57 protein-coding genes, 1 tRNA gene, 1 pseudogene and 1 CRISPR repeat array (1 of these 60 running past the window's edge) are annotated in these 55,256 nt (G+C 57.5%); of the genes and pseudogenes, 22 read left to right on the forward strand and 37 right to left on the reverse strand.

Annotated elements, in window-relative coordinates:
* Positions 1-692, forward strand: partial view of a TRAP transporter large permease subunit gene (locus tag J7382_RS08275; RefSeq protein ID WP_209068582.1) — the final stretch only. The gene continues 1,663 nt to the left of window position 1, outside the view; only the last 692 of its 2,355 coding nucleotides appear in the window; the start codon falls outside the window, past its left edge; its stop codon occupies positions 690-692.
* A 75-nt stretch (positions 693-767) separates the two neighbouring features.
* Here the strand turns inward: J7382_RS08275 and J7382_RS08280 are convergent, their stop codons facing one another.
* On the reverse strand, positions 768-1,232 hold the full coding sequence (locus J7382_RS08280) for an RDD family protein (protein ID WP_209068583.1): 465 nt from the start codon (positions 1,230-1,232) through the stop codon (positions 768-770).
* A gap of 91 nt (positions 1,233-1,323) precedes the next feature.
* On the reverse strand, positions 1,324-1,749 hold the full coding sequence (locus J7382_RS08285) for a DUF2852 domain-containing protein (protein ID WP_209068584.1): 426 nt from the start codon (positions 1,747-1,749) through the stop codon (positions 1,324-1,326).
* Between the two features lie 322 nt (positions 1,750-2,071).
* On the opposite strand from J7382_RS08285, the gene J7382_RS08290 reads away from it, so the two are divergent.
* The 6 genes from J7382_RS08290 (at position 2,072) to J7382_RS08315 (ending at position 8,460) form a co-directional block, all read left to right on the forward strand.
* Positions 2,072-2,428 carry a nuclear transport factor 2 family protein gene (locus tag J7382_RS08290; RefSeq protein WP_247744909.1) on the forward strand — a complete coding sequence of 119 codons (357 nt, stop codon included), beginning with the start codon at positions 2,072-2,074 and terminating at the stop codon, positions 2,426-2,428.
* A 149-nt stretch (positions 2,429-2,577) separates the two neighbouring features.
* The gene (locus J7382_RS08295) at positions 2,578-5,415 is read left to right on the forward strand and encodes a glutamine-synthetase adenylyltransferase (protein WP_209068586.1); all 2,838 of its coding nucleotides are present in this window, start codon (positions 2,578-2,580) and stop codon (positions 5,413-5,415) included.
* 1 nt (position 5,416) lies between these two features.
* Positions 5,417-5,686 (forward strand): hypothetical protein, encoded by a 270-nt coding sequence (locus J7382_RS08300; RefSeq protein WP_058240185.1) that lies wholly within the window; start codon positions 5,417-5,419, stop codon positions 5,684-5,686.
* A 228-nt stretch (positions 5,687-5,914) separates the two neighbouring features.
* Complete coding sequence (locus J7382_RS08305) at positions 5,915-6,616, forward strand: DUF6778 family protein (protein WP_209068587.1); 702 nt, start codon at positions 5,915-5,917, stop codon at positions 6,614-6,616.
* Between the two features lie 73 nt (positions 6,617-6,689).
* Positions 6,690-7,901: a class I SAM-dependent rRNA methyltransferase gene (locus J7382_RS08310; RefSeq protein WP_209068588.1), complete on the forward strand. Its 1,212-nt coding sequence runs from the start codon at positions 6,690-6,692 to the stop codon at positions 7,899-7,901.
* Positions 7,902-7,908: 7 nt separating this feature from the next.
* Positions 7,909-8,460, forward strand: a complete 552-nt coding sequence (locus tag J7382_RS08315; RefSeq protein WP_348540017.1) for a PIN domain-containing protein — start codon at positions 7,909-7,911, stop codon at positions 8,458-8,460.
* 101 nt (positions 8,461-8,561) lie between these two features.
* Here J7382_RS08315 and J7382_RS08320 read toward each other — a convergent pair whose 3' ends face one another.
* The gene (locus tag J7382_RS08320) at positions 8,562-9,254 is read right to left on the reverse strand and encodes a M48 family metallopeptidase (protein WP_209068589.1); all 693 of its coding nucleotides are present in this window, start codon (positions 9,252-9,254) and stop codon (positions 8,562-8,564) included.
* Between the two features lie 359 nt (positions 9,255-9,613).
* On the opposite strand from J7382_RS08320, the gene J7382_RS19935 reads away from it, so the two are divergent.
* Positions 9,614-9,835 carry a hypothetical protein gene (locus tag J7382_RS19935; protein WP_247744910.1) on the forward strand — a complete coding sequence of 74 codons (222 nt, stop codon included), beginning with the start codon at positions 9,614-9,616 and terminating at the stop codon, positions 9,833-9,835.
* A 35-nt stretch (positions 9,836-9,870) separates the two neighbouring features.
* Here J7382_RS19935 and J7382_RS08330 read toward each other — a convergent pair whose 3' ends face one another.
* The 5 genes from J7382_RS08330 to J7382_RS08350 all read right to left on the reverse strand — a co-directional run bounded on the left by J7382_RS08330 (position 9,871) and on the right by J7382_RS08350 (position 14,032).
* Positions 9,871-11,055: a VWA domain-containing protein gene (locus tag J7382_RS08330; protein ID WP_209068591.1), complete on the reverse strand. Its 1,185-nt coding sequence runs from the start codon at positions 11,053-11,055 to the stop codon at positions 9,871-9,873.
* 6 nt (positions 11,056-11,061) lie between these two features.
* Positions 11,062-11,229 (reverse strand): hypothetical protein, encoded by a 168-nt coding sequence (locus J7382_RS08335; RefSeq protein ID WP_209068592.1) that lies wholly within the window; start codon positions 11,227-11,229, stop codon positions 11,062-11,064.
* 6 nt (positions 11,230-11,235) lie between these two features.
* The gene (locus tag J7382_RS08340) at positions 11,236-12,597 is read right to left on the reverse strand and encodes a DUF2927 domain-containing protein (protein ID WP_209068593.1); all 1,362 of its coding nucleotides are present in this window, start codon (positions 12,595-12,597) and stop codon (positions 11,236-11,238) included.
* A complete protein-coding gene (locus tag J7382_RS08345; protein ID WP_209068594.1) occupies positions 12,597-13,049 on the reverse strand; it encodes a GNAT family N-acetyltransferase in 453 nt (150 codons plus the stop codon). The genes J7382_RS08340 and J7382_RS08345 overlap by 1 nt, the downstream gene beginning before the upstream one ends.
* Positions 13,050-13,192: 143 nt before the next feature.
* Complete coding sequence (locus tag J7382_RS08350; RefSeq protein WP_209068595.1) at positions 13,193-14,032, reverse strand: MoxR family ATPase; 840 nt, start codon at positions 14,030-14,032, stop codon at positions 13,193-13,195.
* Between the two features lie 184 nt (positions 14,033-14,216).
* Between J7382_RS08350 and dksA the strand changes: the two genes are divergently transcribed.
* The 5 genes from dksA to J7382_RS08375 all read left to right on the forward strand — a co-directional run bounded on the left by dksA (position 14,217) and on the right by J7382_RS08375 (position 18,693).
* Complete coding sequence (gene dksA, locus J7382_RS08355; RefSeq protein WP_209068768.1) at positions 14,217-14,639, forward strand: RNA polymerase-binding protein DksA; 423 nt, start codon at positions 14,217-14,219, stop codon at positions 14,637-14,639.
* Between the two features lie 95 nt (positions 14,640-14,734).
* Entirely contained in the window at positions 14,735-15,919 is a 1,185-nt protein-coding gene (locus J7382_RS08360; RefSeq protein ID WP_209068596.1) for an FAD-dependent oxidoreductase, read from the forward strand.
* A 301-nt stretch (positions 15,920-16,220) separates the two neighbouring features.
* Complete coding sequence (glpK, locus tag J7382_RS08365) at positions 16,221-17,711, forward strand: glycerol kinase GlpK (RefSeq protein WP_209068597.1); 1,491 nt, start codon at positions 16,221-16,223, stop codon at positions 17,709-17,711.
* Positions 17,712-17,738: 27 nt separating this feature from the next.
* Positions 17,739-18,257, forward strand: coding sequence for an alkylphosphonate utilization protein (locus J7382_RS08370; RefSeq protein ID WP_209068598.1), 519 nt, complete (start codon positions 17,739-17,741; stop codon positions 18,255-18,257).
* Positions 18,258-18,357: 100 nt separating this feature from the next.
* Positions 18,358-18,693, forward strand: coding sequence for a VOC family protein (locus J7382_RS08375; protein WP_209068599.1), 336 nt, complete (start codon positions 18,358-18,360; stop codon positions 18,691-18,693).
* 23 nt (positions 18,694-18,716) lie between these two features.
* Here J7382_RS08375 and dtd read toward each other — a convergent pair whose 3' ends face one another.
* The 3 genes from dtd to metF all read right to left on the reverse strand — a co-directional run bounded on the left by dtd (position 18,717) and on the right by metF (position 20,729).
* Positions 18,717-19,151 (reverse strand): D-aminoacyl-tRNA deacylase, encoded by a 435-nt coding sequence (gene dtd, locus J7382_RS08380; protein ID WP_209068600.1) that lies wholly within the window; start codon positions 19,149-19,151, stop codon positions 18,717-18,719.
* Positions 19,152-19,299: 148 nt separating this feature from the next.
* On the reverse strand, positions 19,300-19,794 hold the full coding sequence (locus J7382_RS08385; RefSeq protein ID WP_209068601.1) for a PaaI family thioesterase: 495 nt from the start codon (positions 19,792-19,794) through the stop codon (positions 19,300-19,302).
* A gap of 68 nt (positions 19,795-19,862) precedes the next feature.
* Entirely contained in the window at positions 19,863-20,729 is an 867-nt protein-coding gene (metF, locus tag J7382_RS08390) for a methylenetetrahydrofolate reductase [NAD(P)H] (RefSeq protein ID WP_209068602.1), read from the reverse strand.
* A gap of 98 nt (positions 20,730-20,827) precedes the next feature.
* Between metF and J7382_RS08395 the strand changes: the two genes are divergently transcribed.
* Both J7382_RS08395 and J7382_RS08400 read left to right on the forward strand, forming a co-directional pair.
* Positions 20,828-21,733, forward strand: coding sequence for a LysR family transcriptional regulator (locus J7382_RS08395; protein WP_209068769.1), 906 nt, complete (start codon positions 20,828-20,830; stop codon positions 21,731-21,733).
* Positions 21,734-21,885: 152 nt separating this feature from the next.
* Positions 21,886-22,920: a Hint domain-containing protein gene (locus J7382_RS08400; RefSeq protein ID WP_209068603.1), complete on the forward strand. Its 1,035-nt coding sequence runs from the start codon at positions 21,886-21,888 to the stop codon at positions 22,918-22,920.
* A 147-nt stretch (positions 22,921-23,067) separates the two neighbouring features.
* On the opposite strand, the gene J7382_RS08405 is transcribed toward J7382_RS08400, so the two are convergent.
* A complete protein-coding gene (locus tag J7382_RS08405) occupies positions 23,068-24,108 on the reverse strand; it encodes an NADP-dependent oxidoreductase (RefSeq protein ID WP_209068604.1) in 1,041 nt (346 codons plus the stop codon).
* 183 nt (positions 24,109-24,291) lie between these two features.
* Here J7382_RS08405 and J7382_RS08410 point away from each other — a divergent pair, with 183 nt between their 5' ends.
* Entirely contained in the window at positions 24,292-25,083 is a 792-nt protein-coding gene (locus tag J7382_RS08410) for an inositol monophosphatase family protein (protein ID WP_209068605.1), read from the forward strand.
* Positions 25,084-25,144: 61 nt separating this feature from the next.
* Here J7382_RS08410 and J7382_RS08415 read toward each other — a convergent pair whose 3' ends face one another.
* The 3 genes from J7382_RS08415 to putA are packed head-to-tail and all read right to left on the reverse strand — an operon-like array spanning position 25,145 to position 29,707.
* Positions 25,145-25,513, reverse strand: a complete 369-nt coding sequence (locus J7382_RS08415; protein ID WP_209068606.1) for a GFA family protein — start codon at positions 25,511-25,513, stop codon at positions 25,145-25,147.
* Complete coding sequence (locus J7382_RS08420; protein WP_209068607.1) at positions 25,510-26,256, reverse strand: rhomboid family intramembrane serine protease; 747 nt, start codon at positions 26,254-26,256, stop codon at positions 25,510-25,512. Before J7382_RS08420 ends, J7382_RS08415 begins: the two co-directional genes overlap by 4 nt.
* A 31-nt stretch (positions 26,257-26,287) precedes the next feature.
* On the reverse strand, positions 26,288-29,707 hold the full coding sequence (gene putA / locus J7382_RS08425; protein ID WP_209068608.1) for a bifunctional proline dehydrogenase/L-glutamate gamma-semialdehyde dehydrogenase PutA: 3,420 nt from the start codon (positions 29,705-29,707) through the stop codon (positions 26,288-26,290).
* 104 nt (positions 29,708-29,811) lie between these two features.
* Between putA and J7382_RS08430 the strand changes: the two genes are divergently transcribed.
* The 3 genes from J7382_RS08430 (at position 29,812) to J7382_RS08440 (ending at position 31,032) form a co-directional block, all read left to right on the forward strand.
* Entirely contained in the window at positions 29,812-30,285 is a 474-nt protein-coding gene (locus tag J7382_RS08430; RefSeq protein WP_209068609.1) for an Lrp/AsnC ligand binding domain-containing protein, read from the forward strand.
* 36 nt (positions 30,286-30,321) lie between these two features.
* Complete coding sequence (locus J7382_RS08435; protein WP_209068610.1) at positions 30,322-30,876, forward strand: tetratricopeptide repeat protein; 555 nt, start codon at positions 30,322-30,324, stop codon at positions 30,874-30,876.
* 69 nt (positions 30,877-30,945) lie between these two features.
* Positions 30,946-31,032 (forward strand) — tRNA-Leu (locus tag J7382_RS08440).
* Positions 31,033-31,279: 247 nt separating this feature from the next.
* Here the strand turns inward: J7382_RS08440 and J7382_RS08445 are convergent.
* The 4 genes from J7382_RS08445 to J7382_RS08455 all read right to left on the reverse strand — a co-directional run bounded on the left by J7382_RS08445 (position 31,280) and on the right by J7382_RS08455 (position 32,706).
* Complete coding sequence (locus J7382_RS08445) at positions 31,280-31,507, reverse strand: helix-turn-helix transcriptional regulator (RefSeq protein WP_058240207.1); 228 nt, start codon at positions 31,505-31,507, stop codon at positions 31,280-31,282.
* A 244-nt stretch (positions 31,508-31,751) separates the two neighbouring features.
* The gene (locus J7382_RS20115; protein ID WP_280638102.1) at positions 31,752-31,874 is read right to left on the reverse strand and encodes a hypothetical protein; all 123 of its coding nucleotides are present in this window, start codon (positions 31,872-31,874) and stop codon (positions 31,752-31,754) included.
* A gap of 1 nt (position 31,875) precedes the next feature.
* Positions 31,876-32,172 (reverse strand): hypothetical protein, encoded by a 297-nt coding sequence (locus J7382_RS08450; protein WP_209068611.1) that lies wholly within the window; start codon positions 32,170-32,172, stop codon positions 31,876-31,878.
* A gap of 117 nt (positions 32,173-32,289) precedes the next feature.
* Entirely contained in the window at positions 32,290-32,706 is a 417-nt protein-coding gene (locus tag J7382_RS08455; protein ID WP_209068612.1) for a KilA-N domain-containing protein, read from the reverse strand.
* A 1,760-nt stretch (positions 32,707-34,466) separates the two neighbouring features.
* On the opposite strand from J7382_RS08455, the gene J7382_RS08460 reads away from it, so the two are divergent.
* Complete coding sequence (locus J7382_RS08460; RefSeq protein WP_209068613.1) at positions 34,467-35,036, forward strand: hypothetical protein; 570 nt, start codon at positions 34,467-34,469, stop codon at positions 35,034-35,036.
* 156 nt (positions 35,037-35,192) lie between these two features.
* On the forward strand, positions 35,193-35,720 hold the full coding sequence (locus J7382_RS08465; RefSeq protein ID WP_209068614.1) for a hypothetical protein: 528 nt from the start codon (positions 35,193-35,195) through the stop codon (positions 35,718-35,720).
* Positions 35,721-36,130: 410 nt separating this feature from the next.
* Here the strand turns inward: J7382_RS08465 and J7382_RS19940 are convergent.
* The 6 genes and pseudogenes from J7382_RS19940 to J7382_RS08490 form a co-directional block, all read right to left on the reverse strand.
* Positions 36,131-36,228, reverse strand: a pseudogene (locus J7382_RS19940) (IS5/IS1182 family transposase); the annotation flags it as partial.
* A gap of 133 nt (positions 36,229-36,361) precedes the next feature.
* Positions 36,362-36,860: a CRISPR direct-repeat array (repeat unit 36 nt; unit sequence GTTGCGGCTGGACCTCGGATTTTGAACAGCTACAAT).
* A gap of 73 nt (positions 36,861-36,933) precedes the next feature.
* A complete protein-coding gene (cas2, locus tag J7382_RS08470; RefSeq protein WP_209068615.1) occupies positions 36,934-37,239 on the reverse strand; it encodes a CRISPR-associated endonuclease Cas2 in 306 nt (101 codons plus the stop codon).
* 29 nt (positions 37,240-37,268) lie between these two features.
* Positions 37,269-38,186 carry a type II CRISPR-associated endonuclease Cas1 gene (cas1, locus tag J7382_RS08475; RefSeq protein ID WP_209068616.1) on the reverse strand — a complete coding sequence of 306 codons (918 nt, stop codon included), beginning with the start codon at positions 38,184-38,186 and terminating at the stop codon, positions 37,269-37,271.
* A gap of 112 nt (positions 38,187-38,298) precedes the next feature.
* On the reverse strand, positions 38,299-41,640 hold the full coding sequence (cas9, locus tag J7382_RS08480) for a type II CRISPR RNA-guided endonuclease Cas9 (RefSeq protein ID WP_247744911.1): 3,342 nt from the start codon (positions 41,638-41,640) through the stop codon (positions 38,299-38,301).
* Positions 41,641-41,996: 356 nt separating this feature from the next.
* Positions 41,997-42,419, reverse strand: a complete 423-nt coding sequence (locus J7382_RS08485) for a Rha family transcriptional regulator (protein WP_209068617.1) — start codon at positions 42,417-42,419, stop codon at positions 41,997-41,999.
* Positions 42,416-42,637, reverse strand: a complete 222-nt coding sequence (locus J7382_RS08490) for a hypothetical protein (protein WP_209068618.1) — start codon at positions 42,635-42,637, stop codon at positions 42,416-42,418. The genes J7382_RS08485 and J7382_RS08490 overlap by 4 nt, the downstream gene beginning before the upstream one ends.
* Before the next feature lie 341 nt (positions 42,638-42,978).
* Between J7382_RS08490 and J7382_RS08495 the strand changes: the two genes are divergently transcribed.
* Entirely contained in the window at positions 42,979-43,182 is a 204-nt protein-coding gene (locus J7382_RS08495) for a hypothetical protein (RefSeq protein WP_209068619.1), read from the forward strand.
* A gap of 776 nt (positions 43,183-43,958) precedes the next feature.
* On the opposite strand, the gene J7382_RS08505 is transcribed toward J7382_RS08495, so the two are convergent.
* The 12 genes from J7382_RS08505 to J7382_RS08560 form a co-directional block, all read right to left on the reverse strand.
* The gene (locus tag J7382_RS08505; RefSeq protein WP_209068621.1) at positions 43,959-44,567 is read right to left on the reverse strand and encodes a hypothetical protein; all 609 of its coding nucleotides are present in this window, start codon (positions 44,565-44,567) and stop codon (positions 43,959-43,961) included.
* Between the two features lie 29 nt (positions 44,568-44,596).
* A complete protein-coding gene (locus J7382_RS19945; protein ID WP_247744912.1) occupies positions 44,597-46,486 on the reverse strand; it encodes a Bro-N domain-containing protein in 1,890 nt (629 codons plus the stop codon).
* A 303-nt stretch (positions 46,487-46,789) separates the two neighbouring features.
* Entirely contained in the window at positions 46,790-47,059 is a 270-nt protein-coding gene (locus J7382_RS08515) for a hypothetical protein (RefSeq protein WP_209068622.1), read from the reverse strand.
* Between the two features lie 187 nt (positions 47,060-47,246).
* Positions 47,247-47,507 (reverse strand): hypothetical protein, encoded by a 261-nt coding sequence (locus J7382_RS08520; protein ID WP_209068623.1) that lies wholly within the window; start codon positions 47,505-47,507, stop codon positions 47,247-47,249.
* Entirely contained in the window at positions 47,504-47,818 is a 315-nt protein-coding gene (locus J7382_RS08525) for a ProQ/FinO family protein (protein WP_209068624.1), read from the reverse strand. Before J7382_RS08525 ends, J7382_RS08520 begins: the two co-directional genes overlap by 4 nt.
* Positions 47,819-48,054: 236 nt before the next feature.
* Positions 48,055-48,699 (reverse strand): hypothetical protein, encoded by a 645-nt coding sequence (locus tag J7382_RS08530; RefSeq protein ID WP_209068625.1) that lies wholly within the window; start codon positions 48,697-48,699, stop codon positions 48,055-48,057.
* A gap of 146 nt (positions 48,700-48,845) precedes the next feature.
* Positions 48,846-49,445: a hypothetical protein gene (locus J7382_RS08535; protein WP_209068626.1), complete on the reverse strand. Its 600-nt coding sequence runs from the start codon at positions 49,443-49,445 to the stop codon at positions 48,846-48,848.
* Positions 49,442-49,627 carry an excisionase family DNA-binding protein gene (locus J7382_RS08540; protein ID WP_209068627.1) on the reverse strand — a complete coding sequence of 62 codons (186 nt, stop codon included), beginning with the start codon at positions 49,625-49,627 and terminating at the stop codon, positions 49,442-49,444. The genes J7382_RS08535 and J7382_RS08540 overlap by 4 nt, the downstream gene beginning before the upstream one ends.
* Positions 49,628-49,855: 228 nt before the next feature.
* Positions 49,856-51,136 carry an integrase arm-type DNA-binding domain-containing protein gene (locus tag J7382_RS08545; RefSeq protein WP_209068628.1) on the reverse strand — a complete coding sequence of 427 codons (1,281 nt, stop codon included), beginning with the start codon at positions 51,134-51,136 and terminating at the stop codon, positions 49,856-49,858.
* A gap of 416 nt (positions 51,137-51,552) precedes the next feature.
* Positions 51,553-51,711, reverse strand: a complete 159-nt coding sequence (locus J7382_RS08550) for a hypothetical protein (protein WP_209068629.1) — start codon at positions 51,709-51,711, stop codon at positions 51,553-51,555.
* Between the two features lie 179 nt (positions 51,712-51,890).
* Positions 51,891-53,606, reverse strand: a complete 1,716-nt coding sequence (gene metG, locus J7382_RS08555; protein ID WP_209068630.1) for a methionine--tRNA ligase — start codon at positions 53,604-53,606, stop codon at positions 51,891-51,893.
* 194 nt (positions 53,607-53,800) lie between these two features.
* Positions 53,801-55,048, reverse strand: a complete 1,248-nt coding sequence (locus tag J7382_RS08560) for an MFS transporter (protein ID WP_209068631.1) — start codon at positions 55,046-55,048, stop codon at positions 53,801-53,803.
* Positions 55,049-55,256: the final 208 nt, after the last annotated feature.

Here is a 55,256-nt window from a genome sequence, read left to right on the forward strand (position 1 = left end):
AATCTGGCGCAATCATCATCTGGTCCACTTTTGCCGTGATCATCATGATCCTGGTCGGGGTGAACTTTGATCTGCGGGTGAACCAGGCCGATGTGGCCACAGAGAACCTGATTGCATTCTTCGTTGCAAAGGGCGCCTATCTCTTTGCGATGTTTGGTCTGCTCTATGGGTGCTGGGTGCTGTTCCGCGGCAAGGTGCTGTCTCCGATTGTGCGGGAAACGGCCAAGGTGACCTCCATGGTTTTCACCATTCTGATTGGCTCGCAGCTGCTCAATCTGGTGGTGATCAGCTTTGGCGGGGAGCATTATATCCAACAGTTCCTGAAGTCCTTTGACAATGAGCTCAAAGTCTTCCTGATCGTGATGGTGGTGCTGTTTGTGATGGGCTTTGTGCTCGACTTCCTGGAGATCATCTACATTGTGATCCCGATTGTCGGCCCTGTGATCTATGGCTCTTATTTCGATCCGAAATGGGTGACCATCATGATTGCGGTGAACCTGCAGACCTCCTTCCTGACGCCGCCCTTTGGCTTCGCGCTGTTCTATCTGCGCGGCGTGGCGCCCAAGGAAGTCACGACGGGGCACATCTACAGGGGCATTATTCCCTTTGTGCTCATTCAGGTGCTGGGGCTTGCGATTCTCTGGTGCTTCCCATCTATCGTAACCATCCTGCCTGCGCTGATCGGGAACTGATCACCGCGCAACAGACATAAAGAAACGGGGGCCTTTGGGCCCCCGTTTTGCGTTCTGTGGAGATATGCGGCGGGATCAGTAACGCGCGGCGCGGTTGATGGCGACTGTGCCCATAACATGATCGGTCAGCCCCTGTTTGCGTGCCGAGGTGAGCATCAGCACGATGGAAATGATTTGCAGGATTGGGAACATGACAGAGACGCGATAGCCCAATGTGTGCAAAAACGCAGCGCCCAGATCAAACCGCGCGCCATCGGATTGGCGCATTTCAATCGACATCAGCCGCATGCCCCATGTGGCCGACCCTGTGGTCAGGGTGACCACGCGGTAGGCAAACCCAAAAACAAGCACCAGCCCGCCAAAAAACAACAGGCCGGTGAAGGCGGTAAAGGGCAGCACCAAAACGCAGAGCACAAAGACCAGCGCGCTGTCGATGACCCAGGCGAGGGCGCGCTTGAAGGTCACATCCTGATAAAACTCAGATTGGGTGTCAGGATCAGGCAGCGCATAGCTGCGTCGATCTGTGGTGGCTTGGGTCATTGGGGTCTTTCTTGAAATGTGTAAGGAGCATGCAGGCCGAGAAAAACGGTGCAGAAGGGGGCTCCTGCACCGCGTTCGCATTTAAGAGAGATCAAGCCTCTTCGGTTTCGCGGCGCGCGTCAGCGGCTTTGTGCGCACGCTCATCCATAAACTGATCAAACTCTGCTTTGTCTTTGGCGGCGCGCAGACGTTCGAGAAAGTCTTCAAAGCTCTTCTGCTCGTCTTCCAGACGGCGCAGGGTTTCATCACGGTAGCTGTCAAAGGCGCTGTTGCCGGTGGAGGTCATCACATGCATACGGCGCGAACAGCCACGGCTGCGGGAAGATTTTTTGAACATATCTTTGCTCCAGATCATGTAGAAAAGCAGGGCCAGTCCGACGGGCCAGAAGAACACAAAGCCAAGCACCATGGCAGCGATCCAGGCACCTTTGCCTTTGCTGTCGAGCCAGGCCTCGCACTTGCCAAACCAGCTCAGGTGCTGTGTGTCGGCGCTATGGGCGGTTGCGGCAGGGGTCATGGGGGTCTCCGAGGTTATGTGTCTGTGTGCGGTGTGAAACTGGATGTAAATCGCTTTCACATTATCTAAATTGGCACCGGTAGGGGGGAATGCAAGCGTGAATGTGAATTGTTTTTACATTTTGGAGTTAGTATGTTGATAAACATGATTATTTTACTCTGTATTTTTTGCTGCATTGGGCCGGATTTCGGTGCAGGCTGCGGTTTTTATACGTCGTGCCCTGCGCCGCTGGCGCGTAAAATTTCAGTTCTGCTGTGCTCAAAGTGGATTTGCGTTTTTGCCAAAAGCAGGGAACTGTGCGGCCATGATACACGAGAAAGATATGAAATCCCGACTTGTTGCGCTGGAAACGCAGGTCTGGGAGGCCTTGGTGCGTGGCGACAGCGCAGCTGATGGCGCCCTGTTGACCGATGATTTTCTGGGGGTTTACCCCGATGGTTTTGCCGGAAAAGAGGCCCATACCGGGCAAGTGTCAGATGGACCCAGCTTTGCAGCCTATGACTTGAGCGATCTGCATCTGCGCCAGATTTCAGAGAGCGCTGGGCTTTTAAGTTACAGGGCGGCCTATCAAAGGGTCGATTCAGAGGTCTGGGAGGTCATGTTGATCACCTCGCTCTGGGAACTGCGGGAGGGGCAATGGCGCAACAGCTTCAGTCAGGACACGCTACTGCACAAATAGCCGCTGCCGCGCTTCATTTGGCCAAAAATATCCCGGGGGTGAATTGGCGCAACCAAGAGGGGGCTGGCCCCTTGGCCCCCGGGCGGCTTGCCCGCCCTGCGGCAGTGCAGCGGATTGACCTCGCCTGACACGCTCTGCAAAGTCCGCCCATGTCTTTTGAGTCGCATATCACCCGCCTGCCACATGCCTTTGATCCTGACCTTGGGGCGGAAGCCCAAGAGGCTGTGCCGGGGATCAGCGGCGATCTTGCCAAACTGATTTATGGGGTGGGGGGCTCAAGCCCCTATCTTAAGAGTCTGATCCACAAAGAGGCGGCATGGCTGCCTGAGGCCTTGCAGGATGCGGATGCCGCATTGGCCGCTTTGATGACAGAGCTGCGGGCCGGGGCACCGGATCAGCGGCCCACCGCCTTACGTGCGGCCAAGCGCAGGGTGGCGCTGTTGACGGCGCTGGCAGATGTGGCCGGGGTTTGGACCTTGGAAAAGGTCACCGGGACATTGACGGATTTTGCCGACCTAGCCAGCCAGCTGGCGCTGGAGGCCACCATTGGTGCGGAAATCCGGCGCAAGAAACTGCCGGGTGCCACCGAAGATGATATCCCCACAGCGGGGGGGATGGTCTCTATTGCCATGGGCAAAATGGGCGCGCATGAGCTGAACTACAGTTCTGATATTGATCTGATCTGCCTGTTTGACGAAACCCGCTTTGAGCCAGATGACTATCACGATGCCCGCGCCAGTTTCATCCGGGCCACACGCAAGATGGCCGCGATGCTCAACGACATCACCGGCGATGGCTATGTGTTTCGCACGGATCTGCGCCTGCGCCCCGATCCGGCGGTCACACCGGTCTGTATCGCCATGGAAACGGCGGAGCGCTATTATGAAAGCCTTGGCCGCACCTGGGAGCGAGCGGCCTATATCAAGGCGCGGCCTTCTGCGGGGGATCTCGCTGCAGGGCAGCGGTTTCTCACCACGTTGACGCCTTTTGTTTGGCGCAAACATCTGGATTTCGCGGCCATTCAGGACGCCCATGACATGCGGCTGCGCATTCGGGAGCACAAGGGCCTTGGCGGCGCGCTGGAGCTGGATGGGCACGACATGAAGCTTGGGCGCGGTGGCATCCGGGAAATTGAGTTTTTCACCCAGACCCGTCAGTTGATTGCGGGAGGACGGGATCCTTATCTGCGGGATCGTCACACAGTGCCGGGCCTGCGCAAGCTGGCGGCGCGCGGCTGGGTGCCTGAAGAAGTGGCTGAGGGGCTGGCGGATCATTACCGCTTTCATCGCGAGGTGGAGCACCGTATCCAAATGGTGGGGGATGCGCAGACGCACCGTTTGCCCAAAGGGGCGGAAAGCTGGGGGCGCATTGCCGGCCTGATGGGGCGCGATGTGGCGGATATCCAAAACGAGCTGCGCAGCCGCATCGGCGAAGTGCATGAGATGACCGAAGGCTTTTTTGCGCCAGATGCCGCCTGTGCTGCGGATGCGGGGGAGGCTGCGCCGCATGCCTTTGATGAGAGCATTCTGGAGCGCTGGCAGACCTATCCGGCTCTGCGCAGCCCGCGGGCTGTGGAGATCTTCAAACGTGTGCGTCCGGAAATGCTGCGGCGGCTGGCACAGACGGCGCGGCCGGATGAGGCGCTTTTGGCGCTGGATGGCTTCCTGCGTGGTCTGCCCGCCGGGGTGCAGCTGTTTTCCCTGTTTGAAGCCAATCCGCAACTGATTGATCTTTTGGTGGATATTGTTGGTACGGCCCCAGCGCTGGCCCAACATCTGTCGCGCAATTCGGGCGTGTTTGATGCAGTGATTGGGGGCAGTTTCTTCACCGACTGGCCGGGTGTGACCTCCTTGACGGAAGACCTGACAGAGCGGCTGGCGCGGGAGAGCGATTATGAGCATCAGCTTGACGGGGCGCGGCGCTGGGCCAAGGAATGGCAGTTCCGCATTGGTGTGCATCATCTGCGGGGGCTGATTGGTGCGGAGGAGGCCGGTCGGCAATATGCGGATCTGGCGGATGCGGTGCTGGCCGGGTTGTGGCAGCCGGTGGCGGATCATTTTGCGCAAAAGCACGGGCCGATGCCGGGACGCGGGGCCATGGTGCTTGGCATGGGGTCTCTTGGGGCGCAGCGTTTGAATGCGACCTCGGATCTGGATCTGATTGTGATTTATGATGCGGATGGTGTGGAAGCCTCTGAAGGTCGGCGGCCTCTGGCGGCGCGGCCTTATTATGCGCGGTTCACACAGGCCTTGGTGACGGCGATCAGTGCGCCTATGGCACAGGGGCGGCTCTATGAGGTGGACATGCGCCTGCGTCCTTCGGGCACACAGGGGCCGGTGGCCACCTCTTTGCCCTCCTTTAAGAACTATCAGGAGAACGAGGCCTGGACCTGGGAGCATCTTGCGCTGACGCGGGCGCGCCCTGTGACCGGGGCACCGACGTTGATGGCAGAGGTTGAAGCCTTTCGCCAAGAGGTGCTCAAAGCGGAAACTGGCACTGATACTGAAACTGGTGCTGGTACGGGGGCTGCGGGCGTGGGTGCCGATGTGGCAGAGATGCGGGGGCGGATTGCGGCGGCGAAGGCTCCGGATGGGCCTTGGGATGCCAAGATTGGCGCGGGGCGGCTTCAAGACATCGAGCTGCTCAGTCAGACAGCCGCGCTTCTTGCGGGCAGCCCGCGCCGCACAGTGACGCAGGGATTGCAGGCAGGTGTCGCAATTGGGTGGCTGAGCGCCGCTGAGTCCTCAGACCTTGCCACCACCTATCGGCTTTGTTGGCAGGTACAGCTGGCCTCCAAACTTCTGTCTGGCCAAACCATTGACCCGGACAGTATTGGGGAAGGTGGCCGCGCCTTCTTGCTGCGTGAGACCGGGGCGCAGGATATGGAAGCGTTGATGGCACATCTGCAGACGTCCTGCAGCACGGCGGCCAAGCTGATTGAAGATGCGCTCGCGCGGTGCGATGCGCTGCCCACTGGGGAGGCATAATATGGACCTGTCGCACTGCGATCCCAAAGGACTGATACACGAAAGCTATCGCATCGAAGGCATCACGGCGGCGGAGTGCCGTTCCATTTTTCTGGATTGGGCTTTGTCGGTGCCGGAGGGGATCGACAGTCGGGATGCGATTGAGGTACTTTTGTCAGCATTCGCTGCACAGGCACCTGACCATCCCATGACACAGGTCCTGCAAGACGGCCGCGTAAAGATGGCGAACCCTCGCCGTCGTGGCGGCTGGCGCAGCCGTCCAAGAGATTGAAGTCAAATAACTTAAATGACCTAAACCCAGCCAATTAAACGCCAGGCATTTGGTCCTAAGCCGCAAGTGTTTTGGGCGTAACTTGATGTCTCAAGCGTGTTGCGGCGTGTTTTAGTAAAACTTTAACAATTCCCCCGAATGGTCCCTCAGCTGTCGTAATCCCGCCCCATTTCGCCAGCATTTTGGCTATGGAACTAACAGAGACCCAAACGGTCTGAGGAGTGGGAAATGACTTTAGTACGTGTGATCGCAGCGATGGTTTTGGGGCTGGGTGTGAGCGCTTGTGCCTCGGTCGAAACCGCGAGCCGGAACCTGCCGTATGAGGCCGCACCCAGCGGACTTGTGGCGCCGGCGCCGTCCTATCAGTTGGCCGGTTTTGACGTTTCTGTACCCAAGACACTCGTGGTGTCGGAATCCAATATGTATTACCCGGGCGGCGATATCGTCTGGCGCGGTGAAGCTTATGGCGATCGCCATGAGCAGGTGCAGGCCATTTTTGAAGAGAGCCTGCGTTTAGGGGCGGGGCCGCTGGATGGGATCAAACCGGTGAAAGTAGAGATCGAAGTGACCCGCTTTCACGCTTTGACGGAAAAAACGCGCTACACCGTGGGCGGCGTGCATTCCATCAGCTTTACCATGACCATTATCGACCCTGATACCGGCGTGGTCCTGCGCGGCCCCAAGCCGATCAAGGCGAGCCTTGTGGGCTATGGCGGGCAGAAGGCCGTGGTGGCGGAATCCCGTGGTCTGACACAGAAGTACCGTATCACCCAGCATCTGGCACGGGTCGTGCGCGAAGAGCTGACCAAAGCGGAGGGTTTTGTGGCCCCTGAGCGCGGCGTCACGCAATCTATTCGCCCGTTGGAGCCGATTGGCACGCAGCTGACAGCCACACCCCCAGCTCCATCCTCGGTGGCCGCACAGAGCTGAACGCGGCCCAAGAGGGGAGTGTGAGGCGCCAACAGGGCTTTTCAGATCTCAAAGAACACAGTAGGAGGGCGGCATGTCTATGCCGTCCTCTTCTGCGTCTGAACGCCCCGTCGTACGTCTGAAACCCAAAGCCAATGCTCGTGCCATCCGGCATGGGTTTCCTTGGGTCTATGACAATGAGCTGGTCACCGATCGGCGCACCAAAGCGCTGGCACCGGGCACCATTGCGGTGCTGGAAGATGACAAGCGTGAACCCATGGGGCTTGTGGCCACCAACAGCCACAGTAAGATTTTCTGTCGGATGCTGGAGCGCGATCTGGACGCGCAGATGGATCAGGGGTGGTTTGAGGCGAAGTTTGCCCGCGCGCTTGCGATGCGGGAGCGGCTCTATCCCAGCCCGTTTTACCGCCTGATCCATGCTGAGGCTGATGGTCTGCCCGGTGTGGTGGTGGATCGTTTTGGCGAGATTTGCGTGGTGCAACCCAATGCCGCCTGGGCGGATGCGTTGATTGAGCCGCTTGTTGCGGCGCTGGTGGCGGTGACCGGGGTGTCCTGTGTGATCATGAACGGCAGCGGGCGCGCGCGCAGTCTGGAAGGGCTGGAGGAGCGCATGGAGGTCATGGTCGGGCAGGCCCCGGAAAGCCCCGTGCCGGTTATGATGAATGGTGCCACATATATGGCTGACCTGACCGGAGGGCAGAAGACCGGGCTGTTCTATGATCAGCGTCCCAACCATGCTTTTGCTGCGCAGCTTTGCAAGGATGCAAAGGTTTTGGATGTATTCTCCCATGTGGGTGGGTTTTCTCTGGCCGCTTTGGCCGGTGGTGCAGCCCATGCCACGGCCGTGGATGGCTCTGCGGCGGCGCTGGAACTGGCGCAGGCGGGGGCTGCGGCGGCGGGCGTGGAGGCGCGTTTTGACACGCGTAAGGGCGATGCCTTTGAGGTTTTGACAGCGCTTCAGGAAGAAGGGGCGCAGTTTGATGTGGTGATTTGTGATCCGCCAGCCTTTGCGCCCTCCAAAGCGGCGCTTGAAAAAGGATTGCGGGCCTATGAGCGCGTGGCGCGTCTGGCTGCGCCGCTGGTGGCAGAGGGGGGCTATCTGGGTTTGTGTTCCTGTTCACATGCCGCAGATGTGGCACGCTTTCGAGGCGCAAGCCTGCGCGGGATTGGCCGGGCAGGGCGGCATGCGCAGCTTTTGCACACCGGCTTTGCGGGGGCGGACCACCCTTTGATGCCGCAGCTTGCGGAAAGTGGTTATCTGAAATCCCTGTTCTTCCGTCTGTGAGCCTGATGTGAAACGTCTTCTGCTGGACACCTGCGTGCTTTATCCGACCGTGATGCGGGAGGTGCTGTTGGGGGTGGCAGCGACAGGAGCGTTTGAGCCGCAATGGTCGGCCCGCATTTTGGAAGAATGGGCGCGGGCGGCGCGCAAGATTGGCCCCACAGGGGAGCCGCAGGCACGCAGTGAGATCGCGCTTCTGACGGCAGCCTGGCCCAAGGCGGCGGTCACCTGGAAGCCCTCGCTTGAGGCGCGTCTTGTTCTGCCTGACCCGCATGATGCGCATGTGCTGGCGGCGGCCATTGCAGGCTCCAGCGATGCGATTGTCACGGTCAACGCGAAAGATTTTCCACGTCAGACTTTGGCCGAAGAAGGGCTTCTGCGGGTTGCGCCCGATGAGCTGTTACGCGGGTGCTGGGGCGAGGATCCGGACGGAGTGGCGCAGGTCTGTGAGGCGGTGCGACAAGAGGCGGAGCGGCTCAGCGGGGCCACATGGGAGATGCGCGCGCTGCTGAAGAAAGCGCGCCTGCCCAAACTGGCCAAGGCAGTGAGTGCTACGGGGTAACCTTGCTGAGGCGCTTGCTGCGCAGGCGTGCGGTCAGAAGGGGGCTTTGCCCCGTCACAGCAGGCTGTAACTCCCTAGGATATTTTTCTCAAGAGGAAGGCTCAAACCTTATTAAGGCCCCAGTCCGTTTCGAGTTTTTCGATGGCTTTGATGCGCTCTTCGGTTTTGGGGTGGCTGAGCAGCCAGGCGGGGGTGGTGGCGCCGCGGGCACCTGTGAGATGGGCCAGCTTGTCAAAGAGGCTTTTCTGCGCAGAGGTGCCAATGCCTGATTTGACCAGCAGGGCGGCGGCATAAGCATCTGCTTCAAATTCATCTGCGCGCGAAAGCCGTGCCATCAGCAGAGATAGTGCGGCCCCCGAGAGCAGTGCGCCAAGGCCGGGCAGGAAACGGTTGAGCACCATGGCCAGAGCTGTGCGTAGGGCGTTCTGCCCAGAAAAATCAATCATGCGGCGGCGGGCATGGCCCAAGGCAACATGGCCGAGCTCATGGGCAATGACGCTGGCCATTTCCTCGGCCGTGACATCGCCTGCGCGATATTTTTGATAAAAGCCACGGGTGAGGTAGATTTTGCCATCGGGCGCGGCGAGGCCATTCACCGGCTCGATCTCATAAATGTGCACCCGGATGCGGGGCAAATCGAGCGCCTTAGCCATGCGCGCGATGAGCGGCGAGAGCGTGGGATCTGCCAGTTCCGATGACTTTGCAGCCAGCTCTTTATTGGTACGCCATGCGGAAAACCTGAAGGTCAAAATCCCCATGACAAGGGCCAGCAGAATGGGCGTCAGTTTGATCATGAGAGAGATATGGGCCTCAGGGCGGCGCGGTGCAAGCTATGTGAAGCGGCAGGGGGTCTCTACGTCACCCGGAGTGGGATGTTGACGCTGTTTGAAACGGCTGCCTAGGGTGGGGCATGAAGGATATAAAAACAACGTGTGAGTGTGGGCGGACGCACATCAAATTGCATGCGGCGCCGCGTGTGCGATTTCGCTGCCATTGTACAAAATGCCAGGCTGTGTATGGCGCGCACTATGCGGATGCTTTGCTGTTTCGTCGAGGACAAGTGCGGGCGGAAGAGCCCGACAGTTTGAAGTGGATCAAGACCATGCGGCCGTCGCCTCTATCGCGTGGGGTGTGTCGGCATTGTGACCAGCCGATGTTGGGCCTCCTGTTTGGGGTGTTCAATATTGTGCCCTCAGACAGGATTTCTGATCTGGCGCTGCCGCCGGTGTCTTGTGACATCTACTATGGAACGCGTGTGCGCGATGTGACGGACAATATCCCAAAACATCTCGGTGCGGTGGCCAGCTATGTGGGGCTGGCACTGCCTGTGATGCAGGTTCTGGCTCTGCCGGGGAAGCGATTGCCGCAGAATTGAGCAGGCATGAAGGCGGAGCAGCGCGCCGAAGGCTGTTAGCGGGTCAACTCACGCATGCCGCGTTCCAGCCCCTCTAGCGTCATGGGCACCATGCGATCCTCAAAGATCTCGCGGATCATGCTGATGGAATGGGTGTATTGCCAGTGGGTTTCTGGAACCGGGTTGATCCAGAGATTGGAGGCCCACTGATCCCGCGCGCGTTCCAGCCAGACCTGACCGGCCTCCTGGTTCCAATGTTCATTGGCCCCGCCGGGATAGGCGATTTCATAGGGCGACATAGAGGCGTCACCCACAAAGATGCATTTGTAATCCGGCCCATAGGTGCGCAGAACTTCATGGGTAGGTGTCTGATCGTTCCAGCGGCGCTGATTGTTGCGCCACACGCCTTCATAGAGGCAGTTGTGGAAGTAGTAGTATTCCAGATGTTTGAACTCTGCACGGGCGGCGGAGAACAGCTCTTCCACCACTTTGATATGCGGATCCATCGAGCCGCCCACATCCAGAAACAGCAGCACTTTCACAGCGTTGTGACGTTCGGGGCGGGTTTTGACATCCAGATAGCCGTGTTCGGCGGTGGCGCGGATGGTGTTGTCCAGATCAAGCTCTTCGGAGGCCCCTTCGCGGGCCCAGCGGCGCAGGCGTTTGAGCGCCACTTTGATGTTGCGGGTGCCCAATTCGATCGTGTCGTCAAAATTGCGGAACTCGCGTTTGTCCCAGACTTTGACGGCGCGCTGGTGGCGGCTTTCTTTCTGGCCGATGCGCACGCCTTCGGGGTTGTAGCCATAGGCACCAAAGGGGCTGGTGCCGGCGGTGCCGATCCATTTGTTGCCACCCTGATGGCGGCCTTCCTGCTCTTTGAGGCGCTCTTGCAGGGTTTCCATCAGCTTATCAAAGCCGCCCATGGCCTCAATCTCGGCCATTTCTTCCGCGCTGAGATGTTTTTCGGCCATCTTGCGCAGCCATTCTTCGGGGATGTCCACGGCCTCCAGCACATCCTGTGCGGAGATGTTGGCAAGACCATCGAAGGTCATGGCAAAGGCACGGTCGAATTTGTCGATGTTGCGCTCGTCCTTCACCATGATGGTGCGTGCCAGATAATAGAAGCTTTCCACATCATAGGTGGCAAGGCCCGCGCGCAGCCCTTCAAGAAAACCTAAGAATTCGCGTAGCGACACAGGCACACGGGCGGCTCGCAGGTTTTCAAAGAAGGGTAGAAACATCTTGGATCACACAGACATACGATGGACGAAGAGGGTGATGAACAGGCCCAGCATAGCAAAAATCATCGCGTAGACGACGGCGTATTGCAGGATGTCGAGCCTTTTGCCGCCACGTTTTGCAGCGAGCGCGCCGCCGAGAATTGCGCCAAGCAGGGCGCCAAAAATCACAAACATCGTCTCTTATGATCTCCCTTTGATCGGGCTGAGCGAGGCGATTTCGCGCAATTTTGCGCGTACGGCCCAGTCCGGGCCAAAGCCGTATCTTGCCCAGCCAAGACTGTCCAGCCGCAGTTGACCTGCCTCCTCCAGCTTGCCTTCCATCTCCAGCGCTTCGGCTTTCAAGAGCATGAGCGTGGAGAGCAGGGCGGCGTTTTCAAATTGTGCGGCTTTGGGCAATTGCGGAGAGAGAATGTTCAGGGCTTCGCGGCTTTGGCCTGCGCTGATGGCATAGGCGGCCAATTGGGTGGAGACATAGGCGCGATGAGGGCCGAAGGGGTCTGCGCTGCGATAAGCGCGGTCGGCTTCGGCGAAGTGAAAGAAGGCTTGGGACAGATCCTGCCCCTGAATCAGACGCCCCAGCGCATAGTGGGAAAACCCCAGGCGGTGATCCCGCCAGCCTTCGTTCTGGGCAATCTTGAGCGCCTCTTGCGCTGCGAGGCGGCGGCCGATCTGTGAGGTGCCGGGGCCGAGCGCGGTTTGCACCGCTTCAATCCAGCTGCGCGGCGTGGCAGGGAGCGGGTTGGAGGACAGCCGTTCGCCACGCGGGTTGATGCGCGCCAGGATCGCGGGCAGGCGTTGCGCCACTTCGGCGCGGGTCATGCCATTGGTTAGGCTTGGATCGTAATAGGCGCGCAGCACCAGCATATCAAAGCCTGTGAGCACCGCATGAATGTTGTCGTCATTAAAAACGCTGTCAGGCAGGCGGTAGAGATCGTTGAGCGGGCCAAGAGCCTGTGCCAGCTCTTCATGAAGGCAATCGCGGGTTTCCTGCGGGCTGGCGTCATTGGGCAGAAAGATTGCAATCTGGCGGCGGTTCTCCAGCAGCGCCCAATTGGCGGCACCGCTGCGTCGTGCCGCGCGATATTGGTTTAACGCGGAAATATTGGGCACCACAAAGCAGGCGGCTTGTGGCAGCGCTTTGCGGATGTCTTTGCGAGAGACCGCTTGAATGGTGATATTGGCCGTTGCGGAGGTGGTCTGTGTGATGTTGATCCGCGCCTCCGTGCGCAGGCGCGTCAGGAGCGCGCGCAGGTCGCTCATCATGCCCGCCGGAGGCGTTCCGGTGACACGCAGGGTGATGGGGCCTTCAAAGCGGGTCATGCGCGCCAGTTTGCGGCCACTTTCCAGTTCAAAGGAGAGATCGAGAAAATCGCGGGCCATGTCGCGGTTGGAGCGGCCCGGCGGCAAAGGGCGGGGTGTGGAGAAGGCTTTGACCGGCGGCAGGGTGACCTCAGAGACGGCCGCACGGGTGGTGGACCCCCCCTCCCACACAGGGGCGCAGGCGGAGACCAGAAAAACAAATGGCAATAAGAAACGAAACATCAGGGCCTTTGATACCGAATGAAAGGGGTCAGTTTTCCGACACGATCATAAAGGGTGCGTGCGGTTTGGTTAAAATCCTGTGTCAGCCAATAGACCGATGGTGCCCCATTTGCATCAGCGGCGGCATAGACGGCTTCGATGAGTTTGCGCCCCACACCCGTGCCGCGCACGGCGGGGTCGGCAAAAAGATCCTGAAGGTAGCAGACGTTTTCAATTTTCCATGCGTGGCGGTGGAAGAGGAAATGGGTCAGGCCAACCAATGTGCCGTCCTGTTCAGCAACAAGGCAGGAAAAATCCTGCGGATCTTCGCCCAGAAGTCGCGCAAAAGTGCTTGCGTAGACCTCTTCCGGCACCGTTGTCTCATAGAAGGCCAAATAGCCGGTCCAGAGGTGACGCCATTGTGCTTCGTCGGTGGCTTTGAGGGGGCGAATGCGCGGTATGGCGGCTGTCATCGTCTGTCCTGTCTGTGCCTGTGCGCCAAGCGGCGCTGGCTGTTAGCCTAGCATGCCTGAGAACTGGGGCAAGAATGCGGTGGTCGTCGACAGAAATCGCGGCCCTCGATCAAGAAACAAGTCTCTGAGGGCCGGTTACAAACTCAGCGACCGGAGCGTGCCATGAAGGCAAGACGCTCAAACAAATGCACATCCTGCTCGTTTTTGAGCAAAGCGCCATGCAGTTTGGGCAGGGCGTTGGCGCCATCTCGCTTCAGATCCTCAGAACTCAGGTCTTCGGCCAGCAGAAGCTTCAGCCAGTCAATCACCTCAGAGGTGGAAGGTTTCTTTTTTAGTCCCGCGGTTTCGCGGATCTCAAAGAACTGTGTGAGGGCCGTGGTCAGCAGAGCGTCTTTGATGCCCGGATGGTGCACAGCCACGATTTTTTTCAGGGTCTCCATATCCGGGAAGCGGATGTAGTGGAAAAAGCAGCGCCGCAGGAAGGCGTCTGGCAGTTCTTTTTCGTTGTTGGAGGTGATGATAATGATCGGGCGATGTTTGGCCGTGACGGTCTCGCCGGTTTCATAGACGTGGAAGGCCATCTTATCGAGTTCTTGCAACAGATCGTTGGGGAATTCGATATCGGCCTTGTCGATCTCATCGATCAGCAGCACGACTTTCTCGTCACTGTCAAAAGCTTCCCAGAGTTTGCCGCGCTTGATGTAGTTGGAGATGTCATGCACGCGCTCATCGCCCAGCTGGCTGTCCCGCAGGCGAGATACAGCGTCATATTCATAGAGCCCCTGCTGCGCCTTGGTGGTGGATTTCACGTTCCATTCGATCATTTTGAGGCCCAAACCCTGGGCCACCTGCAAGGCGAGTTCGGTCTTCCCGGTGCCGGGCTCACCCTTGACCAGAAGCGGGCGCTCCAGCGCCACGGCGGCATTGACGGCTACGGTCAGGTCATCTGTCGCTACGTAATCTTTGGTACCAGTAAACTGCATGGAAATTCTCCGCCCGTTCCTCAATTTCAGCGCGACCCTATCCTGAACATATTTTGTCCGCAATGTGCCACTAAGAGGTAGTGACATTCCCGCCTCAAGGGAGTAAGTGCTGGCGTTAGAGAAGGGGGGTTGCATGTCTGAATTGAATAGCACGAAGGACGTGAGCCACGGTGAGGGAGCAGAAATGAAAGCCGAAACTTTCCTGCCCGACGATTATCGTCCCGCAGAAGATGAACCGTTCATGAATGACCGGCAAATCGAGTACTTCCGTCGCAAACTGCTGAACTGGAAAGAAGAACTTCTGGCTGGCAGCCGTGACACAATCGAAGGCCTGCAAGACAGCACACGGAATATTCCGGATGTCGCAGACCGTGCAAGCGAAGAGACCGACCGGGCGCTAGAGTTGCGCACCCGGGATCGCCAGCGCAAATTGGTGCTCAAGATCGACAGCGCACTGCGCCGTATTGATGAAGGTGAATACGGGTATTGTGAGGTGACTGGGGAGCCGATTTCGCTCAAGCGTCTGGATGCGCGTCCCATCGCCACCATGAGCCTTGAAGCGCAGGAGCGCCACGAGCGTCGCGAAAAAGTGCACCGTGATGATTGAGCTGTGACATTTGTCACGGCTCTTTTTTTACTTTGCTTAAAAAAATACCAGCGCCGGGGCTTTTGCCTCGGCGTTTTTTTGTAGATACCGCTGACATGGATTTGACGAGACAGAAGGTCTGCGTGATTGGCGCAGGCATCGGCGGGCTCACCGCGGCGCTGGCGCTGAGACAGCGTGGCGCGCAGGTCTGTGTTTTGGAGCAGGCTGAGGCGATTACGGAAGTGGGCGCCGGGCTTCAGATCAGCCCCAATGGCGGCGCGGTCTTGCGGGCGCTGGGCCTGCAGGCTGAGGTAGCGCAGCGCGCTGTCAAGGCGCAGGCTGTTGAGTTGCGTGACTATGCGGCAGGGACGATGGTGTCGCATCTGGATCTGTCGTTGCTGAAAGATCAGGCGCCTTATCTGTTTTTACATCGTGCAGACCTGATTGACTGTTTGGCTGCCGCAGTGCGCGCCTCTGGTGTGCGTGTGCTTTTACTGCAGAAGGTGGACAGCATTGTGCCAGCGGGCGAGGGGCATGCGCGCCCGCGTGTGGTGATGGCCAATGGCTCAGAGATGAAGGCCGATCTGGTGATTGGGGCGGATGGTCTGCATTCGCGTCTGCGGCCGGCCCTCAATGGGACCGTGGCACCCTTTTTCACCCGGCAGGTGGCTTGGCGGGCGACCGTACCTAATACGATTGATCATCCGAATGTCGCGCGGGTGCATATGGGGCCACGGCGTCATGTGGTGAGCTATCCGCTGCGCGCGGGCGCTTTGATCAATATTGTCGCGGTTCAGGAACAGGTCGGTTGGGCCGAAGAAGGCTGGCACATTCCGGACGACCCCGACAATCTGCGGGCGGTTTTTGCCGATTTTGGTGGCACAGTGAAGCCCATGTTGGCGGAGGTGAAGGAGGTGCGGCGCTGGGGGCTGTTTCGGCATCCGGTTGCGCCGGTCTGGCAGGGGGGGCACTGCGCGTTGCTTGGGGATGCGGCGCATCCGACCTTGCCGTTCATGGCGCAAGGCGCGGTGATGGCCATGGAGGATGCCTGGGTGCTGGTGGATGCGCTCAGCAAGGCGGAGACGGTTGCTGCTGGTCTGGCCAGCTATCAGGGGCGCCGCGAGGCGCGTGTGAAGCGGGTTGTGGACACAGCCAGTAAGAATGCCTGGAAATACCACCTGTCTAATCCTCTGCTGCGCCGCGCTGCGCATATGGGCTTGCGCATGGCCTCGTCAGTGGCGCCTGCGCGCATGATGGGGCAGTTTGACTGGATCTACCGTCATGATGTCACGCAGGGCTGAAGCCTGCGGTGTTGGCGCAGTGGCGCGTGTCCACGGCCCTCTGCTCAGGGAGTGGTGGTCCTCCCGCCAACCTGTTGACGCAGCCAGCTGCTGACAGGCTGTTGGGCGTGGCGCAAAGCATGCGCTTTGCGAGGCGTGTCTCACCTAGTGTGATGTACGGTGCCAAAACGGGACGGGATAGAGGTGGTGGCGCTCATCTACGAAGAAATTAGTAATTTCCCTGTGGAGAGGTCTTGTTCATGATTGCGGTAACAGTTTCAGCGGCGTAGGGTGCGCGGCAAACATACGCAGGGAGGCCGTCATGACACATATTCTTGCCATCGATCAGGGCACCACATCCAGCCGCGCCATCGTTTTTGATGGGGATATTCGCCCCATTGCCAGCGCGCAGTTGGAGTTTGAACAACATTTTCCAAATTCAGGCTGGGTGGAGCATGATCCGGCGGACATCTGGGTCACCACGGTGGAGACCTGTTCGGGCGCGCTGGCACGGGCGAAGATTGCGGCCAAGGACGTGGATGCCATTGGCATCACCAATCAGCGGGAGACCACTTTGGTGTGGAACCGCCATACCGGCGAGCCTGTGCACAATGCGATTGTCTGGCAGGACCGGCGCACCGCAGAAATCTGTGATGCACTGAAAGCGGCGGGTCATGCAGAGCTTGTGCAATCCATCACCGGCCTGCTTCTGGATCCCTATTTTTCGGGCACCAAGGTCAAATGGATCCTCGATCATGTGGAGGGCGCGCGCGCAGCGGCAGATGCAGGGGATTTGCTGTTTGGCACAGTGGACTGCTATCTGATCTGGAAGCTCACCGGCGGTAAGGTGCATGCCACCGATGCCACCAATGCCGCCCGCACCCTTATTTACGACATTCACAAAGGCCAGTGGAGCCCGGACATCTGTGCCCTGCTGGGCATTCCCATGGCGATGTTGCCAGAGGTCAAGGATTGCGCCGCTGACTTTGGCGCGACGGATCCGGATATTTTTGGCGCGGCGATCCCGATCCGGGGCGTGGCCGGAGATCAGCAGGCGGCCACCATCGGGCAGGCCTGTTTTGAGGCGGGCATGTTGAAATCTACCTATGGCACCGGGTGTTTTGCGCTTTTGAACACGGGCGATACGCCGGTGACCTCGCACAACCGCTTGCTGACCACCATTGCCTATCAGCTGGATGGCAAGCCCACTTATGCGCTGGAAGGGGCCATTTTCATTGCTGGCGCGGTTGTGCAATGGCTGCGCGACGGGTTGGGCATCATCGAAGGCGCAGCAGAAACGGCGGCCTTGGCGGATGCGGCCGATCCGGCACAGGAGCTGATTTTGGTGCCTGCCTTCACAGGGCTTGGGGCCCCCTATTGGAACCCGCAGGCGCGTGGTGCTGTGTTTGGGCTGACGCGAGGATCAGGCCCGAAGGAGTTCTCGCGTGCGGCGCTGGAAAGCGTGGGCTTTCAGACCCGCGACCTGCTGGATGCGATGCAGGCGGATTATGCCGGCACGGGGGACACTGTGCTGCGCGTGGATGGGGGGATGAGTGCCTCGGACTGGGCGATGCAGTTTCTGTCAGACATTCTGGGCGCGCCGGTGGATCGGCCTGTGGTGGCCGAAAGCACAGCCAAGGGCGCAGCCTGGCTGGCGGGGATGCAGATTGGTGTCTATCCGGATATGGCGGGCTTTGCCGCGACCTGGGAAAAAGAATGCCAGTTTGTGCCCCTGCGGGATGACGGCTGGCGGGAAAGCCGCTATGCGGGCTGGAAGAAAGCCATTGACGCTACGCTCTCCATGACAGAGTGAGGCGTCTTCATAAGATCGGAGCGCTCCATGTCAGAAAACTGTTGCCTGTGTGGGGCGCCTGAAGCGCATTTGGGGACTGTTGCGCCGCGTGATGTGCAGGTGGCGCTCTGTGCGACTTGCAATAAAGCCGTGGCAGAAGGGCCAGAGGATGGGCCGCATTGGCAATGCCTGCACGAAGCCATCTGGAGCACCGAGCCTGCCGAACAGGTGCTGGCATGGCGCTTGCTGAAGGCTTTGCCCGAAGCGCCATGGGCGCGCGACCTTCTGGACATGGCCTATCTGGAGTCTGATGTGCTGGCCTGGGCGGAAGCGGGGGGGCTTGAGGCCGCTGAGGTTGTGCATCGCGACAGCAATGGGACCGCGTTGGCGGCGGGCGATACGGTGGTGCTGATCAAGGATCTTCCGGTCAAAGGCGCGGGGTTTACCGCCAAACGGGGCACGGCTGTGCGCAATATCTCTTTGGTGATGGACAATGAGGCCCATATCGAAGGGCGCGTGGAAAGCCAGCGTATTGTGATCCTGACCAAGTTTGTCAAAAAGAGCTGAGGGCCTCAAAGGGCTCGGCTTGGGTTGGCGATGTGCTGTCTTGACGTGAGTGTACAAATCGGGAACATTTGTGGGGCGCGCTCTTGGAAAGGACATCGAGATGCCCCTCACTCTGGAAATAGACTACGTTGAATTTTACAGCGCCGAGCTGGAAGCCACCGAAGGTTTTTTCGGCAAGGCCTTCTCTTGGGAATTTGTGAATTACGGCCCGGATTATCGCGACATTCAGAACGCAGGCATTGGCGGCGGGATTGAGCGCAGTGGCCCGAAGGCCCCTTTGATTGTGCTGAAAACAGATGACCTTTCGGCGGCGTATCAACAGGTCTCTGACGCGGGCGCGGAAATTACCAAAGAAGTTTTTGAGTTTCCCGGCGGCGCGCGTTTTGAGTTTCGTGAGCCGGGAGGCACCGATATGGCGGTCTGGTGCCCTGCCTGAACATCCTCAGAAGGGGCAGGGTGTCAGACCTCCATGGGGATTGTCACAGGCCCATCATTGATGAGCGACACTTTCATGTCCGCGCCAAATGAACCGGTTTGCACGGGGATGAGCGCCCCAAGCTGTTGTGCGAAGAGTTCATAGAGCCGTTTGCCGTCTTCCGGTGGGGCGGCTGTGGAAAAGCCGGGGCGGTTGCCGCTGCGCGTGTCTGCGCTCAACGTGAACTGGCTGATCACCAGAGCGCTGCCGCCCACGTCGATCACTGATCGGTTCATTTTGCCGTTTTCATCCTGAAAGATCCGGCATTTGGCGACTTTCTGGGCGAGTTTTTGCGCCTGCGCTTCGGTGTCCCCCTGCATGGCACAGACCAGCACCATCAGACCGGGACCGCATTGCCCGATGACCGTGCCGTCCACGCGTACCTGTGCTTCGCTTACTCGTTGTATTACGGCCCGCATTGCGCCCTCCTTTTGGGCGCAGCCTGCGCCAGAGGGACGCCAATCTCAAGCCCCGTATGCGCCCTCAGATCCCCTTTAATCGACACAGCTGTGCTGTGGCGTGGGCGCAGCCCGCAGGCTCAGCCTTGGCTGAGCCACCGAGATGACACTACTTGCGCGGTCCGTTCATGATGATGCAGGTGGTGGAACCGGTGGCGTAGAGTTTGCCATCTTCCACGCCGCGGATCTCGCCATTGGCGATGCCAGTTGAGCGACCGGCATGTTGCACTTTGCCGATTGCGTGCACCGTCATGCCGGGCGGGATGGAGCGGAGGATGTTTATTTTATATTCGAGCGTTGTGTAAATCTGGCCTGCGGCAAGCGTGGTCTGCACCGCGCAGGCCATGCAGCTGTCCAGAACCGTGCCGTACCAGCCGCCATGGACGGTGCGAATGGGGTTGAGCACATCAAACTGTGGCGTGCCCTCAAATGTGACGCTGCCATGCTCCGCATGGATGGGCACAAATCCCATGGTTTTGCCAATTGGCGCACCGGGCAGGTCGCCTTTGATGATCGCCTGCATAAAGGCCAACCCGCTCATGGAGAGGATGGTGTCAAATGTTGCCAGATCCTCTAGCGATTGCGCGAAGTGGTGCTGTGTCATGGGGGGCTCCTTTAACAAGTGAAATAGAGCCGCATATCCCATGATACTGCAAGGGGAGGGAGCGTGTTTTACGCCACGTTTTGCAGGCGCACCGATGGGGTCACGCCAAGCGCGTGGCAGACATCACGGGTCAGTTCCGGGCGATTGAGCGTGTAAAAGTGCAGCGCATCGACGCCTTCGTCCATCAGGTCAGAGCACAACTCTGTGCAGACTGCGGTGGCCAGAAGGTCCTCACGCCCGTCGCGTTCGGCCTTTTCAAAGGCATTGATCAGCCAGTTGGGCACGGAGGTGCCGCAGCGGGCGGCGAAATTGCGCACACCTTTCCAATTCTCAATCGGCAGGATGCCGGGCAAAATAGGGGCGGTGATGCCAGCGGCGGCGCAGGCGTCGCGGAACCGCAGGAAGGTCTCTGCCTCAAAGAAAAACTGCGTGATGGCTTCGCTGGCACCGGCCTCAATCTTGCGCTTGAGCCAGTCGACATTGGCGGCCATGTCTGTGGCCTCTGGGTGGACCTCGGGGTAGGCGCCCACGCGGATCGTGAATTTGCCCGTATCTGCCAGAGCGGAGATCAGCTCAAGCGAATTGGCAAATCCCTTGGGATGGGGGGTAAATCCAGCGCTGCCTTTGGGGGGATCCCCCCGCAATGCGACAATTTCTGACACGCCGGCCTGCGCAAAGTCTTCGGCGATTTGCAGGGTTTCTGCCTTTGAGGCGTCCACGCAGGTCAGATGGGCGGCCACATTGAGGCCGGAAGATTTGTGTAACGTGGCCACGGCTTCGCGTGTGAGATCGCGCGTTGTGCCGCCAGCGCCATAGGTCACGGAGACAAAGCGTGGATCAAGTGGCGCAAGGGTTTGAACGGTATCCCACAGCCGAAAGGAGGCTTCCAAAGACTGCGGCGGAAAGAATTCAAAAGAAACTTGAGGCGTGGTCATGATCGGCATCCTGTAACTTGCGGTTGCCCTCATGTCTCACGTGTGGCATCTTTACGCAAATTCATAATACTCAAGAAGGTCATGAGTCCCATATGAAGATGCACATTGAGTTTCGTCATCTGCGTACGGTGCGCGCCATTCATGAATGTGGCGGTCTGGCTCGTGCTGCCGAGCAGTTGAACATCACACAATCGGCTTTGTCCCATCAGGTCAAAGGGTTGGAAGAGCAGGCCGGTGTCGAGCTGTTTGTGCGCCGCTCCAAGCCGATGAAGCTTTCAGCGGCGGGGTTGCGTCTGTTGCGACTGGCCAATCAGGTTTTGCCGGAAGTGGAAAAGCTTGAGGCGGAGTTCAATGGGGTGCGCGATGGGCGCTCCGGGCGCTTGCATATCGCGATTGAATGCCACGCCTGCTTTGAGTGGCTTTTTCCGGTATTGGAACAGTTTCGCAAGAACTGGCCGGATGTGGATGTGGACATCCGCCCCGGGCTGGCCTTTGACGCGATGCCCGCTTTGCAAAAAGAAGAGGTGGATCTGGTTGTCAGCTCGGACCCGGAAAACCTGCCCGGGGTGTCTTTTAGCCATCTGTTTGATTATGCGCCGGTCTTTGTGGCCTCCGCACAGCATCCCCTTGCGCAGAAGCCTTTTGTGGATGCCGAAGATTTTCGTGGCGAGACGCTGATCACCTATCCGGTCGAGCGGTCCCGACTGGATGTGTTTTCGCAATTGCTGACGCCAGCCAAGGTGGAGCCGGGGGCTGTGCGGCAGGCGGAATTGACGGCGGTTATTCTGTTGCTTGTGGCGTCCAACCGTGGGGTCTCTGTGCTGCCGGATTGGGTGGTGCGGGAAGTGAAATATTCCTCTGACTATGTCACGCGACCGCTCACCGCGGATGGGTTGACCCGTCAGCTTTTTGCAGCGACCCGCGATGAGGATCTCGATAAGCCTTACATGCAGGACCTAATTGCGCTGGCTGGTAAGGAAGCTCGTCGGCTGCAATCCGCTTAATCTTTTTTGTGAGCCATTTGTGAAGATTCTCCCCCTAGTGTTTCCGAACGCCAGCCTCCATGTGCTGGCGGCACGTCGAAACTTCTAGGGGGTGGGGATCTCTCTGTCAGTACAGCACACTGCTGTTCCGAAGCGGGACCTCAAAGGTACCTATGCGAACCACATTCAATGCCATTTCGATAGGTCAATTGGCCGACATTGATACCAATGAGGGCAATTTCACGGCAGAGAACGCCTCCGCGTTGGTTGGGATGACATTTGGCGGCCCCGGCGCCGCTCTCGTGAATGACTTTGTTGAAGTTTCCGCAGTTGGCAATGTGGGCGGGTTCTACAATATGAACAACAGCCCGAATGATCAGTTCAGTGTGGATGGCGGTGCGGCGCAGACCTTTGATGGCACCTCGGTTTACAGTGCGACCGTTACATTTGTGGATGGCACCACCGGCACCTATTCAGCTGTCGTGTTTCAGGATTTGAACGGCAATGCCTATCTCGCGCCGGAGTTTTCGGACAATGCGGATCAGAGGCTTCTGAATTCAAAGCCCATTCAGTCGGTTTCCCTCGATCGTCTGTTGGGCAATCAGTTTTCCGGTCTGAACGCGGCGCGGGAAGAGTGGGATTTTGTGCCATGTTTTGTCAAAGGGACGCGCATCATCACTCAGGGGGGTGAAATTGCGGTCGAAGATCTCGTGCCCGGTGACATGGTTCTGACGATGGACCACGGGTTCCGCCCTTTGCGGTGGATTGGCCAACGGACCGTGTCGGGCACCGGCGCTCTGGCGCCTGTGCGTTTTGAGGCAGGTGCCTTGGGCAATGATGTGCCGCTCATGGTGTCCCCGCATCATCGCATGATGCTCAGCGGCTGGCGTGTTGAAATGCATTTTGGGGAGATAGAGGCGCTGGTGCCTGCCATCAGCCTGTTGAATGGAGAGACCATCCGGCAAATTTCCGGTGGCGATGTCACCTATGTGCATCTGCTGTTTGATTGCCACGAAATCATCTATGGCGGCGGTATTCCCAGCGAGAGCTTCATGCCCGGTGAGCAGGGGCTGAACAGCATGACAGAGGCGGTGCAGAAAGAAATCTATGATCTGTTTCCGGAATTGGTCAGCGAAGGTTTGCACAGCTATGGGGACGAGGCGCGCCCGTCTTTGAAGGTGCAGGAAGCCCGGCTTCTGGCAGGCTGACATCTGACATCATCATCACATATTTTGAATTTCGAACGGTTTTACCTCGTACGTTCGAATGCTTGACCGTCGCGTCCATGATCATTTGGCGCGGCGGTCAAACTTTTAGGTTCAGCAAGGGTGCTGAAACATCCATATGGCTTGAGACTAGATCAGCTTGACGATCTGTTTGCCTTTATTGCCGCCGCTTAGAAGGGCGCGGAAGGCTGCCGGAGCGTTCTCCAAACCCTCAGCGATATCCTCGGTATAGGCAATTTTGCCGGCCGCCAATTGCGGGGCGATTTCGCGCAGGAAATCGCCATAGCGGTCAAAGTGGTTGGAGATAATAAACCCGTTTACAGAGAGGAAATTGACCAGAATGGTGCGCCACAGGCGTGGTCCGGTCAGCGCTTCCATCGCGGCATCCGCGCCCAGACCTCCGGCGTTGTACCAGGCAATCATGCCGCAAAGGGGGATACGCCCATGCGGATTCATCATCGGCAACACCGCATCAAGAACTTTGCCGCCAACATTTTCAAAGTAGATGTCGATCCCATCCGGGCAGACCTCTTTGAGGGCGTGGCGCAGATCGCGCGCGGTTTCATAGGCGCGGTGATCAATGCAGGCGTCAAACCCATAGGTTTCTGTTGCGGTTTTGCATTTCTCTGCGCCGCCGGCGATTCCGACTACGCGCAGACCATGGATTTTGCCGAGCTGCCCAACCATCGAGCCAACAGGCCCATTGGCCGCTGCCACAACCAAAGTTTCGCCAGCTTTGGGCCTGCCGTATTCCATAAGGCCAAACCAGCCGGTGAAGCCGGGCATGCCCAACACGCCAAGTGCGGTTGTGATGGGGGCAAGTGTGGGGTCCAGTTTTTGAATATCCTGCCCCTTTGCCACCCCATGTGTGGCCCAGCCAAACATGCCAAAGACAAAATCACCAGGCGCAAATTTGGGATGGTTTGAGGTGATGACTTCTCCGACGGCGCCGCCTTCCATGGTGCCGCCAATGGGAACTGGTGCTGCGTAGGATTTGGCATCATCCATGCGTCCGCGCATGTAAGGATCAAGCGACATGTAGTGGGTGCGCACCAAGACCTCATTGGGGCCGATCTCTGGTAAGTCGTCGGTTTCCAAGCGAAAGTTTTCGTCCTGAGGCATGCCTGTGGGGCGGCTTGCCAAAACCATTCGCTGCATCTTCTCAGTCATACTCATATCCTCCAGCTCTTTGATGAGAGCTTGGCGGGCGGGGGATAGGCTGGCAAGGCTGTGGGCTTTTTTGCGTGGTTTTGTGACGCCGCGTTTCACAAGCCGTGTGAGAAGCCCTATAAGGCCTTGGCAAAAAGGGATTACGAGCGTATACGCGCGCTCTGAGCCAAAAGGAGCCGTGCCATGCCGGGCAGCGCAAATCTGAATATCATGATGAAGGCCGCCCGCAAAGCGGGCCGGTCACTGGTCAAGGACTTCCGGGAAGTTGAAAACCTTCAGGTGTCGATGAAGGGGGCAGGCGACTTTGTCAGCCGTGCCGACATCGCAGCGGAGAAAATCCTGAAAGAAGAACTGCTTGGCGCGCGTCCAACCTATGGCTGGATTGCCGAAGAGGGTGGTGAAATCGCGGGCAAAGACCCGACCCGCCGCTGGATCGTGGACCCGCTGGACGGCACCACCAACTTCCTGCATGGTTTGCCGCATTGGGCGATTTCCATCGCGCTGGAGCACAAGGGTGAAATTGTTGCCGGTGTTGTTTTTGACGCTGCCAAGGATGAAATGTTTTATGCGGAACGTGGCGAAGGTGCCTGGCTGAACGACAGTCTGCGTCTGCGTGTGTCAGGCCGTCACCGCATGATTGAGTCGATTTTTGCCACTGGGCTGCCATTTGGCGGCCGTGCGGATCTGCCGGAAACCCTGCAGGATCTCGCGCGCCTGTTGCCTGCCACGGCGGGTGTGCGCCGCTTTGGATCTGCGGCGCTGGATTTGGCCTATGTGGCGGCAGGTCGCTATGAGGGATACTGGGAGCGTAACCTGAAATCCTGGGATGTGGCGGCCGGGCTGTTGATTGCGAAAGAGGCAGGCGCGCTGGTTGAGCCGATTGATCCTGATGGGGATCTTCTGGAAGACGGCAATGTGCTTGTGGCCAATGAGCCGATTTTCTCAACTTTTGCGAAAGTTGTGCGCAACGGGTGACGTTTCAGCGCCGATAAAGGCGCTTGCCTCCTGTGAGATTGAGAAACCTGGCCCCATGTGGTCAGGTTTTTCTGTCTGAAGGGTGGTTGATCCCGTCAACCCAGCCAAAGGGCGCATAGTCTGCCGGGTTCACGCCCTCCAATGCGCCGATGTTGACGCCATAGACGTTTGGATTGGAGCGCCTTTGATGATGGGTGTAGATGCCGCAATTGCGGCAAAAATAGTGTTTGGCCGTGCCTGATCCCCAGGTGTAGAGTGTCAGGCTTTCATGGCCTTTGACGATGGTGAGATCGTCCAGCGCCACGTCGACATTTGGAACGGCGCGGCGGCGGCAGAAGGAACAATCACACATGCGTGCTTTGCTGGGGTGTTCGGCCAGCCGCACGCGCAGTTCCACGGAGCCACAGTGGCAGGTCAGTTTCTGGGTCATCTGCGTCTCCTTACGCGGGGGATGGAGCTTTGGGACAGGCGGTATTTTGCTTCAGGGTGTGGCGGGTGGCCATGGGTTTCCTGCCAATAATGCGCACCACCACGGCGCAGCCAGACCGGCAGGGTGAGCAGCGCGCCAAAGACAAAGCCGCCTGCATGAGCCCAATGTGCCACGCCGCCGGCCTCCGGATTTGACAGGAGGCCGTTGAACAGTTGTAGGCCAAACCAAAGCCCGAGCATGATCCAGGCAGGGACCGTGAATATTCGGAAGATGATGATCAGGAACAGGAAGATGTCGACGCGCGCTTTGGGAAAGAGCAGCAGATAGCCCCCCATCACCCCGGCGATGGCACCGGAGGCACCGACCATGGGGATCAGACTGTCAGGGTTTGCCGCGATCTGTGCGACGTCTGCGCCCAGACCAGAGAGCAGGTAGAAGACGAGAAAGCCAAGATGGCCCATCTCATCTTCGAGGTTGTCGCCAAAGATCCACAGGAACAGCATATTGCCCGCCAGATGCATCCATCCGCCATGCAGGAACATGGAGGTGAACAGCCCATGCAGGCGCCGCCCCTCTGTCACTTCGGCAGGCAGCAGCGCCCAGTCCTGAAAGAACAGTGCCAACCTGTAATCATCGCCCATAATGGGCTGATAACTCAGGAAGATCAGGATGTTCAGCGCAATGAGCGCATAAACAACATAGGGGGTGCGGCCTGACGGGTTGTGATCTCTGATCGGAAACATGCCGCCAAGCTGGGCTTATTTGCCGGGGAGGTCAACCGGCACCGCTGAGAAGGGCTGCGTTCCCACCTGCGGCTGTTGTATCGACACACACATGGCGCTCTCCTACCACGCGCGCGGCGTCTGGCAGGCCGGTGATGACCGGCAAGATCGGCCCGCTGCGTTCTGCCAGCGCCTGCTCGTAGCTGCGCGCGGTTGCCGCATCGCCCCACCAGAGCAGGCCGCTAAACCCGTTCAATGTGGTCAGAGCCTCCGCAGCCAGAGCGCCGCTTGCCACCACCGCGCGTCCGCCAAGTGCGGTGACTTTGGCGGCCTGATCTGCGGCAGTGTCCGCGCCGGGCCCCATGCAGAGCAGCGGAGGGCGGGCATAGGTGGTCAGGCGGTTGGATTCGCCGGTTGGTCCGGGCAGGGTGAGCGTGCTCTGCGCCACGGGTTGCGCCATTGCCTGATCAATCTGTGTTTGCAGATGTTGGGCCGCGACCTCTGTGTCCCATTTGCCGCCCAATTGTGGGGTAACTTTGGCAAAGCGGGGCAGGTAGTGCGGCCCGCCCGCCTTTGGACCGGTGCCAGACAGACCTTCGCCGCCAAAGGGCTGGGAGCCGACGATGGCCCCGATCTGGTTGCGGTTGATGTAGATGTTGCCCGCCGCGATGCGATCAGAGACATGTTGCACCCGGTCGTCGATGCGGGTTTGCAAGCCAAAGGTCAGCCCATAGCCGGTGGCATTGATGGCGTCGATCACGGCATCCAGATCGCTGGCCTTGAAGGTGGCGACATGTAGAACCGGGCCGAAGATCTCGCGCTCCAGATCGGCGATGCCATTCACCTTGATCAAGGTCGGCGCAATGAAGGTTCCGGTTTGCGGCGTGGGCATCTGATACAGCACGCGTTCTTCGGATTGGGCCACGGCGATATGATCGGCGATGGAGGTTTGCGCGGCGACATCAATCACCGGGCCACTGTCGGTAGAGAGGCTCCAAGGATCCCCTAGCGTCAGCTCTTTCATCGCGCCTTTCAACATGTCGAGCAGATTGTCGGCGATGTCTTCCTGGACATAAAGGCAGCGCAGGGCCGAACAGCGTTGCCCGGCAGATTGGAAGGCGCTTTCCACAATTGCGGTCACAGCCTGCTCTGGCAGGGCGGTGGAATCCACGATCATGGCATTCAGGCCGCCGGTCTCGGCAATAAAGGGTGCGCCGGGGGTGAGATTTTCAGCCATGGTTTTGCGAATGCGCTGTGCGGTTGCTGTGGAACCTGTGAAGGCCACGCCGTTCACACGCGCATCAGAGGTGAGCGCGGCCCCAACAAGCGCACCAGAGCCGGGCAGGAGCTGCAGCGCAGAGGAGGGGACACCCGCTTCATGAAGCAGTTGCACCGCGCGGAAGGCGATCAGCGGTGTTTGATCCGCAGGTTTGGCGAGCACCGCGTTTCCAGCCGCCAGAGCGGCAGAGATTTGCCCGGTGAAGATGGCCAGCGGGAAGTTCCACGGGGAAATACAGGTGAACAGGCCCGCCGGTGGGGTTTGCGGCGCATTGGCCCCATAGTAGCGCAGGAAATCGACCGCTTCGCGCAATTCGGCGACCGCATCATTGGGCGTTTTGCCTGCTTCGCGTGCCAGAAGGGCAAACAACTCGCCAAAGTTGGCTTCATAGAGGTCAGCGGCCTTGTTCAGGATTTCACCGCGCTCAGCAGGTGCCGCTGCCCAAGGTGTTGCGGATGACAGCGCGGTTTCCACATCAGCTGCGCTGGCATGGGCCACGGTGCCGGGGCTGTCGGTAGGCAGGAAGGGGTTGGTCACCGCGATCGGGGCTTCGGGCGCGGTGGCACCTGCCAGAAGGGGCCCAGCTGTCCATGTGGCGTTGCGGAACCGTGCGCGGGCCACTTTGATGGTGGCCAGCGTGGGCTGATCTGTGAGGTCGAACCCTTTGGAATTGACACGCTCTGGCAGGAACAGGTCAGGGCCTGTGGTGAGGCTGGCCTGCGCGGCGTTGACGGTTTCAAAGGGATCGCTGGCCACTTCGGTGGCGGGCACGTCTTCATCCACGATCTGGTTCACGAAGGAGCTGTTGGCACCGTTTTCCAGCAGGCGGCGGACGAGATAGGCCAGCAGATCGCGGTGGGCACCCACTGGAGCGTAGATGCGGCAACGGGTGTTTTCGCCTGTCAGCACCAGATCATGCAACGCTTCGCCCATGCCATGCAGACGTTGGAATTCAAAGACGGTTTTGTCCTCTGCCATATGCAGGATGGCGGCGACTGTGTGGGCGTTGTGGGTGGCAAACTGTGGGTAGATGCGATCGGTCATGCCCAGCAGTTTGCGCGCGTTGGCAATATAGGAGACATCGGTTGCCGCCTTGGAGGTGAAGACCGGGAAATCCTCCAGCCCCTCCACCTGTGCGCGTTTGATTTCTGTGTCCCAATAGGCGCCTTTCACCAAGCGGACCATGATCTTGCGATCAAGTGTCTGGGACAGCTCATAGAGGTAATCCAGCGTGGCCCCTGCACGTTTGCCGTAGGCTTGTACCACCACGCCAAAGCCTTCCCAGCCTGCCAAAGCGGGTTCGGCCAGAACCGTGGCAATCACATCCATGGAGAGCGCAAGCCGATCGGCTTCTTCGGCGTCAATGTTGAGCCCCATGCCCGCAGATTTTGCCAGCAACGCCAGCGAGCGCAGGCGTGGCACCAGCTCTTCCATGACGCGCTCACTTTGGGCGACTTCATAGCGCGGGTGCAGCGCGGAGAGTTTTACAGAGATGCCGGGGTTGGCCCGGATGTCTTCGTGGGTGCAGGCGGTGGCAATGGCGGTGATAGCCCGCGAATAGGCCAGATGATAGCGCATCGCGTCGGCATCTGTTTTGGCCGCTTCGCCCAGCATGTCGTAGGAGTAGGTGTAGCCCTTTTCCTCCATATCGGCGGCGCGCTTCATGGCGGAGGTGATGGTTTCTCCGAGCACGAATTGGCGGCCCATTTCTTTCATGGCGCGCCCCACCGCCGTGCGGATCACGGGCTCACCGAGGCGTTTGACGGCACCGCGCAGCGTGCCGATCAGGCCAGCATTGCTTTCATCCATCACTTTGCCGGTGAGCATCAAAGCCCATGTTGAGGCGTTCACAAGAGAAGAAGAGGATTGACCAAGGTGTTTGCCCCAATCTGAGGGGGCGACCTTATCTTCGATCAACGCGTCGATGGTTTCGGCATCTGGGACCCGCAAAAGCGCCTCTGCCAAACACATGAGCGCGACGCCCTCGTTGGTGGAGAGGCCATATTCGGCAAGAAAGACTTCCATCATGCCTGGCTTTGTTTCGGAGCGGATTTTTGTGACCAGATCTGCGCCTGATGCGCCAATCATCTTGCGGTCTTGTTCACTCAGATCGGCACTTTGGATCAACTGCTCCAGCAGGGTCTCTTCGTTGCAATAAGTTGTGGTGTCGATCAGACCGCGCGCGTTTGTCATTTTTCTCTCCAGGTTTTTTGTTAATATATCTCGTTTGATTTGGTCAGATTGACTGAAATTAGGGAATTGATTATTCGTTTTGGTATCAGTTGGGGTGTTTTGATATGCAAAGTGATAAAATTCATCTGGATGCCTTTGATCGTGCGATTCTGGAGGTGCTGGCCAGAGACGGGCGCATTTCCATGACGGATCTGGCGCAGGAAATTGGTCTGTCCAAAACTCCAACACAGGCGCGGTTGCGCCGGATGGAGCGGGAAGGGGTGATCATGGGGTATCGCGCCTTGCTGGATCCGATCCGTTTGGGCATGGATCATGTGGCCTTTGTGGAGGTGAAACTCTCTGAAACCCGTGAGAAAGCATTGCGCGCTTTCAACGCCGCTGTTGCGCAGGTGCCGGAAATTGAGCAGGCGCATATGATTGCCAGTCACTTTGACTATTTGCTGAAGGTCCGCACCACCAGCATGTCAGCATACCGCCATGTTCTGGGAGAGAAGATTTCCGCGCTGCCCTATGTGGCCAGCACCTCCACTTATGTGGCGATGGAAGCGGTCAAGGAGACCGGCCTCGCAGAGATGTGACTTGGTGATCTGCGCAGGGCCGTGCCAGCCTGAGGTATGCGTATCCTGTTTGCCCTTCTTCTGAGTGCTGGATCGGCCGCTGCCTCCAGCTGTCCACAACCGCCGGATCACTCCGAGGCGCTTGATCGGTTGTTTGACCGCATTCAACGCGCGCCGGATCCTGCTACGGCGCAGACCATTTCAAATGACATGTGGGGCTATTGGACCGATGCGCCGGACGATACAGCGCAGGAAATTCTGAACCGGGGTATGCGCAAGCGGGCCGGCTGGGACTTGCTTGGGGCGCAGAAGGATTTTGATGCGCTTGTGGCCTATTGCCCGGAGTATGCCGAAGGCTACAATCAACGTGCTTTTGTGAATTTCCTTGCGCAGGATTTTGAGGCGGCTTTGCCAGATCTTCAACGCGCATTGGAGCTTTCGCCGCGTCATGTTGGGGCGCATTCCGGTCTGGCGTTGACTTTGATCGGGTTGGGGCGTGAGGCTGCAGCGCAGGATGCACTGGCAGCAGCTCTGGAGCTCAATCCCTGGTTGCCGGAGCGCAGTTTGTACAAATCGGCCGCGCCGAAATCCGCACCAGGTAAAGAGCTTTAATCTTCGTCACTTTACACCAGACACGGAACAGCTATTGTCGCGCCGCTGACTAAAGTCAGCGTGTAGGTTGCCCGCGTGGTGGAATGGTAGACACAGGAGACTTAAAATCTCTAGGCCGTATAGGCCGTGCCGGTTCGAGTCCGGCCGCGGGTACCAAGATTAAGCGAGCTTCACCTTAAAAATAAGGGTTTTTGGCTCTTGTGGTGGGGTTTGGCCCCTCAATTAGCCCCTCATTTGCGTTGCTTCGGCGTCTCGAGGGTGGGCCAGACGGTGAAATGAGGATTTTTGATTATTCTCATGGCGGGGCAGCATCAACCCACGACAAACGTCCAGCCCACTAGATTCGAGATGGCTCAGTAAATACATTTGCGGACCTCGCGCGCCTTCGATCAGGCAGTCCGGATCACTTCGGCGCCGGTGGCCATTCCTTCGGGCGCCCGCCTTCTATAATCCAGCCGATCACCTTCGCTGCGGTGGGTGGAACCTGCCGGTGCGTCGGCTTGTCAGGGTCCATCAGCCATCGCCGCACTGTCACGGGTGACGTTCCGATGATCTCGGCCAGCTTCTCGGCAGTGATGCCCAGACGGTCGAGCGCATCTCGCAGTTCGTCGGTTGTCATTGCCTTGGCCATTAATTGATCCCCTGAATGGTCGCGCTCATGTATTTGCACAAACGGATGAGTGCCGGCAACTTAGGTTGGCAATTTCTCTCGCATCATTGGTCAGATGTATCGACGCCAAGCGCCGTGAGCGTCCTTGAAGCTGCTTTCACCAATCCAAGCATGAATAAGTGACGTCAGCCTTCCAAACCTCTGGCCATTTGCGAGTTGTTGGAGTGGCCCGAGCCAATCTGATCCGATGGCTTGGGCAGGTATTTCAGATCAGGAGCAGGGCACCTCCGGCCAAACCCAGTGTCGCAAGGATCAAGGCGAGGGCTTGCATGATCCACAGGGTCAATTCCATGCTGTGAAATGCGCTGTCTACTTCCCGTTGGGTCAATTCAGGCTACCTCGCCACGGGCCGATAGAGCGGAAAGCAGCTCGCCGGTGTCGTTGGCCGCTGTTCCGCATGCGGTCCAGAGGTTTTCGACTTCGATAGGGGAGATCTCGGCACTACGGCGCCGTGTGAAATCAACTCCAGAAATGCTCTCGATTATGCGCTCGGCTTCATGGGTCGCGGCCATGTCCCCAAAGGCCCAGACGCTTGTTTCGCCTTCCTCATGGTCCCCTGTGGGGCGGTGAAAAACTGTCAGGAAGGCCCAAGGTGTCGCGGGGTGCGTGATTTGTAGGTCGTTCATTTTTGTCTCCATGGGTTACGCAGGCTGAGTTGTCAGAGCTTGCTTAAAAATATGTAACCATTGGTTACCTTGCCTTCAAGGGGTGAACTTTATCTAAGTTATTTATTTTATTATGCTTTATCCGTATTTGGTCTTATTGGATTTTGCGATGTCTACGGCGAGGGGCAGAGGGGCGGCCTGTGACCGATCCACCTTAACAGTGCGGCTGTCGATAAAGGCTTGATTGACTTGGATGCGGAAAGCAGGGCTGACCCAGCCAGCATATTCAACCGCAAGGATTTCGTGCGCGAAGGTGCCGCCATACCTCCCTGATTTAGAGACTATGCTCTTGTTTTGATAACTCCGAGGATCTTCGGAGTTATCCAATTCAGCGATAAGCTCCTCGGTTCCCTTCAATTTCAACCAATCTGATGGCTGCTTTGTCTTCTTTCCACCGCTGGCACGGTGCAGGGCATTAAGGCTGAAACGCCCTTGATCGTCTGTGGTGATTTCAATGCCAGCAATGACAGGCTGCTTTGATGTGCTTGTCCACATCGGACACAGAGAGTTGCGTCAAGATTTGAGGGCTATTCAGGGGCGGCTTTCCTCGTCTGGCTCGGAGGGCCGTACAATCAGCTTGCGTCTCATCTCAGGGGCGATGTGAGCTACAATGCCGCTTGTCTCTAGCAGAGGGGAGACAACAGCGTGTCAGCGGCGGCTAATACAGAGCTCTCGTCCGACAACCATCTAAACACGTATGCGGTTCAAGGCCATCACAGCCCGGGTGGCACTCGCCTGCTATGGGGCTTGAGCCGTGGGCCGTGTTTAACCTGCATCTTCATCAGATACTTTTCCGCAGGCCACACATCGGGCCGCTATCCGCTGCTCTTCGGCCAGGTGATCCGCTGTGGCCTCTGTGGCTGCGATCATGGTTTGCATTTGCAATCCACACGACCGAGGCCGGATCAGCTGAACGCGGCGTGATGCTAAGGAAGGCGATGCAACACTTTTGGGGGCGTCAGGCTGGCCTGCGGGAGCCGCGACAGGCCAGCCTCTGCTTTCATACACCCGAGCCAATCCAGCGAGGGATGCGATAGGGTGCCGCTTGAGGAAGGCAGAGCGTGTTGTCATCCACTTCTGGCGAGGAACCGCCGCATACTGCGCAGACACCCATGAATCACCACCTCAGAGTGGGAGATTGCCGATAGTACTGGATAACACCCGCCGTAGCGCGTCGCTGTGGGACCTCGCCATTCTCAAGGGGATTTATGCGCTAGACGCAATCATCAACCGCTCTCTACCTTTGCGAGGCGATGACAGGGGGCGCAAAGGGCAGGGGTAGTAAGACCCCACCCCGGGGGTGCGTAATACGAGACCCACCCCCCCCCATCGACCCCGCGCGCAGTAGGGGAGGTATTGGATAGCCCCCCGACGCGCTGGTGCGACCAATTTTGCAGAAAAAAGCTCTTTGGACATTGCGCTGTGCCCTCATCGAACTGCAGGCTACAGAAAGTATGAACACCCTCAGGTTGTATGTTTTTTTGGGTTGGACTAGTTTTGCAGCGCCGCCGCAATAGCTTGTTTTATCTTTGTGGCGCTTTGATTTTGGATGAGGTTTTAGAAATTATGAAGACTTTCTCCGCGGTGATTTTTTCCGCGATTTTAGCGCTGTCTACAGCAGCCCAATCTGCTCCGTTGTCTCAGCAAAATCATGATGGATTGGTGCAAGTCCAAGAGCCAATCGCGGAAAGGCTTTGGGATTTACGATCGGATGACAAAAGGTACCTTGCTGCCTGTTGCAAGATTTGTCGCAAAGGCAAGGCTTGCGGGAATTCATGCATCAACCGAAGCTACACTTGTCACAAGGGCAGAGGTTGCGCATGTGATGGTTGACAGGGCCGTATTGGTTGCCGCTCAAAGCGCGTAGAGCTGCGCTTAGGTATTGTCGAACCAATACGCTCTTTGGCTAGGTGGTGCTGGTTCGGTGCTTCTATCGAGCGTTTTCAAGCACTCGGTTTTTCTATGTTGCTCTCAGTGATGGTGCGCCGCCTGCAGTCCCCAAACTTTTCGGTCGATGATTTTTGACCGCGAGGTGAGAGAAATGTTGCAATTTACTGATGTTCATTTTTGCAAAATTCTCCCTCTGATCGAGGTGAAGTGTGCTTTTTTGCGTGGTGCATGCTAACGTGCCGACACGACCCCACGCACCTACGCGCGCACCATCCTCAGCACCGTTGACAGCACAGATGCAGACACGAGTGCATGCACGAATGACAGCGCATTGAAGCAGCCAGTCAGACAAGGAAAAACCGATCATGGCACCACGCAGCAAAATCCAGAGGTCCAAGGCTGGACAAACCAAGCGCACACAGCGTCAGCGGATGGCCGAATATGGTCTGCAGGAAGTGACTGTGTATGTCCCAAAGGATGAGGCCGAAGGATTGCGCAGCCGGTCGAGTAAGCTCGTGGCAGCCGCTCGCGCCAAGTCAGTGCTGGACAGCATGAATAAAGAGGATGCGATAGCTATCGAAGCCCTTTGCAGCAAGGATTATTCGCAATTCAAGCTGACTAAAACATCTGGTTCGGATGAACCCCACAATGATCGGAACGCCCCCAATACGACCATAGTGGCAAACACAAGCGCCCAAACATCGCAGATCCAGCCGTCGCGGTTGAACAATGTGGTCTCGGCGACCACCACAGACGCCCCATTTGTTGCTCCTGCGCCTACGCGCTCGCCACCAAGTCCGGTGCAGCCAAAGACCGCCTTCAACGGCGCTCTGCAAGAGCCTCAACTGCCGCCGGAAAGGAGGTTACCTACTGATGATGAAATGACTGCAATGCTCGCAAAAGCAAACGGCCTAATGCATGCACCGACAGGATAACCGTTATTATCGCTGCCAACACTTCATCACACCGGGTTACGAGATACGCAGTGCTTTCGTCCACGATGATGAGTTTCAATGAAAAATGCAGGGAAAGGGGAAGGGTGTTGGTAGATCCACAAACACCCCTCTGTCGGATCTTTTGGGAAAAGTCACATGACGAGTGTTTCTGATCGAGCAAGGCAACACCAGGTGCCGCGTAAGAAGCGGCGCAAGCCGCGGTCCAAAAGTGGCCGCTTCATGGTGAATGGTCATGTTTTTCACGACCGGGCGATAGCGGGGCGGTACGAGCAGCTTTTGCGTATGCAGAGCCGTGGAGAGATCCATCGGTTGGCTGTTCGCCCAAACGTGGCTGCGCGGGAGGGTGGTCATGCTCTTGAGAAGATCCTGTTTCGCTATCCTGCAGATTTTTCCTATTCGATCAGGCGTGGCGAACATGAATTCGACGATCATGTGATTGAGAAGCTTGTTGGGGTGGCTGAGTTTCAGGGGAGGACCTCAGACGCGCTGCGGATGGCCTTTGAGGATGTTACGGGGGAGCGTGTGAAACTTGTGAACCGGAACGGTGTTGATCTCTCGGAGAACGGGCGCAAACGGGCACGGGATCTTTATTCTCGGAAGATGGCTGCAACCAAGAAGCAGGTGGCAGCCGAGGATAGGGTCGCACAAAAGAGGGATTGGTGATGTCCGTTGTTGAATTATGCTGTCTGGCAATAAGTGTTCAACGCAAATTTACCGCGTAGACTTGCATAGCACTTTCAGAAAACCGACGAACCATGGCTTCTGGAAATGTTGCGAGCTACTCAGGTTTGCCAGCCTCGTTTTCAGATTTCTAGCAGCTCTGCGTTCACGGTTCGGCGATTGACTTCTGGAGCCAATAATGACGAATTCTGCATCTGGAGCGCATAAAACTTGAGTGCAGTATCGAGCTTTGCAGTGCGCCACGAACGGCCCGTTGCCGACACTGGCTCATCTTCGGGCATGCTGCGGAGAGGCTCTTTGACGGAAAAATTCGCCAAGTATGCGAGACGCTGAGTTGTGAAACCTCCAATTTTGTCTAGGCTCAATTCATCTAGATAATCAGATTGACCATTCCTGCCACGCTTGCCGGTTGGCGGCGATGTCTAGTCATCTCAGGATCAAACCAAATCGACAACGATCTACGCCGCTTCAACGCATCATTGTAAGCCAACTAGTTCGTGGTCTGGTACTTCGTGTGGGCCCAATTACTCATGTCACCCAGCTATCACACTGGACTCAAGCAGTGAATCCTTGAAATGATTTGTGCAGCAAAGCCTTGCAGCCGCAAACCTAGGACGTCGCTAGTTGCGGCTGGACCTCGGATTTTGAACAGCTACAATGGGCCGCAGTAGCGAACACCCCTCGTGACCGTTGCGGCTGGACCTCGGATTTTGAACAGCTACAATTTATTCGGAACCCATACGGCAAGACGATCCGTTGCGGCTGGACCTCGGATTTTGAACAGCTACAATCAAAAACGGACACCGCCGCGTAATCATTGTGTTGCGGCTGGACCTCGGATTTTGAACAGCTACAATTGAGAAAAACGGCACTTGTTGTCCTGCCACGTTGCGGCTGGACCTCGGATTTTGAACAGCTACAATAGACATCACAGGCATTCTCAAAGCCACACGGTTGCGGCTGGACCTCGGATTTTGAACAGCTACAATAAAGAGGTTAGCGCCGAATGGCCCCCATGCCGTTGCGGCTGGACCTCGGATTTTGAACAGCTACAATCTTCGTCGCCCACCGTCCATTGATCTGACAGTTGCGGCTGGACCTCGGATTTTGAACAGCTACAATAGATCTCGGGTCAAATATCTGAAAAAACAGGGATTTATTCGAGATCTATTGTAAGTTTCCAACATGAATTACCTCAGAACATTACAAGTTGCTGCGGATTTTCCCGGGCCGCATGGCGTCCTTGATCCGAGAAATGAATAATATCACGATATTGCCGGTCAGTGAAGTTAAGGATCTGCACGTCACCTGAATCGGGCAAATGGCGTTCGATCCGGTTGACGCGCGTTGCAAAGGCTTCTTTGCCATTGACAAAACGAGCATAGACCGAAAACTGACTGCGTTCGAACCCCTCATCCAGCAGGAAGTTGCGAAATGCCGCTGCTTTTTTTCGCTGAAGTTTCGTGTCGGTGGGCAAATCGAACATCACAAGAATCCACATCAACCGGTATCCTGACAGTTGCTTGAAGGTTATGCGCATGCACCCAAACCTGTGAGCGTATCCGACGTTGGCGGGACAGGCAAAGCGAGGGCCAGCTTGCCGCTCTCGAAGCTCTGCCCGAGTGATGTAGCGAGCTTCATCAACGCGACCGACACAGGTGTCGTGCCGCCCTGCAGCGGCAAATCTGTAGCGATCAGCCTGGCCAAGACCTGCTTGGCCAGGGGATCCACATCAGAACCGCGAGACGCGACGATCCCGCACACCGCGCAATCGACCAGGGGGCGGAACGGCTCCAACAAATCATCGGCCAGAGCAAATGCATTGCCCCGGTTTCTGTGAAATAGGCCAATGGTCGGGTGCAAGCCGGCCGCAACCACGGCACGGGCGCAGGCAGCACGCAACACGGTGTAGCCATAGTTCAGCAGCGCGTTTTCATCGCCTGCGCCGATGTCGCGTCGGAAATCAGTCCCCATCATGCGCGGCCAGTAGTAACGCGCAGCCTGGGCCTCGATGTTACTGCCGTCGCCCGAGGTGATCCGGCGCTGCATCATATGCAGCGGCGCCGCGTCTTGGCCAAAGGCATCGAGCGCGGCGGCCTGCATCTTGACCTTGGCGCTGATGACCTGTTTCCACGCCTGTTTGATCAACGGTGTCCGGGCGTGCCATTGCGCCCGCATCCGGGCGCCCTGCAGGTGGTGGCCTTCCAGCGGCATAAGCACTGACTTTGGAGCATGGTTGGCGGCGCATAAAACAACCGGTGCGCCACGCTCGGCCAGTTCGATCAGTAGCGAGGTCGACCAGGTGGTGCCATGGGCATGCACCATGACGCCTGCGACCTGATCCAGAGGCGTCCGGCCGATTTCGGTGCCCTGTTCCGAGACCTTCAGAAAGCCACGTTCGCGCGATAGGTGGCGGCCGTCGGTGGCAATGTCGATGATCTGATCCATGCGGGTTCCCTTTCTGAAAACAGTGTTCATTCAAGGCCGCAGGTGATGAGAATTGGTTAAAATCATCCGATGCCCGACCGATAGGCACCGAAAGTTGCCATCATGATACAATCTATGTGTACAAGCTTTTCGCCGGGCCGGGGTCCTTAACCCGGCCCATTTCATCGACATAGACCCGGCGACCACCGGATTTAATCAAAGTGGCGGCGCTCAGGCGGATATAGAGGTCTTCTTTCGATTTACGGTAGCGGTCCGAGGCATTGGCCTCGTTATGGGGAACAAGCTCGATGCCGCCATTGACATTGAATTTTTCCACTGTCGCGATAATCGGGCCAAACTTGCTTTGCTCCAGACGCACCAGATCGCCCTTGTGAAACCGGTGCAGGCGCTTAGCTGCGGGGTGCGGTTTGGACGCTCTATCGTTGTGTGCGTCGAAGGTCGCCACGACGTGATGGGCGACAGTTCCATCCGGCAGCTTCCAGATTTCGTAGCGTGCATTGCTGTCAGGTTTGTAGCCTTTGTAAGCGCGGCCATTCTTATCCTTGATGGAAATCACCTTGAGCGCTTCTTTAATCCGCACCCGACGGATGCCAAAATAGGGATTGTCGGAGTGATCTGGCAATTTGCGGGCACGGGAAAATTTAGCCAGCGCGTGTTCAAAGTCCTTCCCCTCTAACCCGCGTGTGACCCGCGCTAGATGCTGCTGCAGATCGGTGTCGCGGATATTGGCGCCACGCGTCGTGATGGCAATATCGCCGGGTTTCAGTGACATCAACGGCTTGCGGGTAACCACGGTGCCGTCGCTCGTCAGGCCATAGGCGGTATCGTTATGTAACTGGCCGCTGCTGCTGTCGCAGCCGGACTTGCGCGCTGCCGGGTCAATCCGCCCATGATCGGCCCGGTGGCTGACAATGATGCGCTGAATTTGCGCGGCAATGTCATCGCGGAACCCAGCCCAGGGCGGCGGCACTGCGCGCACCACGTCTTCGGCCCCCTCCAACTCATCGCGGCCCGCTATTTTGCTGATCCGCTGGATCAGCGCGCGGTCGGTTGCCGCGATCACGGCCGCATCAATCGCGTGATGGCGGTGGTCGGTGCGGTTCTTGGCCTTTACTGTCTTCTTGTCGCGATCACCAAGCGCGGTGATCCCGTTCAACCCCCAATGGCGCCGCAGCATTTCTGTCAGCCGTCCTGGCACCACCCAGACATGGTTTTTGCCATCCTGGCCATCATACAGTGCCTCCAGATATGTGCGGGCGATCCGGGCCAAGTATTGCGTATCCTTCAGGGCCCGGGCGGTGAAATCATTCTCGCCCTCGAAACGCTCCATGGCATCGGGCGCAAAGCGCCAGGCACGGTTTTCGGGCAGGTTCTTAAGATTGGTAGAGATCTTGTTCCATTGCGGGGTGCCGCCCCAGGCCTCCCACGGAGTCTTGTTGGATTTTTGCCGGTTGAATTCTTTCAAGCACAGGGTGCGGTTGGCAATGCCATCGTCCAGAGTGCGCGAATAAGGTAAGATGTGGTCCACGTCGCAAGACCCGTCAAACAGCATCTGCGCGCTGATTTGCTGGCCGGAATATGGGCATTTGCGCAGCATGGCATCGTCACTCAGGCTTTCCCACAGGCGCAATACCATGCGGTTGGCGCCGGTATCGGGGATACCCATTTCGTCGAGCTTCTTGCTGCGCTGCGCGGCGGCGTCGGTGTTTTTCTTGATAGTTTTATTGACTTCCTTCTTCTGCTCTTCTGACAGCTTCAAGTCGCGTGCCAGCTCCACCACGATCTCATCGGGTTTGCCGTAGACGCTGATGATCCGGTTCAGCAGCCGACGCAGTTGGTTCAGCCCGATATGCACCGTGGGGTTGGTAATGCGGCCATAGCGGGTGATGTCGTCATCTTTTTCATCGTAGCTGCCGGGGATCACATGGCGGTCCAGGATTTCACCGTAATAGGGCAGCTTTTCCAGCACCTCGCCTGTGCGGCGGTCTGAATGGTGCCAGCCGCAGCGTGCCACCGCTTGGCTATAGGAGATTACCTCTGCTTCAAGCGCGGCCAGAATTCGCTTGGTGGCGGTCAGGCCCAGCCGCCCGTAACCTTCAGGCAGCAGGGCGTTCGCGGCCTTTTCGGCATGATCGCGTTCCAGCGCATGTTCGGTCATCAGCCATTCCGACAGCGCATTATGTTCAGCATCGCTTTGCACTGCCCGGATGCGTTCGACTACTTTCCACTGTGCATCCGCGTCAAGTGTCGACCAGCGCGGACCGAACCGGTCTGGGTGCGAGAGACTGGCGCGCACTGGATCGCAGGCAATTGCGTCACGTATGGCGGTTTCAAGCGTGAAAGATTGTTCTGGACGCAGCTTGATCGTTTTGCCGAGCGCTTTCAGCTTCATCACCATGCTGGCCAGAGATTTGGTGTGCTTTTTATTGTCCAACGCATGCAGAATCTGGTCGCGCTCCTCGCGGGTCAGCCTGCGTGCGGGCTCGCCCTTGGTCGCGACCCGCAGCGCATTGACGGTTTCCACCAGAATGCGGCGCTGGTTCAATGGATGCGCCGCAGGGATACGTTTCTCGTCTGTGAACAGACACAGCCCAACCTCAGGTGTTTTCAGTGGTCGCTGGTGAAAGATGATCAGCGCTATATTATCCCGTAACTCATCCGTCAGCACATCAGGGTGATACACCGCCTGCGCGGCCCACAGCTGGTCGTATTCCTCCGACAGATGGCGCCGGTCGGGGTAGAAATCATAGCCCACCTCTTCCTTTTCGGCGTTGTCGCGCCTGGCGACCGACAGCCGCGTCCGCACCGTCGGCACCTGTTTAGGATCCGGCGCGGCGGCCCGGCGCAGATGCAGGAACTCGCCATAGGTGCGGGCGCCCGTGGCCATCATCGCCTGATCCAGCCGGGCGGTTGCATCCTTGATCTTGCCGCTTTCATTGTTGCCGCGGTCGGTCTTGCGGTTGGTTTTGAACCCGCGCCGCTGGTTCAGATGAAAAAGCGCCCGGCCGAAATGAGCCAGCGGCAATTCCTGTTCCAGCCCAAGTGCGCGCAGGGCGTAAGGGTCCAATTGCTCCAGTGCTTTGGCCTCCGCCGGATCGATTGGCATCAACCCGGCCTCGGCCATCCGCTTCATGAGTGCCGCCTTTCGGCGCAAGAACCGGTCGCGGCGACGGCGCTGCGACCGCGCTGCACGCCGGTCTACGGCTAGCGAGGCGTTGGTTTTCGGATCGCGCCCATCCGAAAAAATCCGCACCCCGCCATCGATCACATCGCAAATTTCGCCCTCATGGGTGGCATAGAGCCACCAGCCAATGGAATTTGTGCCAATGTCCAGCCCCAAGCGCATCTCAATCTCCAAAACAATATTATCCAAGATTGCATTCCGCATTTTCGGATGCAATGTCAGATTGCTGTTGCGCGCTGTTTCGAAGTATGTATCATAGATTTTGTTCAAAATCCGTGGTCGAGCCGTTAACAAGCATTCGACTGCACCACATAGAAGCGCAGGCTACGGCCTGCGCTTTTCGTGTTTCTGCCTCGATGCCTCGCAGCAAATGGCGGCTTACCGCGTAACATATCGAAGCATCATGTCTATTTGGGTTGCTTGCGGTCCTTGTCTGGCCAGCAGACAAGTGGCCGCACAGTCTTGCTTTTCAACTTCAAGAGCCTCGATCTGCTTCACGACCTTGTATCGGAGATCTACGCGATAGCCGGTGATTAGGGTCATGGCGAGGTCTTTGGGTATAAGGTAGCACTTTAATTCCTTGTTTTGCTTAGAGATATAGGAGCCCTCAAATCTGAGGGAGCCTCCTAACTCAATGTCTTTACACAATTTTCAAAGTCTGCGACCACGCTGGGGTCGCTGAAATCCACTTCGGCTGGCGCACTTCGCCGGTCCCGCATGGCATTGAAGGCCCAGATGTATTTCTCCTTCCACGCCATCGCGACCTTGCCGGTGAAGCCCATCACCAGCAGCGTGAAACCATCGTGGGTCATGTAATAACAGGGGAGTTTTCGGCCTGTTGTATCTTTGTAATCACTGAGCTCAAAATTGAGCCGAGAAAATTCCTCACTGCAATCAAGGGCCTTGATGTCGCGGAGAACATTCTTGTGTTCCTTCCCGAACCGCTTGGCTACATCGCGTGAGGAGGCATATAGCTTCTTGCTCACAAGCACCTCTGGATCTGTGATTGCGCTGATCTCTATCAGGTGTGGGGCTGTCATATCGTTCATAGGTTTTGCTCTGCTTTCAAAATTGAATAGATGAAGTCGCGGCTTGCTAGGGCGCGCATGTCGCGCAGCAAATCGTCAGCCTCCTCCGGGTTTCCGGTAACTTCGGCCAGACGCTCCGCCCAAAGTCGGGGGTCATTCTCAGACCCAATGGGGAACCCCATTTTGCCCCACCAATCGGCACCGCCAGCCTCTTGGCTGATATGCAGCGAGTGGATCATGGGTAGGGTGTGGCTCCAGTGGGGCTTGAGCGCCGCGCCCGTCAGGTGACGTATGTGCGCGACCTCAAGGCCCACTGTTGCCCCTGATATGCAGCACCTCCGCATCGAATGGAAAAATGCGAAGTGGGTCTTTTCTTGGGCGTTCAAGTCAAGGCTGGTTTCTGCAATCTCGCCCGTGCACTTTTGCAAGCACATATGTGGTCAATTAATGAACGAATATCGAACAAATAAAAAACAAAGAGCGGTATCTTAGGAAAAATTTAACACTCTAAAAATAGCCTAAAAATGTACTGTGTTGGTGGTCTTGTGGTTTGGTTTTTAGCGAGTTTAGGGTTTAAAAAATGGCTGACAAAGAGTTCGAAAAATTGAAAGGGGATAACTTTCAAATGCTTGGGAGGGTAGGGGGTGCAGAGACCGGCCAAGCCCGAAAGGCCCCTTCAACCAAACTACGCGCAATGCGAATTGCAGAACTCTTTGTTGAGGATCTGGATGAACCGAAAGAGAGCAAGGCCTCGCCCAATCTCCGTTTGGTCGTCTCTCGCTGACCAGTTTTTTGTGTTGCAGTAATCGTTGTTCGCAATCGCGAGAAATGAGTTTGGCCAGGTACGTTTTGTATGCCGCGGGCTATGGTGTCGCGGTTGCGTGCGCCAGCTGCACGCGAAGAACGAAGAAATTTCTTAAGTTGAAAAGGACATGATTGATTGCGCTAGGCGGGTATGCCGCCGCTCATGGGGTTAGTGATGATTGAATTCGTTGTATTTCGTAGCCGTTGCGTCAGATCTGGGGCTGAAGCTGACGAGTTGAGCCTTCTCAAAAAGGCTATATCGTTTAATTCTAGGGCCGGGCTTTCCGGTTTTTTGCTGAGAACGCAGGACCACTATTTTCAGGAGATGGAGGGGCCGGTTGGTCTTCTTGGCGGGGTGGTTGATAGCATAATTGCGGATCCGCGACACGAGGAGTTTACCTTGTTGTCACAAGGTCTGCGGCGCGCGCGACAATTGGCAAACTGGGATCTTGGATATTGGTGCTCCGTATCCGGAATTTTTGGCGGCAAGAGGATCACATGTGAGAGCTCCGCAGATGAAATCATACGTTGTGTTCGACATGTCGCCGAACTCTTGATGGAGCCAGTTATAGGTGAGGGGAGGGATGTCGTGTACCCCCCTCAATACGAACAAAGCCGCTTCAGAAATCCCAGAGAAATCCCCGCTTCTTGGTTTGATGGAGGGTACGTGTGCGAGGCTGACGATGACCAGTACGGTCCAGCATTGTATCCAACGCAGCAGATCTCTCCCTTTGGGTCTCCGCGTTGATCGCATTGTCAGCTGAAGTCTGGCAGCCCTTCTGTCGGCATTTTACCGAAGCGTCGTATCGCACTGTGAACAGCATCTTTCACATCGCGTGGCAGATCGACCAAGTATCCTCCATCGCGGGCAATTCCTCCGAAGTTTTCAATTCTTGTGGCTGCGATCATTTCTCGGGCTTGGATGGCGATTTCATCTTGGAGTTCAATGTGCTCGCGCGGCATGCCGTCATCGAACATTGTTAGGGTGATCTCCACACCTAGCCGGAAGATTTCTTGATCCCGCACTCGGACCAAGCCGGCCTCAACATCCAGCCCCTCCCAAGGGTCCACATCGCGCGCCCACAGATAACCATCCAGCCACATCAACGTATCATGCGGCATACTATCTAGAAGCCCGATCAAAACGTTGATGTGCTTGCTGTTCGGGGCATCAGGGGCGGAGTACTCCACCGTCTCATCATCGACCTCAAAACCGATTTGCCAGCGGTCGCAGAACTCTCCAAGGACTTGTTTTGTTTCCTCGAAGCTTAGTGGGTTTTTGGCGCGGTATCCCTTGCGGGTGGCACCGCGTATGATGTCTACGTCTTCGACCGTAATCTGCAGGGTGTTGCGCAGGAATTTCATAGTTTGGGGGTCCTTTCGGGTTGAAGGGCTCAGGGCGCGGCTGAGAGCGCTTTAGGTGCCCAGCGCCTCATTGTGTGCGAAGGTTGCTTGAGGCCATTTCTCGGCCAAAATTTTGGGGTTTCGTGAGCAGTTGACGGGATCCCGAGGGATGGGCCGGCAGGCCGGGGCCAGCCGGTGGGGCTGGGATCTTTATGGTTGGTGTTTTGTGGTTGGTGCATCACAATTGATGATATTGTGTGTGCATTTGGAACCCTGTCGGATCGTTGTGGGCGTGCAGGGTTCTTTTTCTGCTGCGCTGGCTGGCCGTAGATGCCCGTCTTGCGGATCGTGGGAAGCACCTCAGATGTGACCCACTTCTTGAACCTCTTGGCCTCTTGCTTGCGGCTGGTCATGATCAGAGAATAGAGGCCGCTTTCGTTGATGACCCCTGTTTCTCGCAGGCGCCCCATTGCGTCACTAATGTGGACACAATCTTTTTCATCATCATCCAGTCCTGCAATTTTGTCGCGAGAGTTCTTGATGGTCAGCACCTCACAAACATCTTTGGCCACGAACCAAGGCTCGCCGTCGATGGTCACGGTGCGGACGCCAAGAGTGTCCAACCCATTGGTGTTTGACGTGCGCCGTTCCCAATAAACCTTGGTGCGGATGCGCCCTATAATCGGGATCACACTCTCCGCTGCAGGTGTGTTGTTGTCGTTGGATGCGGTCAGTTCCTGCACCTCGGCGGCGTCCTGTGTGGATGTGTCGGCATTTGGCCCTGCCAGACAGGTGACAATTCGAGGTTTCCCTCCCACCTCATGCGTCCCGCTTGATGCTGGTGCTGCGTTGGCCCCCTCCAAACCGAAAAATTCATCATTGGTCTGGCTCGGGCAATTCACTGGCTGCGTCTGGGTGGTGTCGTCGCTGGTCAGGGTAGTGTCCTCAGAATTGATTTCCATCTCTGGCTGGGCTTGCGCTGCTTCCTGCTCGTAAGCGTCCAGCGGCACTTGTTGGAAATCATTCTCTGCCAACTGTTCTGAAAACTTGGGTGTCTCTACCTGCTCTGTATATAGTCTTACCGAAATTTCGGGGGTTCCTCCCTCCAACTTCCCTCCAACTGCATTGTCAATCCACGCGGCTCGTCCAGCTTGGTCCAAATGTCCTTTTTTGCGCTCGCTCCGGCACTTCTCAATGAAAGCAGCGACAGACGGGTGGACGGTATAGATCATCTTTGTCGATGGCCCAGATCCAACTTTTCCCTCAAGTGAAATGAGGGCTTTACGCCGGTCAGTCATGCGCCCAGCGCCATCGCGCCCCATGCCTCGCAGGCAGCGCAGGTCGTCGGCAGCCTCTTTGCGGAGAGACTTATAGGCTGGTTTGAGGCGTTCGGGGATAGGTGGCGCAGTTTTGCGGCCACTGAACAGATTGAGCAGTTCGATGTGTTCGGTGGGCATCCGATCTAAGGCACGTCGCAAGGTTGCCTGATCCGAAACTTGCAAAAGCGTTGAGATGTTGTTGCGCGATGAACGTTTTTGAAGTCGATCCTTCACCAGCGGGAACAAACCAAAAGGCATGCCTTTCTGGTCCAGAATGAAGCGTAAGGCGTTGTATCGGTCCCGCTCGCGGTCATCCTTCGAGAAGGCGATATCCATCGTCTCAAGGGTCGCCTTATCACGACGCTCCCGTCCCTCACCTTGAGGCCAGGTGCGCGCGTCAAGGTCAGATAGGTCTAGGTCGCTCATTCCCGCAAGTTGAGCCGCCTTCTTGGCGATGAAGCGCATTTTCAGCGTCCTTGCGCACTTCTGTCCGGTCCACTCAGACCAACCGTCTCGCATCGCTGATCTGCGCATGGCACGTAGCGTATCTGGGCAAAGTCCTGCTTTTGTGGGCGTGAGAAACCAATAAACCTCGCCGGTCTTGTGGTCGAACTTCGCCATGCAAGCCGCCAGCTCCATCGCCTGTCTCTGTTGCTTTGGTAGTGGGAGCTTGCTGCAAATCATTCCCATCAATTTGCGGGCTTGAGCCTCGGCTATCCTGCGGGGGGTGAGGCGCTTATCTACGTTGTCGGACTGTCCCGAATAATTTGGGGACCCCCCTTGTTCTGCAAGTTTTGTAGCGTTATTGTGCATTTGTGATCACATTTCTTGAAGCGTGAGAGATGATCCAGCACTGTTGGTCCAGTGCTATCGAAATACGGAATGGGCGTCCCAGTGGGCGCCCTTTCTGTTTTGTGGAGCCGGTCACAGCGCGGCCTCATTCTTCTGAGCTTCCAGCACTGCCAGTTCGGCAGGGGTGCGATCAACGCGCCGGATGATGTCGATGGCGCGTGTGCGACGCGGCAGGGTTTTGATGAACCCCTTTTCCCCCAAGGCTTTCAGTGCCCGATATGTTTGGTTTTTGCTGTTGAGGTTGAGCGCTGCCATCATCTCATCTTGTGTCGGAATGATGCCGGTTTCATCGAAAGTGTCTTGCAGGAACAGCATTACGTCCCGCTGGCGCTTGGTCAGCATGGCAATGGCCTCATATGTTGTGTGGTGGTGTAACGAACAAAGCCTCGCATCCCATTGAGGGCGCGAGGCTTTTGTGTCGAACTGGTGTGATTATAGGTATAGCCCCAAAGCGCAGTAAAATCAAGTTGTTCACTTTTTGATCTTGATGGCTGCATTTCATAATACTGCTGATTTTTATGAGGTGTGTTCATGCTTTCGCTGCCGCCTCCGTGCAGTCATTGCAGCCAAGAGATCCGTCAGCGATCACAGTGCGCAAAAAGCCCTCAAGATTGGTCCGTTCGGATCCACACACGCCACACCGGCACCGCCATTGGTTCTGCCCGCTGCGGCGGTGCATGCCACGCTTCTCGGTGATGTACAGGACGCCCACGCGCCCACCAGTCTCAATGCTGGCCTGTCCGGTTGGCACCATGGAGGCGTGGAAAGCCGCGATCTCAGATCCGCTCACTTGCTGGCCTCGTTCTGCGGTCGTTTCGCTCCTTGCTTTGAGGAGCGAACACGCGCCGCCAATCGCTCTGACGCATATTGCCGGTCCTCATCGCTCACCGGCCCAACTGGATTGCCGTCGAGGTCGTGCCGCTCGCCGTGCTTCCGTGCAACGGCCTTGAGGTAGGCAAAGCTGCAGCAATGCTTGCCGAGGATCTTGCGTACCTCCTTCAACGGCCAGCCGGTGCGCTTCATGACGGCGGTATGAATTCCCACGGCCAGCGGGCGCGGGTATCCCTTGGGGCAGAACACACCAGGTAGCTCCTGACGCATCCGTTCGCGGGCTGATAGCTTGGGCCTCGGGCCGGCGCTGCGCACCAGCTTCGACGGTCCACCAGTCAGCCGGCTCGCGCCGCCTAGCGCAAGTGACAGGGTGCCAGTCTTGCGGGGGGTAGAGGGAGCCTTCGGGCGGTGTTTGTATGCGGATGTAGGTGGCAGCATATAGCGATGTCTTTCGTTGTTATTGTGGTGTGCGCTGTGCCCGCCCGCCGCAGCCAGCGGGCGGGCGATCAGGCTGCAGGCGACTTGTCGGGGCGAAGACCTAGTTTGTTGTATTCGGAAATCTTGAGGTTCATCGCGACGTATCCAGAGATCTCATTCTCGGGGTCGTATTCTTCATAATATGGATCGCCGCTCTCGTTGGTGGGGCCGACTTTCAATTTCACCCGTTCGCCACGTGCAGCCATGCAGAGCGCGTAAATATTTGCCCGATAGACCGCGAGCGCATACGGATCGCCATCGCTCTTAATCTTGTCGTCCGCCTCATCCATGGCGATCTTCATTTCCGCCAGAGTTGAAGGCGCCCGCCCCTCTAAAACCACTCGATCACAAAGAGCATTAGCTTCCTGCTGGGGCCATTCCGTGACGTAGCCATCGATAGCCGCGATCCCAACGTCTTCATCTTCCGGTCGCCATCCATAGATGATTGGTTCGCCTTGAGCGTCCATTGGCCCTAACGTCATGTTGAGCCAAGCCTTTCCCCCCTTGATTAGACCAGCTGCAAAGTATGCTTGACCGGCTTGGTTAAACCCAATTTTGCCATTGTCCATGTAGTCCAGAAATTTGTCGCCCCTCGCGGTGATGTGCGGGCTTGGGATGTGAAGCCCGTCCATGTCCGCGAGAGTTCCGCAGCGGCTATCTGCACGATTGTCCATGTGCGTGTTCCTTTGTTTGGCACCCGCAGTCACGGGGCCATTGTGGTGGTTTGTGTTGCGGTACGTTTTTCTTCGGTCAGCACCATCGGACCATTGGCGGTTGGCCTTAGAGGAGAGGCGCGCAGGGGCCTCAATCAAGTCAGTGCCTAATTCTTTGCTGACAGGGCGGTGACAGCGAGTTTGATGATCTTCTGGCTGGGCCGACCCACCACCCGATCCCACTCCGCTAGGAAGCTCTTGGGTGTTGTGTGTGTGCTGACTTCGGCGCCATGCAGGGCAAAGGGGAATGCAAGGCGCTCCAGTCGCAGCTTGCGGGCCTTGGGGAATAGGATTGCCCGAAAGTAGCGGTCGTCCGAGATCGCAGCGATCAGGGCTTGACCTTCTTCATCTTCCTCCTGCTTGGGGGCTGATGGCTTTGGGCGTTTCCATTGTAGTGCCCCTGGGGCTTGCAGCAACGCGCCGCCCGTCAGGCCGCGCCGAAGGCGAGCGCGTAGCAAAGTCTCACACATACCGAAGTCGCGCGCCGCTGCTGCAACGCTCGGATAGGTCTTTCCCTCGATTTCGACAGGTGTGGCTTTGGTGACGGCAGGCTTTGTGAGCTCATTGCCAGTCAGGCCCTTATTGAGCCGATTTGCTAGGGTTGTGCCGCTCAATCCGAATTTGCGTGCCGCCTGCTCAATACTCCGGTACGTCGTGCCATTGATCTCGACCGGCTGGGGCTTGGTTGAGCCGTTGCCTTTGGTCATACTGACGCGGAGCCCCATGCGTCGATCTGAGCCTGCGTGATGCGGTGCTGCTGGCCGAAGCGGTCGGTCTTGAGTTTGCCGTCACGGATCGCCCGATAGACAGTCATGTTGGAGATACCGAGATCCTTCGCGACCTCAGCCACGGTGAACCGTTTCTTTGGTGTATTGAGGGGGGCGCTCATAGTGTGTCTCCGTTGTTTTGTGTCTGATTTGACATCAAGAAACAGCAGTAAACTCTACGACACAAGCCCCTAAAATTTTCGCCAAGCATATGAAAATAATGAAAAATTACAAAATGTCATGCTCGGAAAAAACATCTTGTCCTCTGCTTTAGTGAAAGTCATTGTTCCGAACGAGTTTTCGTTCGCCTCGCAAATGCATCATTTGTCCCGTTTATTGCAAAATGACGTTTATTGAGCCTCAAATTTTTTTTCATCTGGGCTGAATTGGTCGATCACAGGGGTCTTGTCGCCGCAAAGGAAGCGCCCCCAACGCTCCAGAGCGCACCGTTGTTGTTCGATTTGGTCGGTGCGGGTGTATGCAGCGCCAACCTTGTTTTCGATGGTGTGGGACAGGACCAGTTCAACGATGTGCGGTGGGATCTCGTGGTGACGCTCAAGGATGAACGCTTTGAAGGTGGAGCGCATGCCGTGCGGAGTGGCTTTAATCTCGCGCTCTTTCAGCCAATTACTGTCCCGCATCAGCTTGGACACGGCATTGTCGGAATAGGCGCTGCGCTGGAGGTTGCGGAAGATATGGCCTTCTGTGCGGTCACCTGCCGCGCATCGCAAAACCCGCACGGCTTCGCTGGACAAGGCAATCCGATTGTCTTTCGTGGTCCGTTTCCGGCCCTTCACGATCTCGCGCGGGCTGGTTAATATGGCCTCGTTCCATTCGATCTTTTCGATCCTGGCTAGGCGCATTTCAGCAGAGCGAACGCCGGTCAGCATCAACGCTTTCAGCAGCAGCGCCGCGCCATCGTTGGGCAATTGAGCATAGAAGTGTGGAGCGTCCCTGTAGTGCAGCGATGGTCGTCCTACTTCCTCGTGATCCACCTCCCCGAGAATGATTTTGGCTTTCTGTGCGGCCTGTAGGTCAACGTCTAGGCCAGCCGCCGTGGCGTGTTTCAGGGCGATGTTGACGCGGCGAAGGGCTTTCACCGCGCTTGGGTGCTTGGTGCGCCACACAGGCTTGAGGCAGTCATGCAGTACGTGTTGGTCTATCTGGGTGATTGGCACACTGCCGATTGTCGGGTGAACGTAGAGACGCAGAGGTGTCATCCAGCGGTGGGCCGCGCTCTCTTTCAGTGTTGCTCTGATCGCCTCAAACGCCTGATGGCTCATGTTCTCAAGAGTTGGCACGTTGGCTGCCGCTCTGGATACGGCCAGTGCTTCGCTCATTTCAACGTCTTTGACGGCTTTAGGGTCTTGCCCAGCGGATAGGGCCTTTGCGTACCTGTCCCGCATGGTGCGGGCTTCTGACAGTGAGACAGTCGGATATGACCCCATGCCAAGGTCAGATCGTTTCTTGTTCAGGGAGTACCGAAAGATCCAGCTTTTCCGCACCCCGCCTTTGGCGCTTGAACGAACGAGCAGAAAGAGACCGCCGCCATCAGGGAAGGGGTGCTTTGTTTTTCCATCCGGTAAGTTCTTGATCGCTTTGATCTGGCGGTCTGTCAGCTTGTTCAGCATGTGCGTGGCCCCTCAACCCTAATTTTGGCCCCTCATTGGCCCCTCATTGTGCTTGGCCAACAACGTTTAACATCATGCAACATCACGCAACAGAGTTTAGTGTAATTACACACAAAATAAGGCGATATGTGTTTCTAGGTGTAAAGTGATGTTTGTTTGTGTTTGTCAGTGTTAACTGAGGGTGGTTCCGGCCGCGGGTACCACTAAAAAATCCCAGTAAGGCATTCAATATGAAGAGCTTTCGGGGTTTTCAGAGCGGCCGTTGCGATTGGCGGCAGTATGGCCATTTTGACCAAAAGCAGGTGGGTTTTGACCGCAGCATGCAAGATGCCTGACAAAGTCGGGAGAGCGTGTGTGCTCCCCAAATGCACATGCCCGTATTTTCTCAAACGGATATGGCAGGAATCGCAACTGGCTTATGCGTGCTTTCGCTCTTTGCGCATCGTCACTGCTGCTACGATCAGGCACAGAAGGGTTGCTGCGACCGCGCTGAGGCCAAGCAACATTATGGAGGCCATGATGACCGGTGGGACGGCTTCGATCAGGCTCCAGATGATATTCAGGAAAGCTTCCATAAGGCGTTCTCCTTGTGATGTGCGGGCAGTTTAGCACATTTTTTAAATTCGCCGAAGCCATAGCCCACGTGCTCTGCCCCGATGTTGATCTATGTCAGTTTCGATCCAGCTGTGTTGGAGAAAACCATGCTCTGGTCAGAAAAAAGGCGCTGCGGTGGTGCAGCGCCTTTGGAAGGGGATCAGCTTTCACGTTTGCCTGCGAATTTTTCCTGCCACTCTTCGCGTTCGTCATCAGAGATTTTGCGGAAGGTGACATCCGGCACCGTGAAGGCATGGCCGGGTGCGAGGGTTTCCAGCGCGGTGGTGACCTCTTCGGGCCAACTGGTGTCGTCTGTGTGCATCGCTGCCATAAGCTGAGCGGAGGCATCCGGAATAAAGGGCGCAGAAACAACGGCATAGAATCGGATCAGGTTGAGCGCGAGACGAATTTGAGCCGCCGCCTTTTCCGGATCTTCCTTGAAGGTGGACCAAGGGGCTGCTGTCTGCAGGTATTCGTTGCCCGCAACCCAGATGGCGCGCAGCTCCTGAGCGGATTTGCGCACTTCCATATCCGCCATATGGCCTTCATAGGCGCGCAGGCGAGTGGTGAGTTCGCTGATCAGAGCGGTTTCGGTTTCGCCGAGCGTGCCACCTGCGGGGATCTCTTCGCCAAATTTTGAGCGGCAGAATTTGGTGACCCGGCTGACAAAGTTTCCAAGCACGTCAGCGAGATCTTTGTTCACCGACTGCTGGAAGTTTTCCCAGGTGAATTCGCTGTCTGAGCTTTCAGGGGCATGGCTCAGCAGCCACCAGCGCCAATAGTCAGACGGCAGGATTTCCAGCGCCTGATCCATGAAGACGCCGCGCCCACGGGAGGTGGAGAACTGGCCGCCGTCATAGTTCAAGTAGTTGAAAGATTTGATGTAATCCACGGCTTTCCACGGCTCCTCAGAGCCGAGAATGGTCGCGGGGAAAGACAGGGTGTGGAAGGGGACGTTATCCTTGCCCATGAACTGGGTGTAGGTCACGTCGTCCGCGCCTTTGTCTGTGCGCCACCAGCGTTCCCAATCGTCGCCTTTGCCGGCATCAACCCATTCCTGCGCGCAGGCGATGTATTCGATGGGGGCGTCAAACCAGACGTAGAAGACTTTGCCTTCCATGCCGGGCCAATCTGCGCCGCCTTTCTTAACGGGCACACCCCAGTCCAGATCGCGGGTGATGCCGCGGTCTTGCAGGCCGTCACCATCGTTGAGCCACTTGTTGGCAATGGAGGTGGTCAGCACCGGCCAGTCGGTTTTGCTGTCAATCCAGGCCTGAAGTTTGTCGCGCATTTGCGACTGGCACAGGAAGAGGTGTTTGGTCTCGCGCTCTTCCAGATCGGTGGAGCCGGAGATGGTGGAATAGGGGTTGATCAGATCTGTTGGATCGAGCTGTTTGGTGCAGTTGTCACACTGATCGCCACGGGCGCTGTCAAAGCCACAGTTGGGGCAGGTGCCCTCGATGTAGCGGTCTGGCAAGAAACGGCCATCCGCGTTGGAATAGACCATCTTTTCAGTGACTTCGCGGATCAGGCCCATCTCGGAAAGACGGCCTGCAAAGTGCTGGGTCAGCGCGTGGTTCTGTGGGCTGGAGGAGCGGCCATAGTGATCAAAGCTGAGGCGGAACCCCTCGGCGATTTTGGCCTGCACGTCATGCATTTCGGCGCAGTAATCGGCCACGTCTTTGCCGGCTTTGGCCGCCGCCAATTCAGCTGGGGTGCCGTGCTCGTCGGTGGCGCAAAGAAACAGAACTTCGTGGCCGCGCGCGCGCATGTAGCGGGCAAACAGATCGGCGGGCAGCTGGCTGCCAACCAGGTTGCCGAGGTGTTTGATGCCGTTGATATACGGCAAGGCCGAGGTGATCAGATGGCGCGCCATTTTGAGTGTTCCTTATCTGTTTGGCCCCAATTAGCTCAAAGGGCGGGGCAATTCCACAGTGGAATTAACAGGGGAATTGAAAGCGGCCTTGTGGCGGCGACATTAACCTGAAAATGGCGCGTCGGTATCCTGTCGGTATCCCGTCTGTTTTGCGTCGGTGACGCGTCGGTGTCATTTTCACGCCGATTGTGGCGTTAATCTTTGCTCTCATCGGTTCGCGTGGGGGTTTCGCGCTGGCGTTTGGTGATGCGACCCACGGTGAAAGAGGTGCGCGGCGCGTAGACATAGCGGGTCCGGTCGGCGACCGTTGGGCGGGCCAGCATACGGGTGAGGCCAAAGACGATCAGAAGCGCATGCCCGGCGGCAATCATGATGAACAGCGCAGCAGGGCCAAATCGCTCAATCAGGCCTGAGGCGAAGAGCGGCGTACCGATGGCGCCGACGGCGAAGAAAAACATCAGCGCGGCAGAGAGCTCCACCCGTTCCTCAGAGGTGGCAAAGTCGTTCGCGTGGGCAGCGGCGACGGAGTAGATCGGGAAAGAGGTGAAACCAAAGAAGCCTGCATTCAGCATGACCATGGCCGTGTTGCCACCGCCGAGAGTCACAGTTGTGGCGCAGCTCACGACAGCGGCGGCAGACAGCCAGATCAGCACCCAGCGCCGGTCAAATTTATCGGCCAGCCAGCCGACCGGATATTGGGCCATGGCCCCGCCCAGCACAAAGGCCGCGAGGAACCATGCGATTTGGCCCACGGCCAGCCCCACCTCGGTGCCATAGACCGGGCCGACCATGCGGAAGGAGGCAGAGCTGAGCGCGGCCACAATCACGCCCGCGACGGCCAGAGGGGAGCGCTCATAGGCCAGTCTGGGACGTAGGCGGGGGGCGTCTGGGGTCTTGGGCTGTGGCGAGGTGGTCAAGGTGATCGGCAGGAGCGCCGCACAGCAGAGCAGGGCGAGAAGGTTGTAGGACACATAAGAGGCAGGCTCTAAAACGCTGATCACCAGCTGTGCGGCCAGTGAGGCGACCATATCGACCACGCGGTAGGTGCCCATGGCGCGGCCGCGGGTTTCATTGGTGACCTTGGATTGCAGCCAGGCTTCCACAACCGTGAAACAGCCTGCCACACAGAGGCCTGAGGCGATGCGCATGACGGCCCATGCGATGGGATCCACGAAAATGAAATGGCCCAGCAGCCCCATGGCCCCAAGGGCGGTGAATGTGGCAAAGGCGCGGGAGTGCCCGACGCTGCCCATGAGGCGGGGCGACCACCAGCAGCCGACGAAGAAGCCAAGAAAATGCGCCGATCCTAAAAGGCCGATCTGTTCCGTGGTAAAGCCCAGAGCGATGCCGGAGAGCGCATCCAATGGCCCCACACCGCCGGAGCTGAGCTGCAGCAGGATGACCGAGAGGAACAGGGCCGAGAAGGTGATGATCATGCGCATGGGAGCACCATGGCGGAATATGGGGGGAAAGCTAGGGGAAAGTTGGGGAGGGCAGAGGGCTTCTCAGGCGCGTGCTAGTGTTTGTCGATGATGGTAATGTTGCTTGCTCGCTTTGCGGACATCGCGGACCTTCGATTTCCGGCCATCACCAATGCTGCATCCTGTCGCATGTGCGGTACATTTGATTTTGCCGCACCGCGCAAGTTGC

Source organism: Shimia sp. R11_0 (genome assembly GCF_017744035.1).
Taxonomy (GTDB): domain Bacteria; phylum Pseudomonadota; class Alphaproteobacteria; order Rhodobacterales; family Rhodobacteraceae; genus Shimia; species Shimia marina.

What these genes read in the sequence shown, in the direction of transcription:
- J7382_RS08280 (WP_209068583.1), bottom strand. Translation starts at nt 1,232, where the DNA reads ATGACCCAAGCCACCACAGATCGACGCAGCTATGCGCTGCCTGATCCT.
- J7382_RS08285 (WP_209068584.1), bottom strand. Translation starts at nt 1,749, where the DNA reads ATGACCCCTGCCGCAACCGCCCATAGCGCCGACACACAGCACCTGAGC.
- J7382_RS08290 (WP_247744909.1), top strand. Translation starts at nt 2,072, where the DNA reads ATGAAATCCCGACTTGTTGCGCTGGAAACGCAGGTCTGGGAGGCCTTG.
- J7382_RS08295 (WP_209068586.1), top strand. Translation starts at nt 2,578, where the DNA reads ATGTCTTTTGAGTCGCATATCACCCGCCTGCCACATGCCTTTGATCCT.
- J7382_RS08300 (WP_058240185.1), top strand. Translation starts at nt 5,417, where the DNA reads ATGGACCTGTCGCACTGCGATCCCAAAGGACTGATACACGAAAGCTAT.
- J7382_RS08305 (WP_209068587.1), top strand. Translation starts at nt 5,915, where the DNA reads ATGACTTTAGTACGTGTGATCGCAGCGATGGTTTTGGGGCTGGGTGTG.
- J7382_RS08310 (WP_209068588.1), top strand. Translation starts at nt 6,690, where the DNA reads ATGTCTATGCCGTCCTCTTCTGCGTCTGAACGCCCCGTCGTACGTCTG.
- J7382_RS08320 (WP_209068589.1), bottom strand. Translation starts at nt 9,254, where the DNA reads ATGATCAAACTGACGCCCATTCTGCTGGCCCTTGTCATGGGGATTTTG.
- J7382_RS19935 (WP_247744910.1), top strand. Translation starts at nt 9,614, where the DNA reads ATGTTGGGCCTCCTGTTTGGGGTGTTCAATATTGTGCCCTCAGACAGG.
- J7382_RS08330 (WP_209068591.1), bottom strand. Translation starts at nt 11,055, where the DNA reads ATGTTTCTACCCTTCTTTGAAAACCTGCGAGCCGCCCGTGTGCCTGTG.
- J7382_RS08335 (WP_209068592.1), bottom strand. Translation starts at nt 11,229, where the DNA reads ATGTTTGTGATTTTTGGCGCCCTGCTTGGCGCAATTCTCGGCGGCGCG.
- J7382_RS08340 (WP_209068593.1), bottom strand. Translation starts at nt 12,597, where the DNA reads ATGTTTCGTTTCTTATTGCCATTTGTTTTTCTGGTCTCCGCCTGCGCC.
- J7382_RS08345 (WP_209068594.1), bottom strand. Translation starts at nt 13,049, where the DNA reads ATGACAGCCGCCATACCGCGCATTCGCCCCCTCAAAGCCACCGACGAA.
- J7382_RS08350 (WP_209068595.1), bottom strand. Translation starts at nt 14,032, where the DNA reads ATGCAGTTTACTGGTACCAAAGATTACGTAGCGACAGATGACCTGACC.
- dksA (WP_209068768.1), top strand. Translation starts at nt 14,217, where the DNA reads ATGAAAGCCGAAACTTTCCTGCCCGACGATTATCGTCCCGCAGAAGAT.
- J7382_RS08360 (WP_209068596.1), top strand. Translation starts at nt 14,735, where the DNA reads ATGGATTTGACGAGACAGAAGGTCTGCGTGATTGGCGCAGGCATCGGC.
- glpK (WP_209068597.1), top strand. Translation starts at nt 16,221, where the DNA reads ATGACACATATTCTTGCCATCGATCAGGGCACCACATCCAGCCGCGCC.
- J7382_RS08370 (WP_209068598.1), top strand. Translation starts at nt 17,739, where the DNA reads ATGTCAGAAAACTGTTGCCTGTGTGGGGCGCCTGAAGCGCATTTGGGG.
- J7382_RS08375 (WP_209068599.1), top strand. Translation starts at nt 18,358, where the DNA reads ATGCCCCTCACTCTGGAAATAGACTACGTTGAATTTTACAGCGCCGAG.
- dtd (WP_209068600.1), bottom strand. Translation starts at nt 19,151, where the DNA reads ATGCGGGCCGTAATACAACGAGTAAGCGAAGCACAGGTACGCGTGGAC.
- J7382_RS08385 (WP_209068601.1), bottom strand. Translation starts at nt 19,794, where the DNA reads ATGACACAGCACCACTTCGCGCAATCGCTAGAGGATCTGGCAACATTT.
- metF (WP_209068602.1), bottom strand. Translation starts at nt 20,729, where the DNA reads ATGACCACGCCTCAAGTTTCTTTTGAATTCTTTCCGCCGCAGTCTTTG.
- J7382_RS08395 (WP_209068769.1), top strand. Translation starts at nt 20,828, where the DNA reads ATGCACATTGAGTTTCGTCATCTGCGTACGGTGCGCGCCATTCATGAA.
- J7382_RS08400 (WP_209068603.1), top strand. Translation starts at nt 21,886, where the DNA reads ATGCGAACCACATTCAATGCCATTTCGATAGGTCAATTGGCCGACATT.
- J7382_RS08405 (WP_209068604.1), bottom strand. Translation starts at nt 24,108, where the DNA reads ATGACTGAGAAGATGCAGCGAATGGTTTTGGCAAGCCGCCCCACAGGC.
- J7382_RS08410 (WP_209068605.1), top strand. Translation starts at nt 24,292, where the DNA reads ATGCCGGGCAGCGCAAATCTGAATATCATGATGAAGGCCGCCCGCAAA.
- J7382_RS08415 (WP_209068606.1), bottom strand. Translation starts at nt 25,513, where the DNA reads ATGACCCAGAAACTGACCTGCCACTGTGGCTCCGTGGAACTGCGCGTG.
- J7382_RS08420 (WP_209068607.1), bottom strand. Translation starts at nt 26,256, where the DNA reads ATGTTTCCGATCAGAGATCACAACCCGTCAGGCCGCACCCCCTATGTT.
- putA (WP_209068608.1), bottom strand. Translation starts at nt 29,707, where the DNA reads ATGACAAACGCGCGCGGTCTGATCGACACCACAACTTATTGCAACGAA.
- J7382_RS08430 (WP_209068609.1), top strand. Translation starts at nt 29,812, where the DNA reads ATGCAAAGTGATAAAATTCATCTGGATGCCTTTGATCGTGCGATTCTG.
- J7382_RS08435 (WP_209068610.1), top strand. Translation starts at nt 30,322, where the DNA reads ATGCGTATCCTGTTTGCCCTTCTTCTGAGTGCTGGATCGGCCGCTGCC.
- J7382_RS08445 (WP_058240207.1), bottom strand. Translation starts at nt 31,507, where the DNA reads ATGGCCAAGGCAATGACAACCGACGAACTGCGAGATGCGCTCGACCGT.
- J7382_RS08450 (WP_209068611.1), bottom strand. Translation starts at nt 32,172, where the DNA reads ATGAACGACCTACAAATCACGCACCCCGCGACACCTTGGGCCTTCCTG.
- J7382_RS08455 (WP_209068612.1), bottom strand. Translation starts at nt 32,706, where the DNA reads ATGTGGACAAGCACATCAAAGCAGCCTGTCATTGCTGGCATTGAAATC.
- J7382_RS08460 (WP_209068613.1), top strand. Translation starts at nt 34,467, where the DNA reads ATGGCACCACGCAGCAAAATCCAGAGGTCCAAGGCTGGACAAACCAAG.
- J7382_RS08465 (WP_209068614.1), top strand. Translation starts at nt 35,193, where the DNA reads ATGACGAGTGTTTCTGATCGAGCAAGGCAACACCAGGTGCCGCGTAAG.
- cas2 (WP_209068615.1), bottom strand. Translation starts at nt 37,239, where the DNA reads ATGTGGATTCTTGTGATGTTCGATTTGCCCACCGACACGAAACTTCAG.
- cas1 (WP_209068616.1), bottom strand. Translation starts at nt 38,186, where the DNA reads ATGGATCAGATCATCGACATTGCCACCGACGGCCGCCACCTATCGCGC.
- J7382_RS08485 (WP_209068617.1), bottom strand. Translation starts at nt 42,419, where the DNA reads ATGAACGATATGACAGCCCCACACCTGATAGAGATCAGCGCAATCACA.
- J7382_RS08490 (WP_209068618.1), bottom strand. Translation starts at nt 42,637, where the DNA reads ATGATCCACTCGCTGCATATCAGCCAAGAGGCTGGCGGTGCCGATTGG.
- J7382_RS08495 (WP_209068619.1), top strand. Translation starts at nt 42,979, where the DNA reads ATGGCTGACAAAGAGTTCGAAAAATTGAAAGGGGATAACTTTCAAATG.
- J7382_RS08505 (WP_209068621.1), bottom strand. Translation starts at nt 44,567, where the DNA reads ATGAAATTCCTGCGCAACACCCTGCAGATTACGGTCGAAGACGTAGAC.
- J7382_RS19945 (WP_247744912.1), bottom strand. Translation starts at nt 46,486, where the DNA reads ATGGCGAAGTTCGACCACAAGACCGGCGAGGTTTATTGGTTTCTCACG.
- J7382_RS08515 (WP_209068622.1), bottom strand. Translation starts at nt 47,059, where the DNA reads ATGCTGACCAAGCGCCAGCGGGACGTAATGCTGTTCCTGCAAGACACT.
- J7382_RS08525 (WP_209068624.1), bottom strand. Translation starts at nt 47,818, where the DNA reads ATGCGTCAGGAGCTACCTGGTGTGTTCTGCCCCAAGGGATACCCGCGC.
- J7382_RS08530 (WP_209068625.1), bottom strand. Translation starts at nt 48,699, where the DNA reads ATGGACAATCGTGCAGATAGCCGCTGCGGAACTCTCGCGGACATGGAC.
- J7382_RS08535 (WP_209068626.1), bottom strand. Translation starts at nt 49,445, where the DNA reads ATGACCAAAGGCAACGGCTCAACCAAGCCCCAGCCGGTCGAGATCAAT.
- J7382_RS08540 (WP_209068627.1), bottom strand. Translation starts at nt 49,627, where the DNA reads ATGAGCGCCCCCCTCAATACACCAAAGAAACGGTTCACCGTGGCTGAG.
- J7382_RS08545 (WP_209068628.1), bottom strand. Translation starts at nt 51,136, where the DNA reads ATGCTGAACAAGCTGACAGACCGCCAGATCAAAGCGATCAAGAACTTA.
- J7382_RS08550 (WP_209068629.1), bottom strand. Translation starts at nt 51,711, where the DNA reads ATGGAAGCTTTCCTGAATATCATCTGGAGCCTGATCGAAGCCGTCCCA.
- metG (WP_209068630.1), bottom strand. Translation starts at nt 53,606, where the DNA reads ATGGCGCGCCATCTGATCACCTCGGCCTTGCCGTATATCAACGGCATC.
- J7382_RS08560 (WP_209068631.1), bottom strand. Translation starts at nt 55,048, where the DNA reads ATGCGCATGATCATCACCTTCTCGGCCCTGTTCCTCTCGGTCATCCTG.